This is a genomic window from Anabaena sp. 4-3, from assembly GCF_001597745.1.
Lineage (GTDB): Bacteria > Cyanobacteriota > Cyanobacteriia > Cyanobacteriales > Nostocaceae > Trichormus.
The window spans coordinates 179,041-236,711 of the sequence record NZ_LUHJ01000072.1 but is presented as its reverse complement, the minus strand read 5'-3'; the positions used below and the strand labels follow the sequence as shown (position 1 = coordinate 236,711).

The following is a 57,671-nucleotide window of genomic DNA, read 5'->3' as shown; positions in this document are numbered from 1 at the left end:
TGGAGATTAACACACCGCCAGCTTACACAGGTACAGAGTTAGCAAAAGAGTATTTAAAAAACCTCAAACTGGCATTAACCGCAGCACGAAAAACAGGTTTACGGCTTTATCCTCTCTCTAGCTACCCGTTACATATCATGCCAGTGATGCGCGATCAGCCTAATTACCACATTCAAGCGCGGACTGTCGGCTACGATAGATTTTTACACGCTGGCAAATGCACGGGGACACATCTACATTTAGAAGTACCGCCAGGGGTAATTGATCCGCGTGTGGCAGTCTCCTATAACTCTACACCAGCCGAGCGAGAGGAACTACTCAATATTTACAACTTAGCTACAGCTTGTGATTCGGTATTGATTTCATTAGGGCGGGCGTGTCCGTTTTATGAAGGACAAGCAATTGGGCTAGCGGCGCACACAATTCGTTATCGGGGCAGTGAAATTTTCGGCTGGGAAGGAGTATACACCCATTTGCAAGCTGTTGGCGGACTCAGACCTTATGCTGAAAGTGTGGAAAGTTTAGTTGAATTGCAATTTGAACGTTATTATGCTTGGTTGGAAGCAATTGATCAAGCTGGAATTGAGCGTCATTTATTTTTAGCAGCAGGAGGAAGCTTACTCAAATCAGCTTGGAATCCCATCCGTCTCAACAAACTCGGTACAGTGGAAGTCAGATGTATAGATAGTAATTTTCCCAGTGTGACTATTGCTATCATCGCATTATTGGAAAAACTGGCTCACCGAGTTAGAAGTAACCATCTGCAAGTCAAACCAACTAAAGAAGTTTGTACCTTTGAACTCACAGATGAGCAACTTTTAGTACCAGATTTTGAGTATTTAAATGGTGAGTTGTTGTATGCTGCGGCTACCGAGGGAGTGAAACATCCCCAAGTTAAGGCTTACGTTGATTCTGTGTTGCAATTTGCCATTGCCGACGGTGGAGAAGGGGCAAAATATTTAACCCAACTCAGAACAGAATTAGATCATTATCAAAGTATAGAAGCTAAGATTCTGCAAGAGTTCACCCCAACCACGGCAGAACTATCACGAGATGCAGGTTTACGTTTAGTGCGGGAGTGCTGCGAACAGTTAGAAACACAGGTTTCATGGCTAGACACTGAACATCCTTTAGCAACATTAGATGAACAATGCCAACTACTGAATTGACCTTAAAAAAACGGAATACTCAGATCCCCGACTTCTTTGAGAAGTCGGGGATCTATCCCATCATCATTTTATCTTTAATTATGATAGGCGATCGCACCTCTTGATTCTGGTATGCTTTAAACTATCAAAAAACTCTCAGCAGTTAAAGCCGCACGATTAGAGAACCGGGCAATTTGCACCTGTGCAGCACCGCCACTACCATCAGCATCAAAAAATAGTTCACCTTGAGCTTGATTGTAGATCAAGCGTTGATTTTCTGTAGTCGCACTCCTACCCAATACAAACAAGCTAGAGTCTAAGCTTCCTGCTGTCAAGCTAACCTCAGATGCAGATAGATGAATGTTATCCTCACCGACTTTAAAATCAACGATAGTATCAAAGCCACCAGTCAGAACACCAGTCAAATCAAAGATATCTGCACCACGACCACCGACTAAGGTATCATTACCAGCACCACCAATGAGTGTATCATCCCCTGCCCCCCCGGAAAGATAGTCATCACCTCCCAAACCCATCAAGGTATTGTTAGGATTATTACCCATAATTCGGTTAGCAGCATCATTACCAGTACCATCTATTGTTTGATTACCTACCAAACTCAGGTTCTCTACGTTATCCCCTAATGTCAATGTTACGATAGAAATGATTGTATCTATACCTCCATCTGCTGCTTCAATAATCACATCCTCTACACTATCTACTTCGTAGATATCATTACCCGCACCACCATCGAGAGTATCATTACCTGTACCACCATCAAGTCGGTCATTACCAGCATCACCATTGAGTCTGTCGTTACCACCTTTACCCATCAACCAATCATCACCGCCTAAACCATTTAAGGTATTAGCTGTATTGTTACCGATGATGTGGTTATTGAGGGTGTTACCAGTACCAGTGACTGCATTACCCAACAGAGTGAGATTTTCTAGGTTATCTCCTAGGGTGTAGTCGATAAAAGAGTTAACTTTATCTATGCCTCCATCAACTGCCTCAATCACTTGGTCGTTAATACTGTCTACCGTGTAAATATCATTACCTGCTCCCCCATCTAAGATATCATCACCAGTACCGCCATCGAGGTTGTCATTGCCCTCGCCACCGTAAACAGTATCATTACCTGCGTTGCCGTAGAGCAAGTCAAAGCCTTCGCCACCACTAATGCTGTCATTGCCTACGCCCCCAAATGCGTAGTCATTACCAGTGCCACCATCGAGTGTGTCATTACCTCCACCTCCCATGAGGTAGTCGTTGCCGTCTAAGCCGTTGATGATGTCGTTGTTGTTTGTGCCTCTGAGAAAATCTTGATCTGATGTCCCTTGAGTGATATCGTTATCGGTGATGCTGACATTGACACTATCAATGGTAATGCCGTTGTAATTGGTATCGCTACTCGTAACTGTGTGTTGAATAGTGCCTGTGTGATTGCCTTCAGCTAAGTTATCATCTACTGCTGTAACTGTGACGGTTTGGGCGATATTCCAGTTTTGAGGTGTGAACACAAGTTGATTGACATTGGTTGTCACTTGTGTACCAGGATTAATAGTGATGGTAACGTTTGTTGTGGGTTGACTTGTGAGGACAACTGTATAACTATCAGTCACACCACCTTCTGTAACACTGGTGTTATCACTACTTTGGGTGATACTTGCAGAGATGGTATTGACTTGTGCGCTTAAAGATAATATTTGTGTTGATGTGTTAAAATTATTGTCAGCGACTAAGACAATTGACTGACGACCGTCTTGTAATGTGGGGCCAAAAGCTAACCCTTCTACATTACCGACAGAACTATTTGGATCGAGAGTTAATAGCAGTCGCTTTTGGACTGGTTGAATAGCAGAAATATCTGATGGTAAAGTATTCTGACTACTAATATCTGTAGCCCCTTGTAGCTTCACTTCATAAAGTTTAATTGTGTACCTGGGATTAGCACCTGTACTTTCACTTGATGCAGAACGCTCTAACGCTAATAATGTACCCTGGTTATCAATTGCTAATAAATCGACTAAACCATTACCAGTTAGTGGTCTTTCAGCAGTTGGTGGTTCTGCTGCTAGGTCAGTAATGTATAAGTATTGTTTTTCTGGCTGTCCTGTGATTAGATTGTATTGGATAATCCGCGAACGACGAATACGGTCGGATATTAGTGGGCCATCTTGAAAGAGGGCTGTTTCTGTAGCTGTGTATAGAGTATTTTGATCAGGGGTGATAGTTAAACTTTCAAATGCCAAGTTATTATGCACGCCTGAAGTTTGGGTGTCACCTGTATTGATTGTCCCGCTATTATTGGTATCTACAATGACTGGTAAAAAGTTCGCCGGTATGGGCAGCGATCGCACTTCCTGCCCTGTAGATAAATTAAACTCTTTAATAAACGGGTTAATGACAATACCTGCATTGATATTAACCTCACCTTCAGAAGCGACAAAAACTGTACCATTTTGAGTTAAGGCAAAACCTTCTGGGTTGAGACTGTTAGCTGCAAAGAAATTACCATTAATATCCTTTAACGGCGTAGCATTGGTAAAGGTGATTTCGGGTGTGGCAAGATTATTTAAGTTAGCAGTAAAAGTATAAAAGCGTGCTAATCCATTACTATCAGAACGTGCATCTGAAAGCGAGTAGTAAACATTATTAACTGCATCGTAAACAACACCAGATAAACCGCCTAATCTTGTTTGAGTGCCGTTTATCGTTCCGGCTGCACCAGTAGGAACAAAGGTTGTAGCGAATGTGGTTTGTCCCCCCAATGTCACATTCACAACGGTTTTAGCTGCTGTAGAGTTATTTGCCACCATCTTTGAGTTCTCAGGTAAATGCGGAAGTAAAAATCAGCACTAATCTAACTGTTACTAACACGCTCGTCAATTAATCGAAATTTAAAACAAGCTTTCCGGTTCACTGTTGCCCTATATCTCTGAAACTAACGGCTACGACTAAAAAACACCGCCGCCAGTATAATTAAACCTAACAGCACCAAGGGAACCCAAAGATTCGGCAAATCAGATACACTCATCACATCGCTATTTTTGGGGATAATTCCTGTTATAGCAAGCAGACAACACGGGGAACTCATGAGCATATATCCAGAGAAAGTTATCTGGTTACAGGAGCGAACAACTTTAAGTATTCTCTCATCAGAAGTGTTGAATGCGATCGCTCCCCTGATTCAAGAACAAGTCATACCTCAAGCAAGCACTCTTATTCAAGAAGGAACTCGCCCAACAGCACTTTATATTCTCCTAGATGGTCAACTAGAAACTGAAATTACCAATAAAAACAACCCTGTCTTCCCTTGCGGTTTCCTTCCGGGTGCAGTCATTCACCTCAAAGAATTACTCTTAGATGAATTAACCCCATACACAATTAATGCTGTCACAGAATGCCATGTCTGGGTAATTCCGGTGGCGGAGTTTCGCACCTTAGTTAATCAATATCCCGAAATTACTCAAGCTGTGTCTCGACAACTGGCGCAGGAATTAGCACAGATGACATCTGCGTTAAGCTATGAACAAGAACGTTCCGTAGCTTTGCGACCATATTTAGTTACCAAAGCCCAAAGGGGAATTGTGGGGACAAGTCGCTATGCGTTGCGCTTGCGGGAACAAATACGCGAAGCGGCGACTGACCGGAAATCTGTCGAAATTTTCGGCGAACCAGGCTTAGACAAAGATAATATCGCCGCCCTAATTCATTTTAGTTCCCCCAAACGCCGTGAACCGATAATTAAAGTCAATTGTGGGATGTTGCAAACTAGCGGCGCAGATTTATTCGGTCGTGCTGGGGGGAAACCGGGACTGTTAGAATGGCTAGGCGAAGGAAGTTTAGTTTTAAACAATATTCAGGAGTTACCAGCAGAATTATTACCAGATGTGGCGCAGTTATTGCAAACAGGGACATATACCCCCGTGACTCGTCCGGGAGAAGCCACGGCTGCACCCCGCACCACTCAAGCCAGAATTATGTTAGTTTCTGAAAAAGCCCAGTCCCAGATTGAACGCTGTGTAGGTCATATAATTAAAGTGCCACCGCTACGGTTACGGAAGGCGGATATTCAAGCCCAGGTAGAATATTACACCAGTTTGTATGTGCGATCGCGTGGACTTCCGAAACCCCATATCACCCCGGAAGCCTTGCGCCGTCTCCAGTCCTATGATTTTCCTGGGAATCTCAAGGAATTGAAAAACCTTGTAGAAAGGGCAATTGTACAAGCAGGGAAAGGTAGGGAATTAACAGAAGAAATCTTCTGGGCGGCGGAAACGAAGAAAAAACAATTTCGTGTGAATTTGTTGAACCTTTATCCAGGGTTGCGGCGATTTTTGCGGAGTGATTGGTGGCCGGATAAAATTAACTATGGTTTTACGGTGGTGGTGTTTGCGTTGATTGTGGGTGTGTTATTTGTAGGGCCACAAACACGCGATCGCAATTTTGCGTTAAACTTATTTTGGGCTTGGTGGTGGCCTGTCATCTTACTAATCTTTCCCTTTTTAGGGCGCGTATGGTGTTCAGTCTGTCCCTTCATGATTTACGGCGAAATTACCCAAAAACTATCATTGTGGCTATTTCCCCGACAACTGAAACGCTGGCCGAGAGAAAAAGCTGAAAAATGGGGCGGTTGGTTTTTATTTGGTTTATTTACCTTAATTTTCCTCTGGGAAGAACTTTGGAATTTAGAAAACACCGCCTATCTTTCCGCCTGTTTACTATTATTAATTACCTCCGGGGCGATGATTTTCTCAGCCATTTTTGAAAGGCGGTTTTGGTGTCGTTATCTTTGCCCCATCGGTGGAATGAATGGCTTATTTGCTAAACTTTCCATCACAGAACTTAGGGCGCAACAAGGAATTTGTTCAGCAAGTTGTACCACCTATCAATGTTATAAAGGCGGAGTGGAAAAAGGCGAAGGAATGGAAACCGATGGCTGTCCCTTGTATTCCCATCCCGCACAATTAGAAGATAACCGAGATTGTGTATTATGTATGACTTGTCTAAAAGCCTGTCCCCATCGTTCCGTCGAGTTTAACTTGCGTCCCCCTGGAATTGAACTGTGGACAACTCATGTACCCCGTAACTACGAAGTGGCTTTGTTATTGTTACTATTAGGCGGAGTATATTTGCATCGTTTAGCAGAGTTGCAAACTTGGCTAGGTTTACAGTTAGATTTAACACAATTTTGGCTACATTTAGGAATATCACTGTTAGCTTTAATCGTTCCGACTGTGTTTGTATTTGTTGGCTATTATTGCATCAAATTCTTAAGCTTCCGCCGCAAACCTAGAGGATTTATCGAACTCGCCTATGGTTACTTACCATTAGTGTTAGGAGGTAACTTAGCTCATTACTTACGTTTAGGTTTAGGCGAAGGTGGGAAAATTATCCCTGTAACTTTTGCCACTTTTGGTTTAAATAGTGAGCAATTACCTATATTAGTAGCTCATCCAGCCGTGATTGCTTTTTTGCAAGGTACAACTCTAATTTTTGCAGTATTGTTGACGATAATTTTAACACAAAAAATTGCGCGTCAACCTTTTAGAGCTTTGCTTTGGCAACACCTAGCCGCAATTGGTTTAGGGTTGAGTATGTGGGCAATTATTGTCTAGGTGCTAGATAACAATTTTTGTAGGGTGGGCATTGCTTGCAATTTCCTTAAACCCTCAGTTTAACGTTGTTGGCAATGCCACCCTTAAGCATATTGAGAATGGCGCAAGATATGACATAATACCGTTTCTTGATGTAGCTTGCGTGGCTTAGTCATAGATGCACTGTAGAGACGTTGCATGCAACGTCTCTACATCATTAAGATGACGCAACTTCATAGAGAATTGATATAAAAGATATCATGTACGGTTAATTACTTATGATAAGATTTCGATGCTGATTTTTTCTCTTTTCCTGTTCCATATCCCCTGTTCATTTTTACAAATAAAAGCTAATAAGTATCTATGCTTCAAGCAGTTATTATTTTTCTAATTTTGGGGATAATTATTACTGTAATTTTCATTAGTCCTATTCTCACAAAGCAAAGGAGAAACAGAATTAAAAAACGTTCTTTTCCTGCTTTGTGGAATGCGATTCTTGAAAATAACTTGCCTATTTATCTACAACTCTCTCCTGCGGAACGTCAACGACTGCGGGGACATATTCAAATATTTTTAGCAGAAAAGCAATTTATTGGTTGTAGAGGATTACAGGTAACGGCAGAAATGAAATTAACTATTGCCTCTGTTGCCTGTTTGTTACTATTGAATGAGCGCGGGGAATACTTTCCTAAACTGCGTTCAATTTTGGTCTATCCTAGTACATATTTTGTCAATCAAACCGTTGCTGTGAGTGATTATATAATTACAGAAAGACGCGATGCTAGATTAGGAGAATCATGGACTAAAGACCAAGTAATTTTATCTTGGAAACAGGTGCAAGAAGATACTCAAAACTGGAGAGATGGACGTAATGTTGTACTGCATGAATTTGCTCATCAGTTAGATCAAGAAGATGGTAAAGCTGATGGTGTACCAATATTGCCTCATAACTCAGATTATCAGATTTGGTCTAGGGTAATGACAACAGAATTTTATCAACTTTGTTATCATGTTCAGCAAAATATGAGAACAGTAATTGATAGTTATGGTGCAACTAATGCCGCCGAATTTTTTGCTGTGGCGACTGAGACATTTTTTGAGAAGCCACAGCAATTATTACAGGAGCATTCCGCACTGTATGAGTTACTGAAAAGATACTATCAATTAGACCCTATACAGTGGGTGGAAGCGGGGAGCATCCCAAATGTGTAAGTTTATTTTTTGCTTGAGTTCAAGACTTGAAATGAACAAACCACGAAGGTACTAAGTACACGAAGGTAAGAGATTTTTAGAGAGTTTTTGGTGTTGCTGTGGTTATTTTTTCAAAATTGGGATGCTCCCTGGAAGCGTGAATTTAAAGGCGTGCTACGCTTGCTCAAAATTGCGTCCGTAGAGGTGTTGACTATACTCCTGCCAGTCTTCAGATGAGGTGTAAGGTGGGTTTAATGTTGCCTTTTGGACATACGCCATTAAGGGACGACGCAACTGTTCATATTTTTGAAAAGCTGCCGTTATTACTTGTTTATTGTGCCAATTATTCTCCTTTGCAATTTTAGCAATTAATGTCACCACAGCTAAGGCATCTTCTAAACCTTGATTAGCACCTTGAGCCATAAATGGCGGCATTCCATGCGCCGCATCTCCGACTAAAACAACTCTGTCAAAACTCCAAGTTGGTTGAATTGGTGTACTTTCAGCATCGGCAATCATGGCACGATGAATATAATAAGGACGGTGTTCTATATTTTCTGGGGGTGATAAACAAACTAATTGTTTGAGAACATCAGGAAATCCTGCATTTTCAAAGACTTGTAATGCAAGTTCTTTCAAAGAATTACCAGATTGATTTTCTAAAACTGCCAAAGGTAAAGCTGAGTGAATGAGATAGCCAAATTGTCCCGTGGCGCGACTGCGGAATAACATCATTCTTGTAGATTGCATCTCACCAGATTCATTTCTAGATGACTCATACTGACAGATGGTAGTAACTGGTGATTTCTGCAAGAATTTTGTTTCAATTTCTGCTTCCACTTCTGCGGGAATATTTGCTATCTCCCGACAAGATATAGCAGCATATCCAGAATATTCAGGTTTAGCAAAATCTGTGTATGGGCTATTTTGATAAAGCACCCGGCGAATTGTAGAATTAATGCCGTCTGCGGCTACAACTAGCCTAGCCCGGAATGATTTATTAGTAAATGATTCTTCGGAAGTTTTATCTAGATTTTCGGGTTTGCTGTTTTCCCAATGGGCATAGGGATTTGCTTCTACTGTAGTGTCAGAAACACAATCTATCCTTACACAATTATTATCTGGCTCATCGACAACATTGATACACCGATGATTAATTTTGACAATATCTGGAGGTAGTTGTTGTCTTAAAGCTGTCTGCAAATTGTACCAAGCAATAGAAACTCGCCCTTCGCCATATTCTTGAAACCAATCATCAAAACTCAGGGAAATTTCCCGAATTGTCTCCCCCTGAAAATTTTTGTAAACCCATTTAGGTGAAGGTTTGGGAGTGTTTTGTGCTGGAGTGGAGGGTTGAGAATTGAATAAACCAAAGGCGGCGTTTTTAACGGCTTCGTAAGCATGAGAATCTAAATATCTCAGAGATTTTAAGCCATTGGGCAGCAAATCCAAAACTTGCCCAACCTGACGAAAGGCACGAGTTTGATCTATTACCAAAATATTTGCAATTCCACGCTGGCGTAAACCAATGGCAGTTGCTAAACCAATAGGCCCAGCCCCAACTATCACAACATCGTAAATATCAGTTACCATATCTTTGCTGACAAAACTCACTATATTTATTATTTAACCCTAGCGATGAGAAATCAGGGATATAATACCGTTTCTTGATGTAGGGGTGGGTTCACAAATACCTTGGCTGATTAACGATGATCTCAATAAACCCGCCCCTACTTTATTCTGCGCTGTAGAGACTAGCCGTGCTTAGTCTCTACATTGTTTTTCTGTGCAACCTCATAGAGAAATTGCTCGCTGACACGAAGTTGTCAAACTTCCAATCAAGCGATGTTCTCACAAATTACCACATTAAAAAGGCGTTTGAGTCTGCAAATGAATACTTACTTGTGACTGTGGATGCTGAAAACGTAATTCTCTGGCGTGCAAGTGTAAGCGAGTCGCCCCAGCATTGCAACCATAAAGGCGATCGCCTAATATCACTACTCCTAATCCTACCAAAGCATGAACCCTTAACTGATGGGTGCGTCCGGTCAATGGCACAAACTCTACACGGGTATATTCTCCTTCCCTCCCCATCACCCGAAAGCGCGTCACACTGGGTTTACCACGTTGCCAATCAACTTGTTGATACGGTCGATTTTGTGGATCTCCCCATAATGGTAATTCAATCACATCTGTCTCTGTGGTGACAACACCTGCAAGTATGGCTTCATAAACCTTGTGGACTTGTCGCTGTTGAAATTGCTGGCTGAGTTGGCGATAGGTTTGGGCATCACGCGCCATTAAAAGGATACCAGAGGTTTCTTGATCTAAGCGATGCACCGCCGCCAGATTCTCGCCATCTGGTAACAAATGACGCAAGCGGCTAATAACACTGTCTTGGGTTTCTAGATAACGCCCAGGAACAGATAGCAGCCCAGAAGGTTTGTTGACAGCAATCAACCATTCGTCTTCATAAATAATCTTGACCTCTCCCCAAACCCCTCCCCTACTAGGGGTGGGGCTTAAAACTCCCTTTTCCCCGCCTTCGGTACGGTGCGCGAATGCACTTAAAACTCCCCCTTCCCCAGAAGGGAAGGGGGTAGGGGGGTGAGGTTTTAAACCCGCTAGCAAAAACCCCATCAACGGTTGACAACGTTCTACACAAGCACCATAAAATTCTCCTTGAACTTTATCTTGATGGGATGTCCCCCACCAAAATTCAGCCATTGCTAGGGGTTTAAGTCCGTGGGTGGCGGCGTAGTGGAGTAACTTTGGGGCGCAACAGTCGCCTGTGCCTGTGGGTAAACCATTGGGCATTAATTGCTGTAATGATGAAGATTGCCCGAAAAAATTCATGAGGGAATAAGCGGCGTGCATCTGTGCTTGTAATTGCCGAGAGATAGCTTTACGCTGTTGTTTGAGTTCTTGAATGCGTATATCTGCGGTGGCGATCGCTTCCTTGAGAGTTGCCAAACTCACATCTCGTTGGCGTTTGAGTCTCCGGCGTTCAATTCCCTGCTGACGGCTTTCCTCGTCTAGTTGTTCTAAAGCCAAAGTTAAAGCTTCACCTGTGAGTGTATCGTAAAAATACTGACGTTGTTGCTGTCGTTGCTGTTTGTCAGTCAGATGGCGATCGCTCATTTGTTGCAACTGTTGTGCATACTCCCGTGATAGTATTTCATACTCTTGTCTAGCTGGTAACTGTTTCAGGGTAATTAGTTCTTGCTTAATTGCTGCCAACTGTGCCAAAGTTTCGGCTTCTGCTAAAGCTACTTGTTCCCTCCCTGGAATTGGTGTCACCCAACCCTCAAGCACACTTTCACCATTGAGTAAACCAGAAAAAGCTTTCAGTACCCGGTTTTCGCCTGTAGGTAGTTCCACCAACAACACACCATACATTTTACCTTCACGGGAATAACGCTCATCCTCGGCTAATTGTCGCATTAAACCATAGGCGATCGCTTCTGCTAAAGGCGTGCGTGGTAGTCTGAATAAATCACCACTTTGCAGACAACGCCCCTCATACCAATAGTTAGGAGATTGGTTAATATCAATCCCATCACAGTTAAGAAAATCTGCAAGTGGATGTAAAACCTTTGTCATGGCGGAGTGGGTAGTAGGTTTTGTTGTCCTGCAATTCATATTATGGTTAACCGTGAGATGAATTACAGACACTCATACCGTTTCTTGACATACATCTTGCATCTGTTCCTTGATGATAATTTTTGTAGGGTGGGCATTGCTTGCAACTTGCTGAAAGCCTTAGTTTTATGTTTTTGGCAATGCCCACCTGACGCAAGATATGACTTGATGAAGATGCACTTTATTCTTCATTTTAGTTAGTAGGGTGCGTCAGTATGAATATTTTCTTGGTATAGCTAGGGTTACTCGTACTGACGCACCCTACATTTTGGATGTTTTTTAATCTGGAAGTCCCTAATGTGCTAATTTATTGGACTCTGGCACGTATTGCCGGATAGGGAAAAAGAGCTTGGAATTTAGCTTGACGTTCATCCGGTTCTGAAGAATAATTCCACAGACTACCGTAATAGAAAAAGGCTATACCCAAACCACGCTGTTGTGCTGCTCGTACTTGAGACTGAATTTGCTGTATAGATACAGGTTGATTTCGTAATCCTGTCATCACCCCGATACCAGTGGGGATAACTTGCTGCGCTTCTCGAATTTCTGCACGAGAAATATTATTGATAAAACTTTGCAAATCAGGGCGGTAAATTTGCACAATTAACTCATCCACAAGATTTTGACGTACCCAAGTCAACCAGTCTTGCAGTTGCAGCTTGTAGGCAAAGTCATAGTAATTAGGCGCAACAGAGAAAATAGCATTGGGTTTTCTGGCTTTGACAGCTTGATTTAGCTGTCTGATAAACGCCGTAATTTTATCGGCTCGCCAACGCACCCAGTCGGGATCATCAGGATTCGCGGGAGGATTGTTTTTGGTTTCTTGTCTGTAGAGAGCAACCGTGTATTTATCATAGCCAAATTCATGGGGCAAACTCATGTGATCGTCAAACTGAATGCCATCGACATTATACTTGCTGACTACTTCCAACACGAGATTAGAGATAAACTGCTGCACTTGGGGGTGAAAGGGATTGAGCCATACCACTTCACCAGCCGCACTAATTGAAGTTTGGCTACCATCCCGCTTTTGTGTTAACCACTGTGGATAGTTTAGAGCTAATTCTGAGGTTGGGGGAGCCATAAACCCAAACTCAAACCAAGGAATAGCCAACAAACCCCGACGATGCGCTTGGTTAATGATGTCGGCTAAAATATCTTGTCCCTCTGAGCCTCGAAATACAAAGGGTTGAATACCTGCTCGTTGTGCCACAGCACTGGGATACATGACATAGCCAGAATTCCATACTACAGGGTAGACAGTATTGAAGTTCAACCGTCGTAGTTGATTCATTGCATCCTGGACTTTACGCCGATCCTTGAGGATGTTGAAATCATTGTTAGTCATCCACACCCCACGAACTTCCTGACGGGGTAGTTGGGCAACTACTGGGGTAAAATTGTCTACCAACAATACCGTAACAAAGGATATCAAAACGAGGATAGGAAAAAGGCGTTTCAACAGGCGGCTGCGTCCCCAAATTTGGGGCAAGAAACTGAACTTGACAAGTTTCAATGATGCGTTAGCTACCCACAAGCTCCATAGCCTCATCTGGTGATGGAATTTACTAGCCATAAAGTCTACATACTTTGATGCTTACTAGAGGTTTGGTTGACTGGTAATTATTTTTCAAGACGGTAGATTGAATTTACGCAACAGATTAACTGAAGCATACTTAACACAATCAGTATAGTTGACGCAGGTATCAGAAATTTGTGCCGCATGGACTTTTATGGGCAATACCTTATTTTGTTAACTTTGAACGTGATGATGCCATAATTAACAACGCAAATAATACTTAAGTTAGATGTGTTAGGTATCACAGTTGTTTTAAGAAAGACAATTTCGTAGCGAATGAGGAAGCGATCGCCTAATACAATTATTTTTTGGCTACATGGGGACAGACAATTACCAAATCCTCACAACGACAAAACACAGAAACAAATATTTTTGTCTCTGTGTTGCGGCTATATATTATTTAATTGCAATTACTGAGCCGTTAATTAACCTTTAACTCCTTATCACTCACAACTTATTCATCACGGTAAAAACCTGTCTAAAGCGGCTTTCAGTTGTGTAATTTCAACGTCTATATCGCCTTCTTTTGCCGCTCTGGCGATACACTCAGTTAAATGCTCATCTAAAACGATTCTAGCTACCTTATCCAAAGCACCCCGCACAGCAGCAATTTGCAACAAAACATCAGGACAAGGGCTATTTTGTTGCACCATAGATTTAATCCCTCTAATATGTCCTTCTATCCGTGATAGGCGATTGACAATTTGCTTGAGAGATTCATCACTGTGGATGTGAAGATGACCAGGCTGAGTCTGCCCATGAGTATGATCTGTATGATTGTGATGGTCATGTTCTGTATCATGACTGTGGGGGTGTTCTGCTGGCTGAGATACGGGCAAAGATTGTTTAGCTAATCGTTTTGAGCCGTTCATGAGTTATCAAAGCACTGGTACTACTCAGATCCTAGCTCAATATTGGTTTCTAGAGGCTAAGAAGGGGCGGAGGAGCAGGGGAGCAGGGGAGCAGGGGGAGAAATTCTTTCTCAGTCAACAGTCAACAGTCAAGGGGTAAAATCCGAACCCGGCAATAGTCAATTACTTGCCAAAATAAACTTTAGATAGAATTTCACGATTAGGTAACAATTAGGCTTCTAGATTAGGTTGTGAATATGCGATTTACCAAAATATCCAGGTCTATACGCCAACTCAGCACCCATGTATTAGCCATCATTCTAGGAGTTGCGCTTACAGTTAGCAGTCTGCGCGTGTTACCTTCCCAAGCAGCACCTGCACCCAATTCTACTACAGTGGATGCGCCAGAAATGATTGCTCAACGGCAATCACCAGCCGTTGCGGCTGTAGGTAACAGTAGCTTTGTGACAGCCGCCGTTAATCGTGTCGGCCCAGCCGTGGTCAGGATTGATACAGAACGCACTATTACCCGTCGGATCGACCCATTTTTTGAAGATCCGGTTTTCCGCAGATTTTTTGGTGACGGCTTTTCAGGACAATTACCGCCCGAACAATTGCGCGGTCTAGGTTCTGGCTTTATTCTTGATCAGAGTGGTTTAATTTTAACTAATGCCCATGTTGTGGATAAAGCCGATCGCGTGACTGTCAGACTTAAAGATGGTCGCACCTTTGACGGTAAGGTTCAAGGCATTGATGAAGTCACAGATTTGGCTGTGGTGAAAATTAATGCTGGGAATAATTTACCAGTTGCACCTTTAGGTTCTTCGAGTAATGTACAGGTAGGAGACTGGGCGATCGCAGTTGGTAATCCTTTGGGTTTTGATAACACTGTCACCTTGGGTATTGTCAGCACCCTCAAACGTTCTAGCGCACAAGTCGGTATTACTGACAAGCGGTTAGACTTTATCCAAACTGACGCAGCTATTAACCCTGGTAACTCTGGCGGCCCCTTGCTGAATGACAAAGGCGAGGTTATTGGTATTAATACAGCGATTCGTGCGGATGCTATGGGTATTGGGTTTGCTATTCCTATAGATAAAGCTAAGGCGATCGCAGAACAATTGCAACGCAATGGTAGAGTTCCTCACCCCTATTTAGGTGTGCAGATGGTAACTTTAACCCCTCAGCTAGCTAAACAAAATAATACTGATCCTAACTCTGCCTTCACCATCCCAGAAGTTAACGGTGTTTTAGTGATGCGAGTTATACCTAATTCACCGGCTGCTAATGCTGGTATGCGTCGCGGCGATGTAATTGTACAAATTGATGGACAACCCATCACCACCGCCGAACAGTTACAGAACTTTGTCGAAAATAGTCGCCTAGGTCAAGTTTTACAGGTGAAAGTACAACGGGGTAATCAAATACAACAGCTATCTGTTCGCACGGCTGAATTACAAAATGCTTCATAGGGGGACTGGGGACTGGTGACTGGGGACTGGGTAGAAGTTCTTCTCCTTTGCTCCTCTGCTTCCTCTGCTTCCTCCACACTCATTCGGGGATACGCCCAAGCGTATCCTTGATTTTTTTTGTAGAGTAAAAATTGGCGATAATTCCAAAATTACGAATGCTGTACAGAAGATTCGGACGCACAGAATTACAGATGCCGGTGTTTTCCTGCGGCGGTATGAGATATCAATATAAATGGCAAGATGTTCCTCAATCAGATATTCCGGCGGATAACCAAGCGAATTTGTCAGCAACTATTCGCCGTGCTATCGAATTGGGAATTAATCATATTGAAACTGCTCGTGGGTATGGTAGCTCAGAAATGCAGTTAGGGCAAATTTTACCTAAGTTCCCCCGCGAAAAGTTGATTGTGCAGACGAAAGTCTGTCCTATGGCAGATGCAAAGGAATTTCGCAAGACTTTTGAAACTTCTCTGCGCTATCTTCAGTTAGATTATGTAGACTTACTAGGTTTACATGGTATCAATAATGCTGAGACGTTAGATTATAGTATTCGTCCTGGTGGCTGTTTAGAAGTAGCGCGACAATTGCAAGCAGAAGGAAAAGTTAGATTTATCGGCTTTTCTACTCATGGTGCTACAGATTTGATTGTGGAGACAATTAATACCAATCAATTTGATTATGTAAATCTGCATTGGTATTATATTAATCAATGGAATTGGCCTGCCATTGCCGCCGCTACCCGTCATGATATGGGGGTGTTTATTATTAGTCCTTCTGATAAAGGCGGAAGGCTATATCATCCCCCAGCTAAGTTAGTTAATCTTTGTGCGCCTTTGAGTCCGATGGTGTTCAATGATTTGTTTTGTCTGAGTCACCCACAGGTGCATACATTGAGTTTGGGCGCAGCTAAACCCCAAGATTTTGACGAACACCTGAAAACTTTAGAACTATTAGACCAAGCATCCGAGATTTTACCGCCAATTTTGGCCAGGTTGGAAGAGGAAGCGATCGCCATTTTGGGAAAAGATTGGGTAAAAACTTGGCACACCAATTTACCTAAATGGCAAGATACCCCAGGACAGATGAATATTCACACAATTTTATGGTTGTGGAATCTAGCCACCGCCTACGATTTGGTAGACTATGCCAAAATGCGTTACAACCTGCTGGGTAATGGTAGTCACTGGTTTCCAGGGAACAAAGCCGATAAACTAGATGAACTAGACTTAAGACAATGCCTTGCTCACAGTCCCCATGCTGACAAAATCCCGCAATTTTTAGCGAAAGCTCATCAAATGTTAGCAGGTGCAGAAGTCAAACGGTTATCGAAGACTTAGGAGTGGGGAATGGGGAGTAGGGAGTGGGGAGACAAGGGAGATGAGGAAGAATTAAATGTTTAAATCTTGCATCGCTAGACGAATTTGCTCTAACCGTCTGCGGTTAACACCCAAATCAGATTCGCCGATGCGAGATGCAGAACGGATATGAATGACTGACTCATTGGGTGGGAAATAAAACTCGACATCATCAGTAAATTTGAAGATGCGGCTTTTAGAAATCGCGTAAATGTAATTATCTGTCTGTTCTATCACCTCGGTTCGGGGAACAACGCTGAGAACTTTTAATAATGTTTCTTTTGCGGTATCCCGGTCTACATGATAGACAATGGGTTCAATAGCGTGTTTAGCATCAGCGTCTTGACTAACCACACAGTTGGGGGAAGGTGGACAAGCTTTCAGATGTCCTTGTTCCAGTCCAACTCTAGAGGAGTCAGCCCAAGTAGTGGCAGGAAATATTAAACTGATAGTCAGGATGAGGAATATTGTCAAAGTGAGACGCTGCAAAATGCGGTGTGCGATGGGCTGCACCCCACCGAAGGCGATCGCTCTTAACATGATAAATCTATTGCTTTGAGTTTCCAAAATCACAATAGCACTGAATTATGAGCCGAATCATCACCGTCAGTCTAACTTCTCGCCTCTAATTCCTCCCCTTGATTAATTTTCGGCACAACCAGCACCTTATCAACGCGATTACCGTCCATGTCCATGACTTCAATTCGCATACCTTGCCATTGAAAATGATCAGCTGCTGTGGGGATACGCCCTAAATGGGTGATGACAAAACCCCCTAAAGTTTGATAACTACCCCGTTCCTCAAACTCTAATTCTTCCATGCCAAACAGTTCAAAAAATTCCTCTACTGGTAACATTCCATCCAATAACCAAGAACCGTCTTCTCTCTGCACAGCTTGCGGTTGATATTCTCCTGGGGCGGCGGGAACATCGCCCACAATTTCGCTCATAATGTCATTGAGAGTTAATAAACCTTGAATTACGCCGTATTCATCCACAACTAAAGCCATGTGTGTTGCAGTTTGCTTAAATAACTCCAAAACTTTTAAGCCACGGGTGCTTTCTGGGATAAACACAGGCTGACGTAATCCTACTGTTAAATCTAAAGGCTCTCCGCGAAAACCCCTAGCGAGTAAGTCGGTGACTGGGATAATACCTAAGACATTATCCAATCCCCCCTGACAAATTGGATAACGAGAATAAGCATTTTCGCTTAATTTTTGGCGGTTTTCTTCTTGTGAGTCTTCTAAATCTAACCAGACTATATCAGGACGGGGGGTCATAAAGAAATTGACAGGGCGATCGCCTAAACGAAACACTCGCTCAACCATATCCTGCTCTGCTGCTTCAAAAGTTCCTGCCTCTGTCCCCTGTTCTATGAGAATTTTAATCTCTTCCTCGGTAACTAGCGGTTCTTCCGAAGGTCTAATCCCCAAAGTTCGCAACACCATTTCTGTAGAAGCACTCAACAAATGTACCACCGGAGAAGCTAAGGCTGCTAAAGCTCGCATCGGAATAGCCACAGTCGCCGCAATTCGTTCTGGGTTGTTTAATGCCAGACGCTTCGGCACAAGTTCCCCGACAATTAAGGATAAATACGTAATAATTAAAACTACTATCCCAAAAGCAACTGCTTCATTGTAAGGTGCTAAAAACGGTATGCGTGCCACATACACAGCTAACCTGCTAGCAATTGTCGCGCCTCCAAAAGCACCAGTCAGAATACCAATTAGGGAAATACCCACTTGAATAGTAGACAGGAAATTATTCGGAGATTCTGCCAGCTTCAGGGCTGCTCTGGCTCTAACATCGCCTTGATTAGCAAGCTGTTGTAACCTAACCTTCCGGGCTGAGACAATTGCCATCTCAGACATTGAGAATACACCGTTGGCAATAATTAATACCAGAATAATTAAAATTTCAAAGGTAATCGAGGACATATTATATACTGCCGCTATTCAAGAGCGAACTTAGCTTAATCTTTAGTATAAGGAGACAAATCAATTCAAAATTCAAAATTCAAAATTCAAAACTAAAGAATCCTTGGGAAATGTGGATAAGGGGGATGAGGGAGTAGGGGGAGTAGGGGGAGATGTAGCTTTAGCTTCTCTTTCAGAGACGCTAACGCGAACCCGCAGGGTGGGAGATGAGGGAGATGAGGGAGTAGGGGGAGAAAAACTAATGACTAATGACTAATGACCAATGACTAATGACCAATGACTAATGACTAATGACTCAGGATTTACAATAGTGAACGTAGCCGTCACTATATTTTCTGAATCAGGACAGTGTTCCTCCGCTAGTAGAACTTATGGCATTTTCTTCTATTGTGCGTGCCTTGGGGCGATCGCCACTCACCACTGAGTTACTTTCTAAGTTACATCGTCAGCAAGATTTACGCTTAAATGGTATTCCTCGCCTACCTAAAGGCTTAGTAGCTTCAGCTTTAGCACAAAATTCTCAACGGAATTTGTTGGTAGTTTGCGCCACTTTAGAAGAAGCCGGACGCGCCTACGCACAGTTGGAAGCAATGGGATGGGAAACTGTGCATTTTTACCCGACATCGGAAGCTTCCCCTTACGAACCTTTCGACCCCGAAACGGAAATGACTTGGGGACAGATGCAGGTATTAGCTGATTTGGGGACTGGGGACTGGGAAGAAAGAGAAAATCGTGCCAATACCCAATCCTCGATTCCTAATAATGGAACTCCAAGACTCTTGGCTATTGTTGCTACTGTGGGAGCGTTGCAACCACATTTACCACCGCCAGATGCTTTTACGCCGTTATGTCTCACCCTAAAGCGGGGGATGGAATTTGATCTGGATACTTTCAGCGAAAAAATCACTCTTTTGGGATACGAACGAGTACCGCTAGTAGAAACAGAAGGCCAATGGAGTCGGCGCGGTGATATTGTGGATGTCTTCCCTGTATCTTCTGAGTTGCCAGTGCGGTTAGAGTGGTTTGGTGATGAAATTGAGCAAATTCGGGAATTTGACCCCAATACTCAACGTTCAGCCCTTGACAAAGTTGCACAAATTACCCTCACGCCAACTAGCTTCACGCCGATTATTTTAGACGCACTTAAGGATAGTCCTGAGTTTCAAAAGTTCAAGGCTGAGTTAACTTCTGACTCAGAACTTGCAACTGATGACTCAACACACATCGAAGGTAGTCGCAGATTTTTAGGGTTAGCTTTTGATCAACCCGCTTCCATACTTGATTACTTACCAGAGGATACCTTAATCGCTATTGATGAGCCAGAACAATGTCATGCTCATAGCGATCGCTGGGTGGAAAATGCTGAGGAACAATGGTCATTAGGAACTGGTGAATATGAATTAGGTTCGCTGCAATTACCTAAAATTCATCGGTCTTTTGATGACTGTCTCGGTGATGTCACCAGATTTAAAACTTTATATTTATCAGAACTAGCTGAGGAAAATGGCGGGATTAATTTAGCTAGTCGTCCTGTACCAGTGACACCGCATCAATTTGCGAAACTGGCGGACACCCTGCGACAAGAACGCGATCGCAATTTCTCGATTTGGTTAATTTCTGCTCAACCTTCCCGTTCTGTTTCCCTCCTCCAAGAACATGATTGTCCGGCGCAATTTATCCCCAACCCCCGTGACTATCAAGCCATTGACAAGCAGCAAATTAATCATGTCCCCGTAGCTTTGAAATATTCGGGACTGGCGGAACTGGAAGGTTTTATTTTACCTACTTACCGCCTCGTAGTTGTCACCGACCGGGAATTTTTTGGACAGCATTCCCTCGCTACACCCAGCTATATCCGCAAGCGGCGCAAGGCTGCATCTAAGCAGGTTGACCCGAACAAACTACGTCCGGGGGATTATGTAGTTCACAAAAGTCATGGGATTGGCAAATTTGTTAAGTTGGAGAGTTTGACGATTAACGATGAAACCCGTGATTACATTGTGGTGCAGTATGCTGACGGGATTTTGCGAGTAGCGGCTGATCAAGTAGGCTCATTGTCTCGCTTCCGCAGTACAGGCGATAAAGCCCCAGAATTGCATAAAATGACGGGTAAGGCTTGGGAAAATACAAAGAATCGTGTCCGCAAAGCCATCAAGAAATTAGCGGTAGACTTGCTGAAATTATACGCTGCGCGATCGCAACAACAAGGTTATGCCTATCCCCAAGATATGCCTTGGCAGGAGGAAATGGAAGATTCTTTTCCCTATCAAGCCACAACTGACCAGCTAAAAGCTGTACAAGATGTGAAAAGAGATATGGAAAGCGATCGCCCAATGGATCGTTTAGTATGTGGTGATGTCGGCTTCGGGAAAACTGAAGTAGCTATCCGCGCCATTTTCAAAGCTGTCACCTCCGGTAAACAAGCTGCTTTACTTGCACCAACCACCATTCTCACTCAGCAACACTACCACACCCTCAAAGAACGTTTTGCCCCCTACCCGGTGAATATTGGCTTACTCAACCGCTTCCGCACTGCTGAAGAACGTCGTGATATTCAAAAACGTTTAGCCACGGGTGAGTTAGATGTGGTGGTGGGGACACATCAACTTTTAGGTAAAGGTGTCAACTTCAAAGATTTAGGATTGTTGGTAATTGACGAAGAACAACGTTTCGGGGTGAACCAGAAAGAGAAAATTAAAACCCTGAAAACCCAAATTGATGTTTTGACTCTTTCTGCTACTCCTATCCCCCGCACCTTGTATATGTCCTTATCGGGGATTCGGGAAATGAGTTTGATTACTACCCCACCCCCGACAAGACGACCGATACAAACTCACCTGTCACCGATGAATTCAGATACCATAAGGAGTGCAATTCGTCAAGAGTTAGACCGAGGTGGACAGGTATTTTATGTAGTGCCAAGGGTGGAAGGAATTGAAGAGACAACAGGGAAACTGCGAGAAATGATCCCTGGGGGGAGATTTGCGATCGCACACGGTCAAATGGATGAGAGCGAGTTAGAATCAACCATGCTCACCTTTAGCAATGGTGAAGCAGATATCCTAGTTTGTACGACAATTATTGAATCTGGTTTAGATATTCCCCGTGTGAATACCATCTTAATTGAAGACGCGCACCGTTTTGGGTTATCGCAACTATACCAATTACGGGGACGGGTAGGACGTGCTGGAATTCAAGCCCATGCTTGGTTATTTTATCCCAAACAACGGGTATTATCGGATGCAGCACGGCAAAGGTTACGGGCAATTCAGGAATTTACACAACTCGGTTCTGGGTATCAGCTAGCGATGCGTGATATGGAAATTCGTGGGGTGGGTAACTTGCTAGGTGCAGAACAATCCGGTCAAATGGAAGCGATTGGTTTTGATTTATACATGGAAATGTTAGAGGAGGCGATTAGAGAAATTCGCGGTCAAGAAATTCCCAAAGTTGACGATACACAGATTGACCTCAACCTGACGGCGTTTATACCTGCGGATTATATCCCGGATGTTGATCAGAAGATGAGTGCTTATCGTGCGGTAGCGGCGGCGAAATCGAAAGAAGAATTAACACAGATAGCAGGTGAATGGAGCGATCGCTATGGTAATTTACCTGTGCCAGCTAATCAACTATTGCGGGTAATGGAACTGAAACAACTAGCGAAGAAGTTAGGATTTAGCCGGATTAAACCAGAGAATAAACAGCACGTTCTTTTAGAAACACCGATGGAAGAACCCGCTTGGAATTTATTAGCGGCGAATTTACCAGAACATTTGAAGACAAGGTTTGTTTTTTCTCCTGGTAAGGTGACAGTGCGAGGGTTAGCGGTGTTAAAAGCAGATCAACAATTGCAAAGTTTGATTGATGCTTTAGGGAGAATGCAGGGAGCAATTACAGAGGCGGCTGTTGTTTAAGTAGCGTTGCTGATTGAGAGGTATGAATTTATTTCACGCAGAGACGCAGAGGAGGACACTTGCGTGGGCGGCTTTGCCGACTTGTTCGCGTTGGCGCAGCCTCACGTAGTGAAGCGTCTCGTTCGCGTAGCGTCCCGTAGGGAAGAGAGCAAAGTGTCCGTCGCGCAGAGAGTGAGAAGGAGCAAATTTTTAAATTTCATACTTCAATTCAGTAATGCGATTGAAATAGTAGATTAGGATGAATTATCAAGTAAAACTATATGTCACACTTAAATGAGTATTAATCTTGATTTGCCACCAGAGCTAGAAAAAGAGCTTTGTAATGAAGCTTCTCGGCTAAACATGACTCTTTCTGAATATATCCTTCGTGTTCTCACTGTCAGGCAAGTTATAGCAAATCCACCCAAGACTGGGGCTGAACTTGTCGCTTATTGGCAGAGTGAAGGTGTAATCAATTCAAGACCGGATATTACAGACAGTCAAGCCTACGCTCGTCAGTTGCGTCACGAGGCTGAAACCCGTGAGCGAACATAGGTGAAGTTGATGTATTTGCTAGATATAGAGGTATAATTTATGCTATAAATAAGCTATGATTCTCCGATTTTCCTAGATTGATAAATTCAATCTTATTTCTTGAGGAATATCCTAATTAGCGATATTTTTATTTGTTCAAGAAAATTAAAATATGAACGCAACAATCTACCATTTTACGCCGGATTTTCTCAATCTGCTAGTAGATACTATTCCAAAACTTTGTAAGAGCAAGAAAGATGTTTTAATATTTTTCTCCAGTGCAGGAGTTAGCCAAAAATCTTTTGCAGATATCAGCGAACAGCTTCAGAAAGATCCCAGCAGTATTAACAAATATGAAATTGCTCGCACAATATTAGTTCGACTGAACGAAGCTGGAGATGATGCACTGCGTGAAAGAAGGGAAATTGTCAAAAGAGTTACTGAATTTGAAGACTTTTCTAGATGCTGGGAAAATGATCAAGCAGTAGCTAGGGGGTTAGTAGCTAAGGTGAGAGAGACAGTCAACTTTAAAGACTATTTTACCAGAATGCAGCAAGTTATTGAGTCAAATCTCCAAGAGGATAGGAAAAAACGTCAAGCCGAAGAGCAAGCAAGAGTAGACGCACTAAAATCTAAGAGACAGAAACGAGAGAAAATTAAGTTTGAATTAATAAAGCTATATCAGGAAACTAATCCTCAAAAGCGAGGCAAAGAACTAGAAAGTATTTTAAATCGTTTTTTTGAAAGTGAGAATATTTTAGTGAGAGAATCATTCACTATAACAGGAGAAAATAACGAAGGCATCATTCAACAAATTGATGGGGCAATTGAAGTTAATAACCATTTGTATTTAGTCGAGATGAAATGGTGCAAAGAAGCATTAAGCCCTGGAGATGTAGCACAGCATATGATGCGAATATTTTTGAGGAGTGATGCTCGGGGCATTTTCATTTCTGAATCAGGTTATACGGATGCAGCAATTATTGATATAAAAAAAGCACTCAGCCAGAAGTTAATCGTACTTTTTACTTTAAAGGACTTTGTGGTTCTCTTGGAAGGTGATGATAGTTTTGAGTCTCTTTTGAGAACTAAAGTGGAAGCTGTACAACTTGAACAAAAACTAATGTACTAAAATTGAGATACCAACCTTTGTTGGAGTGTTTTCGTATGTCTTTGCAAGAGATGAAGGAACAAGCCTGTAAACTCCCTGTGAGGGATGCCTGCGGCGGGCTGCGCCTACGCCTTGAAACAACCGCTAAACTTGGATAAACATGAGTGCGATCGCTACTATATAAATTGAGAAGAGAGAAACAGGAGCAGTCAAGATAACTTATGTCAAAACAATTAGAAGAACGGGTAGCGATTCTAGAGGCTGAAGTTGCAAGTCTCAAAAGTAAACTAGAGGTTGTTTCTGCCACCAAAACCCCTTGGTGGCAGAAAATCGCGGGAACATTTGCTGACAACTCAGCATACAACGAAGCCATGCAGCTAGGACATGAGTATCGTGAATCTCTGCGCTCAAATTTTATAGAATCAGACGATATTTAAATGTATATTTTTGATACTGATCATCTCAGTGTTTTAGATCGCGGAGGCGTACAGGCGCAACCTCTGCTGATGCGATTGGCAAACATTAATCCTAATCAAGTAGCAGTCACCATCATCAGCTACGAAGAGCAAATGCGAGGTTGGATGAGTTACATAGCAAAGGCTCAAACTGTTGAAGGACAAGTTTTAGCCTACAAGGAGTTAAAAAAGCAACTAACCAATTACTGTGTTATTCCCATCTTAGAATTTGATCAACCAGCAGCCGAAGAATTTCAACGGCTTAAGAAAGCTTATCCCAGGCTTGGCACAATGGATTTGAAAATCGCTGCCATAGCTCTGGTGAGTCAGGCTATTCTATTAACTCGAAATAATGCTGATTTTGGACAAATACCAGGTTTAAACTTAGAAAACTGGACATAAAAGCATTTGCCATTGAAACCATCTTCAACTTTGATTAGATTTAGTGCGATCGCTACTATATAACTTGAGAATAGAGAAACTCGTTCAATCCTAGACGTGGGAACAAGCTTGTCAACCCCTGGGGAGCGATCGCCACATCATCGTTATCTCAAACCTCAAACTCAATCTTGTTCAATAATCGGACAAATTGTAGTGTGATCATCAACAGGTTTGATTTCCCAACCTGACAATAATCCTTCTAATTCTTGCTTGAGAATTAGTAATTGTCGAATTTGTTCATCAATATCTTGAACCTTCTCTTCCAATTTAGTTTTAATATGTTCACAAGGCAATTCTCCCCCATCATGAACTTGTAAAAATTCTTTAATTTCTGATAACGTCAAACCCAAACTTTGAGCGCGTTTAATAAAGTGTAACCGGGCTAAAACATCCGGCGTAAATAATCTAAACCCACCCTCGGTTCTACCTGATGATTTGAGCAACCCAAGTTCTTCATAATAGCGAATCGTTTTAATGGGAACGCCGCTTTCTTGAGCAATTGCACCGATGAGTTTTGATTGTTCTTGGGCTAACATACTACCTCTGCCCCGCAACATAACCATTTCTCTTATACCATTTCAACACACAGTGAGAATTTACGGCTTGGTTTTCTTCACAAGAAACCACCATAATTCCAACCCAATTAACCCAAGTCCACCAATGGTAACAGCACCTTTGATAGATAATGGTTGTTGAATGGGGCGGAACTCAGTTGTTGACACTTCATGGTTAATTGCTGCTACGGTTTTATCTGTAGCAAAACCAAACATCAATCCCCAACTTGCAACACTGGCAAGAATAATTTTTCTACTCAACATTGTAGGCTTGCTCCTATACAGTTACTTTTGGTTGAAATTTCCGCAAACGTAAAGCATTAGTCACTACGGAAACAGAACTAAATGCCATTGCTGCACCTGCAATAATCGGATTGAGTAACCAACCAAACAAGGGAAAGAGAACACCAGCTGCAACGGGGATACCAGCCACGTTGTAAATGAAGGCGAAAAAGAGGTTTTGGCGAATGTTACGCATCGTAGCGCGGCTGAGTTGAATGGCTGTAACAATGCCTTGCAAATCACCAGAAATTAGGGTAATGTCACTAGCAGCGATCGCCACATCTGTACCAGTGCCAATTGCAATTCCTACATCAGCTTGAGCCAAAGCTGGCGCGTCATTAATCCCATCACCCACCATTGCCACAATGCGAGATTTTCCAGATGAAACTCTGCCCTGTTTCTCCAATTGCAGCGACTTAACCACCTCTGCCTTCTGCTCAGGGCGGACTTCTGCCAAAACACGCTCAATACCAACCTCACGGGCGATACTTTCAGCAGTGCGGCGATTATCTCCAGTGAGCATGATGACTTCTAAGCCCAGTTTTTGCAAAGCTTTCACGGCTTGGGGAGAAGTGGGTTTAATAGCATCAGCAATTCCCATCAATGCTTGAATTTCTCCGTCAACTGCTAACCAAACGGCAGTTTTCCCTAAGTATTCCAAACGTTCTTTATCTTGCTGTAATGCTTGAGTGTTAATGCTTAATTCTTCCATCCAGCGTTGTGTACCGATTTGGACAAGGGCATCCTTGACAATTCCTTGTACTCCACTCCCGGCAACGGCTGCAAAATCCCTGACTTCTGCTAATTCAACTTCTTGAGATTGAGCATATTTGACCACCGCTTCGGCTAGGGGGTGTTCAGAATTGCGTTCTACAGATGCGGCTAGTTGCAAGAGCTTGATTTCGTTACTGTTAGCAGTACCGTTAACTGTGATAAAATCCGTAACAGTGGGCTGACCTTGGGTAATTGTGCCTGTTTTGTCTAAAACAATAGTTTGAATTTTGTGTGCTAGTTCTAAGCTTTCAGCACCTTTGATTAAAATACCGTTTTCTGCACCTTTACCAGTTCCTACCATCACAGAGGTTGGTGTAGCTAAACCCAGCGCACAAGGACAAGCGATGATTAACACTCCCACTGTGGTAATTAATGCTAGGGTGACATTGCCCATGAAGTCGAACCAGATGATAAAAGTCAGAATGGCGATCGCAATCACCGCAGGGACAAAAAAGCCAGTAACTTGGTCTGCTAATCTTTGAATTGGGGCTTTAGAACCTTGTGCTTGCTGAACTAACTGCACAATTTGAGCGAGTACAGTATCCTTTCCTACCCGTGTCGCCCGAAATTGGAAACTGCCAGTTTTATTCATCGTCGCGCCAATTACCTCATCCCCTGGCTGTTTTTTCACAGGTAAACTTTCCCCAGTTACCATTGCTTCATCAACTGTGGACGTTCCATTAATTACCTCACCATCTACGGGAATCTTCTCCCCAGGACGAACCAGCACCACATCACCAATCTGTACTTGTGCAATGGGTACATCTACTTCTTGTCCATTGCGAATCAAGCGCGCTGTTTTGGCTTGTAAACCAATGAGTTTACGAATAGCTTCGGAAGTTTGTCCTTTAGCGCGATGTTCAAACCACCTGCCTAACAAAATTAAGGTAATGACAACCGCCGCAGTTTCATAATACACATCTGGCATCAAGCCCTGGCTGACGAAAAAACCAGGAAACAGCGTGGCAAACAACGAATAAAAATAGGCTGCACTTGTACCTAAAGCTATCAATGTATCCATTGTCGCAGTATGCCGTTTAAAAGCTTTCCAGCCATTAACGAAGAAAGACTTACCACACCAGAACTGTACAGGAGTAGTGAGTAATAATTGCACCCAAGCGTTATGCAGCCAAACTGGCATCCAGGGTAAATGTAAACCCGTCATCATGGGGATAGAACCAATCACCAGCACCATGCTAATTATCCCGCCTACTATCACCTTCAGCCGCAAATCACGAGATTCTTGCTGGCGAAGTCTGATTTCTGCGTCATCTTCACCTGTCATCAGGTTTTCTGGCTGCAAAGGATAAGCAGAATAACCTGCTGCACTCACAGCATTTTGGATAGTTTGTAAATCAGTTCTTGTAGAATCGTACTCAATTGTTGCTTGTTCCGCGCCAAAGTTAACGTTACATTCCTCAACCCCAGGAACGGCAAGTATAGCATCTTCAATATTTTTTGCACAGCCGGCGCAACTCATACCGCGCAGTTTCAAGGTGACATTATCCATATAAGTCTTCTGACTACCAAGAAGTGCTAACAACTAACTTTATCTTGAATCCTCCAGTAAACTGGAGAGTCAAGTAGTTCTCAGAAAACTTTTTTGACTGTTGACTGTTGACTGTTGATGGTTGATGGTTGACTGGATAAAAATCTTCTCCCCTTCCCCCTCCGCTTCCTCCACTCCCTCATCTCCCTCAACTCCCCCCATTCCCTAACTTGTCAACGTTACACTTCTTCACATATCTGCGATGCTGCATGAGGTTTTGCCGTAACCTGATAATGATAGTACAGGCAATGATTTAAAGAAGAGATTCACAAAGGCAGGTTTTGATTCATGGCTTATTCCTGGTTTAAAGCATTTCATATTATTGGCATTGTGGTTTGGTTTGCGGGGTTGTTCTACTTGGTACGGTTATTCATCTATCATGTAGAAGCTAACCAAGAACCAGAACCAGCCCGCACGATACTGAAAAATCAGTATCAAATTATGGAAAAACGCCTCTACAACATCATCACTACGCCAGGAATGTTGGTAACGGTAGCGATGGCTATAGGTTTATTGAGTACCGAACCGGAAGTTTTAAAACAGAGTTGGTTACACTTTAAGTTGCTATTTGTCGCTCTGTTAGTCGGTTATCATCATTACTGTGGGCGGTTAATGAAGAAGTTAGCCGTCGATGAATGTCGCTGGAGTAGTCAGCAATTACGGGCTTTAAACGAAGCACCGACAGTCATGTTGGTGGTTATCGTCATGCTGGCTGTGTTTAAGAATAATCTACCGACGGATCTCACAGCTTGGGTGATTTTTGGGATGATTATTTTGATGGCGGTGACAATTCAACTCTACGCCAGAAAACGCAGGTTGGATAAGGAAAAACTCACCGCCCAAATTGGACAAATTCCCCAAGAACAAAGTTAGGAATAAAGCTGCGTTTCATCATTAAAGACTCTTGTAGGGTGTGTCAAAGCAGATCATTTGGTAACAATCACTAGATTTTCCACATCTGACGCACCCTACTAATGTGACGGCTGCATAAGTCCTGAAAATTAGACAAGATTGCCTGAGATATTCTACATTAAGAAATGTTACAAAAATATGTATGATATCTCAGGCGTAAATATGTCCGGTACATCTTTGGGTAAACCCCGTCCCCTGTGGCAAGTGATTTTTCTGTCTGTAGTAACTGGTATGCTCTACTACGGCTGGTATAAATGGATTATTCAAGAAGAACTACGTCGTTATAACGGGTTTGGTTGGTCTGGTACGCTATGTTTAGCACCGTTTGTGTTTGGGGTAGTAATTCCCCAAGCTTTGCGAATCTTTGATCCAGATGTACCAGGATGGTTTGGGTGGGTTTCTTTGTTAGGTGTTGTCTGGATTTATATAGTTCAGTTCAAGTTATATCAGACAGTTAATGAATTATATCGCCAAGCCGGGATGAAACCACCGCTTATAGTTTGGTGGCTATTTGTTCCTGGTTTAAATTTAATTGTCGGTTTGAGACAAATCCATTTTTTAAGTAAATTTTGGTCAGAGAAACAAGGTGTAATTGTCACCGATCCTTTAGCCGAAAATATTCCTTTACTTTCAGGCAATGCTTGATTTGAGGATAAGAAATATCCAGTCTCAATAAAGGTTCGTAGTAAGCGGCTCTAGCCCTTTCTTAAGGACTAAAGTCCTTACTACGAACAAAATACTTGTTTATATTTTGGGATGAGCAAAGGAGGTTAACTGATAATGACATATCAGGAATTATTTCGCGATCGCACGGCTGTAATTGCGACAATGCACCAGAAAGAAAGGGTAATTTCTCCGCTTTTATCACAGGAATTAGGTCTTAAAGTTATAGTCCCCCAGAAGTTTAATACAGATGTTTTCGGCACATTTACCAGAGAAGTAAAACGCCCTGGTACTCAAATCGCTGCTGCTAGATTAAAAGCAGAGAAAGCCTTAGAAATCACCGGAGAAAATTTAGCGATCGCCAGCGAAGGCAGTTTTGCACCGCATCCATTAGTTCCCTATATTCAATCTAATAGAGAAATAGTCATTTTATTAGATAAAGTCAACGATATCGAAATTATTGGGCAAGAATTTTCTATAGAAACTAACTTTAATCATCAAGTGGTTAGTAATTTAGATGAAGCTTATGAATTTGCTGATAAAATTGGATTTCCTGAACATGGGTTAGTCGTTTGGTGTGGGGAATCAGAACATCAAGATATAGAAATTATCAAAGGTATTACCACAGAACAAAAGTTAGTAGAGGCTGTAAAATTTGCCTTAGAAAAATCACCAGATGGTAAAGTAAAGCTAGAAACAGATATGCGGGCGCATTACAACCCAACCCGCATGAAAAATATCGAAAAAGCCACTCGTAACTTACTCAATAAAATCAGCAGTTGTTGTCCGAAATGTCAGACACCAGGATTTGATATCACGGAAAGAATACAAGGATTACCCTGTGAACTCTGCTATACACCAACCACACTCACGCATACAGTTATTTATCAGTGTAAAAAATGTAATTTTAGAGAAGAAAGACAATTTCCTGATGGTAGAGAGTTTGCTGATCCAGCCCATTGTATGTATTGTAACCCCTGAGTATTGAGAAATTACAGCAATTTTCATATAGATGAATCACAAAAGCAAGTATTAAGTAGCTGGTTGCAATGAAATATAAAATGTGGGATGGGCTGACAGCCCGTCAACAGGCTAGAAGCCTGTTCCACTATCTAACAATTAATTAAGCCTACTTACTTAAAACCTTGTAGAGACTTTGCATGTAACGTCTCTACAAGGTTGTCTAATTAGTTGAAAAGTGAAGGACGTTTCCAAAAATATATAATCAGTCCCCAAAAAGGTACAAAGCGCACTAACCATAGCACTTTTTCGTTATGCCATTGGCGACGTTTCATATCATCTTTAACTAGCCACGACTGAAAGAACCAAAATACTAACATATCTATCAGAAATGAATATGCTAGCCTATCACTAAACAATAATTCTAATAAAGCTTGCCAACGTGTTGTCAAATCACCATACTCAGGACGTGCAAATCCTGCCCAAACTAACGAAACGACAAAAACCACAGCTAAAATCGTCGGTAAAGTCCGGCTTTCGCCTATTTTTTCGATAAACGTTAAAGAATTTGTAGGTTTTTCAGAATTCGGTTGTCGTAATCCCAACCAAGGTAGAAAAAATAAGTTAGTAAGAAAAGCTGTACCAATTAAGAATGTAACTATAGAAAATCGTTGATTACGTCCATCAATCACAAAACCCCAAAATAATAGTCCCCAAGTCACCACAATGTTAAATAATCCCTCTAAAGCTGGATGGTTAACAGGTGCTTCACTAGGAGATATGATTGGCAGGATTAACCAAAAATTCCAGCTTAAATTTAATATTTCTGCTAATGTTTGGGATGTAATATTTAATAGTGATAAACCTGGAGGTAAATCACTTAATAATAAATAACCAATGTAAATTAACCATACACTCCAGACAAATATTCTCGATAGAGTTAATAATTTATCATTGGTGGAAATGTTGAAATTTGTGTTAATGTATTGTTTTAATTCGCTGAACATAATTTTTAGTAGCTCAACATTATTTAATATAAAACGATGATGCCATAAATCCCCGACTTCTTTGAGAAGTCAGGGATTGGGGTATAACATTTTTTTAATGTTAGGGAGGCTGAGATGATATTTGAAAAGTATTTTTATTAACAGCAAAGTCTCTCAAACCTAACCCCCCAACCCCCCTTCCCTACAAGGTAAGGGGGGTTGTAGAGACTAAGCATGGCTAGTCTCTACATTTCCAGGGGAGAGGTTTGGTGAGGGGTTTCTAGTATGCTTAATGATTTCCCAAACATCTTCAGAGAAGATTATCGATAATCTGGACTCTGAATATTTCGCAGACGGGCAGCATTCCGCATACCATACTCAGGGCGAGTAAAGCGACTTAACTGTGCTTCAAAAAACTCGCGGTTGGCTTGCAAATGTTTAGGATTCGGATCATCTAAAGGATATAAAAGGGCAGTTCGCAACGCCTGAATTACTGCCGATGTCACATTATACATTGACCGTTGGAAAGTAATCCCCAACTGAATCAACATATCTTCCTCACCTCGACAATATTGTTTATAGTAATCTAAAAGATATTGAGGTAAGAAATGCAACATATCTTGCATTAATAATGTGGGTGGAATTCCCGCAGTTCCTACAGGAAACACATCGGCGTAGAGAATGCCATAATGGAAGTCTTTTTGATCAGCAGGTACTTGGCCAGCTTGAGCATTATAAGATTTTGTGCCTCGGAATGGTGCAGTGCGATAAAAGACTGCTTCTACATAGGGTAATGCAGCTTCGTATAACCAAGTGAAGCCTTTAGATTTGGGGATAATTTCGTAGCATTCCCCACGAATATAGACATGATGGTAAATCGGACGACCTGCGATCGCAAATATCCCATTGATTAAAAAGTTCATCGCATCGGGGACACCTTTAAACCCACCTTCATCATAGATATCCGACATTTCAAAGAATACCGGAGCCATGACTTCCCAGAACAGACCCAGGTTAGCGTAGTATGACATTTGGCGGCACTGTTCCAAAAACATATCCGGGAACAGTTTGTAAAGTCCCAGCATCACCGGGTTGCCTTGAAAATAAGCTTTAATTGCCCTATCAGCGTTAGCTTTATATTCTTCTGAGTCGAGGTAAGCGTCAAATTGATTGACTGGCGCGTACATGTGACGATGCCAAAGCATTGCTTGCATACAAGCCTCAGCAAACTCCATGTTAATGCGATCGTGCAGTAAGTGATGCAATATCTTTGGCATTTTGAAGGTTTCACCCTTCTCCATAAATGCCAACAGTTCCGGGTGTGCTGTCGCTTCACCGCGCCAAATTCTTAAATCAGCATCATCACCAGCGTAATGATTATGTCTGTCTAAATACTCTTGTGAAATGAAGTATTTAAAAGCGGGAAACGGGTTTAAAAATACCTGTTCAGCAATATACAGCAAATCACGCCAGTAAAAATCCATCGGTACAGCATAGGCTTTATAAATACCGATAATTTGCATTAAATTTTCCGGCGTATCTGGCAACATCGAACCGCCAGCTTCTAGGCGATGAATAATGTCAGCAAATTCATGCTGTGACGGCGGAATTTTAGTAATCGGTTTGTCTGGAGTTTGTACCATATATTTTTGTCAATTAAATTTAATAATTTGGGGACAAATCAATTCAAAATTCAAAATTCAAAATTCAAAATTCAAAATTAAAGAATTCTTGGGTAGAAATGTCCCCTACACACCTACCACTTACTTCAAAGCTACTTGGGAAACTGTAGTTTTCTCTAATGGCGGAACTGCGGCTACCATTGCGGTAGTTGTAGGTTCACTCCAACGCACTAACCAAGTTGGTTGTACACCTAAAAAGATAATTAGAGATGCCAAAACTAAGGCGGGTATTTTTTCCGCCCATAAAACTCTAGGGTAGTAGGCTAAGTTATTATCCAACTTGCCAAAGCAGGTACGGTTGAGGAGAATAACGAAATACACGGCTGTTAAACCGCTTGAGGCTACACATAACAGTGTTGGCAAGGGGAAGACAGAGAAACTACCCTGAAAGACGATAAATTCAGCGATAAATCCAGTTAAACCGGGAATACCTGCACTCGCCATCCCACTGAGAACCAGTAAGGCACTAATTAAGGGTAAACCGCGAATGGGACTCATCAAACCGTTGAGTTTGTCTAATTCACGAGTTCCAACTTTGGCTTCCACAACGCCTACTAGGTGGAAAAGAATTGCTAAAATCAAGCCGTGGCTGAACATTTGGGAGACAGCACCCACCAAGGCTAAAGCTGTGCTGGAAGCACTAGCGAGTAATACATAGCCCATGTGACCGATAGAGCTATATGCTACCATGCGCTTGATATCTTTTTGGGCGATCGCAATTACTGCCCCATAAATCGCACTAATTGCCCCCCAAATTGCTAAGGTTGGTGCAACTACACTCCAAGCTTGGGGAAACATCCCCATACCAAACCGCAACAGTCCATAAGTTCCCAACTTTGCTAACACACCACCCAACAAAATCGCAATGGGTGCGGAAGCTTCAACGTAAGCATCCGGTAGCCATGTATGGAAGGGAACGAGGGGAATTTTAATCCCAAAGCCTAAGATAATTCCTGCTAGAAGCACGAATTGCAACCCGGCGGAAATAGTTTGAGTAGATACCGCATCAAAGGCAAAACTGCTAGCACCAGTTAAAAATACCATGCCTAAGAAGGTTGCTAAAATCAAAGCACCGGAAACCGCAGTATAAATCAGGAACTTGATACCAGCATAAGCCCGTTTTTCCCCTCCCCAAATGGAAATTAATAAATAAAAGGGGATTAATTCTAGCTCGTAAAACAAGAAGAATAATAACAAGTTCTCGGCTAAGAATGCTCCAGCAACGCCACCACTAACTAATAAAATTAGTGAGTAAAACAGTCTGGGGCGTTCCGTTTCTTTACTGCTGCTGTAAATTGCAATCCAGGTGAGGAGGCTATTGAGAACCAACATCAAAATTGATAAGCCGTCAACTCCTAGTTGATAATTTAAACCCAAGGTATCATTCCAAGGTATATACTCTTGAAATTGCATTCCTGGGTTGCTGATGTCGAATTTCAGCAGAATAAACAAATTCCACAGTAAGACTACGCCGGCTATAGTTAAAGATACTAATCGAATTCGACTAGCTGGGACGACTTTACCAGGTAAAAACCCGATAACTATAGCACTCAGAATTGGTATCCAAATTAAAGCACTGAGCATAACAATTCAAAATTCAAAATTCAAAATTCAAAATAAGAAAACCCAGGAAGTTTGTTGTGTATCAATCTAAGTTTTTCTTTGGGTTTTCAGGTGGGTAAATACCCACCTGTTCTAAATTCCCGTGCTAGTAAATCAGACTTAAAAACTGGACTCCCCAGAATGGCCAAGTTATCCATGCGCCTAAAACACCTACGCCTAGGAGAACAGTTAAGGCATAAAATTGAGTTTGTCCGTTGGTGCTGTATTTCAAACCTTCGCCACCTAACAGCGAAAACAAACCCACAAAGTTGACGATACCATCTACCACGAAGCGGTCAATCATATCAGCGAATTTGGAGAGTTGATCAACGCCGGAAATAATTGTCATGCGATAGAGTCTGGGGGTGTAAAAGTCGTAAGCCAATAAGTCTTGTAAGGGTTTCCAAGGTAGACGTACTGGTTTGGGAATATTGCCCAGATAAATGACTGCGCTAATGCTGCAACCAAAAATACTTGACCAAATTAGTAAGAGGGCAACATCTTTATTGAGTTCTGCCCAACTGGGTAGTAGTGATAAGCTTTGTAATACCAAAGGTAGATGGAGGATAAAGCCTAATAATATTACCATTGGCAACACCATCAGCCACAGAACTTCAGGCGATCGCTCGGTCATTTGTTTAGCTTTACCACCAAAAATTAAACCAAACTCTCTGGTTAAACTAAAGGCGGTTAAGGCATTCACAGCAATGATAATTCCCACTAAACCAGGATGATTTTCCCAGAGTCCATCGGCTAATTTGAGTAATGCCCAAAAGCTACCTAAAGGTGGTAGACCAATTAAGCCTAGAATCCCAACTATATAGGATATTCCTGAAATGGGACGACGTGACCACAGTCCACCTAATTGGGTTACGTCTTGAGTGACGCTGTTCCAGATAATTCCGCCCACACTCATCACTAAGATAGCTGATGCTAAAGCATGGGTGAGTACCAACAATAATGCAGCTTCGTCTTGTTGTGCGCCTACAGCAATGAACACTAAGCCCATGTAAGCACTGACAGAATAAGATAAGCAGCGTTTAACGTCAATTTGGGCGATCGCAATTAAAGAACCACCTAATGCGGTAACTGCACCAATGGCGACAATAAACGACGAAACTACAGGCGACAGACTTAATACAGGTTGTAGTTTAATTAGTATCCACGCACCACTAGCAACTACTACCGAGTTCCGCAAAATTGTGCTAGGAATCGGCCCTTCCATCGCCTCATCTAACCACAGATGCAAAGGAAACTGAGCGCATTTACCCATCGGCCCAGCTACTAATGCTAAACCTACTAATGTGATCACAGTCGGATCAACCTTAGCTGTAGCCGCCCATGCGGCTAATTCTGTATAATCCCAAGTTCCTGAAAGAGTCCATAATCCCAAGACTCCCATCAGTAAAAATAGGTCGCCTACCCGCTTGGTTAAGAAAGCATCTCTGGCACCAGTGACTACCAAAGGTTGACTAAACCATAAGCCAACTAGCAGATAAGTTCCTAACGTCAGGATTTCCAAAATTACATAGCTGAAAAACAGATTGTTACACAAGGCTAAAGCGCATAATCCCGCTTCAAATAATCCCAACAAAGAATAGAAGCGTCCCCAGCCCCAATCCATTTCCATGTAGCCTACGGCGAAAATTTGCGCGAGGAAATTTAAGCCAGTGACTACTAGCATCGCCCCCACACTCACTGAAGATATTTCTAAAGTAATAGTGAGGTTTAAACCTGCGGTGGATAACCACGGAATAAATACTTCTTGCGGTGGATGATTCCAGGTCGCTTGTAAGGCAATGGCACTATGAAGCAACGCCAAAAATGTCATTAATATATTGACATAACCTGCTGGCCTTGGCCCGGTTTTGCGAATAATGCCCGGCGACCAAGGAATAGCCAAAAGCCCACCTATTAAGGCATAGCACGGGACTAGCCAAACAGTCTCTAGTAGAAACTGAGCCATGAAATTAACCTCTGGATTTGTAGCAAAAATTAGCTACTCTGGGGGCAAACTTAACTTTGCTCCCAGTCAAGCTAAGTATTGTAGATAAAGTAAATTTATGTTTGCTTAATATTCTTATAATTTAGCTTACCTTCATATTTCCCAAAAAGGAATTATTAAACAAAATAAATCAACGATATTTACTGTAAGTAATTCTTATATATATGAATATCTTATTTTAACCATAGACTATAGTCTATGGTTGAATCTCACCGAGATGTTGCGTGAGTAACTAGGTGAAACATAATATCTTATCAAAATCTACTGTAATTTGAATCAGCCTACAAGTAGATTTTAGTATGTTTTTGAAATTAAAATAAATTTATACAAGCCAGCACAGTGGATAATTGCTGTAGGTGGCTGATAGGAGCAGGTTGCATATCCCGGTAATCTAGGATTTGGACGATAATTAGATAAGCAACAGCTAGCAAGATAGAAATTGCACCTGTAATAATTGCTACTACTTTTGAGCGATTCATGAGTATTTCCTGAGTTGGATGTGATAGCGTTCTATATCCACATTGCCATAGTCAACGGCAAAATAAATCCTCAAGCATCCTAAATCACTGCAATTCCGATAAAAGTTGAGATAGAAAAATTTAATGCACAATTGCTAAATTAAGTGTTAAGCAATTGTGCATTGTTGAGTCACATGAAATTATTCTGCTACCATTGAGGGAAACTGAATTGTGTCAGTGGCAGCTGTATTGATAGCATAACCTTCGGCATTAAAGAACTTGGTATCAACAAGTGACTTTAATGTTGCTAAATCGGTTTGCCACTCGTCAATGACTGCACTGATAGCAGCTAAACGTTCTGTAGGTTGTTCTTGAGCGATCGCTCGGCTAAAATTAGCAGAGAATAGCACGGCTGGCTTAGTTGTTTGATCTGGATATTGCAACTGAGCCTCATTCACCTCTAGAAAAAGCTGTGTTTCATCCAGAGTGTAGACAAACCGCATCGAAGCTTGCATAGGAGCCGAACCAAAATTTTGCCATGCGCCGGGTTGCAGTAGCTGGTTAAAAATGTAGTTACGTCCGCTTTGATTGTTTGACTCGCCTAGTACAAAGCCGCGTAAGTTAATCCCAATACCTTGGTAATTTACCTGTTTGACTGTCTCAATATATTTGTGTGCTATGGCGGGGGCTTGTACGTCTTGAGGTTCTTTGTTAGCAATAGCTTCAGCAAAAATAATTCTATTTACCTCAGCAATAACACTTACACCATTTTGGAAAACTACTTGAGCCGCATTGTTAGTCATCACAGGTGGTTTAGCCAATTCCCAGTCACTAGGAATGATGCCAGTATATTTAAGGAAATCTGCGGTTAAAATTGTCGGGTTTTGCTGTCTAACTGCGATCGCAATTAAAAGCTCTTGTTCTTGAAACATTTGGCTCATTATCTTCCCTTCACCCTTATCTAAAAATTGCCTCAGAAAATCTTGTAACTTGTTATCAATCTATTAATGACATTAACGGTGGTAATAAGCAATACATGGGCATTGGGCATACTATCAAAATTCTCTCTCATCCCCCTCATCCTCTCCACTCCCCACTCCCCCAACCTCCTACTGCTGACGCTGAGACAAATCCATTAAATTCGCCAGTTTGTAAACAATCCGCGCACCAACATTACCATCCCACTCAGCGTCACCAACTTCGCAGACATCAAAACCAATGATTTTTCTGCCACTATTCACCAATTCTCGGAATAGATAAAAACTTTGTTCTAATTCCAATCCCCCAGGAACAGGAGTCCCCGTTGTTGGACAAAGTTTCGGATCTAAACCGTCTACATCGAAGCTAATGTAAACATATTCGGGTAAATGGTTGATAATTTCTTCACATAAATTCATCCAAGTGCTTCCTGAATATAGCTTTTGTTTAATGGCTGGGTCATAATATGCCACAATCCGATTATTTGATTGGTTAATCATATCTACTTCATCCTGACAAATATCACGCAAACCTACCTGTACCAATTTGGAAATTTGCGGTATCTTCATGGCATTAAACATGATGGAAGCATGAGAAAATTCAAATTCCTCATAAGCGTCGCGTAAATCTGCGTGTGCATCAATATGCAGAATGCCAAAGTCAGGGTATTTAGCGGCTAAAGCTTGAAAGTAACCCAAAGGTGAACTATGATCACCACCAATCACTGCAACTCGCTTACCCTTGTTCATTGCTGCCTGACTTTGGGTAAATAGCCATTCATTCACCTGTTGAGAAGCTTGATTAATTTCTGTTAAAACAGGTGTTAAATCTGGTGTATCTGTTAAAGCTTTACCTTGTGCGAGTCGTTCAATAATTTGTGCTGCTAAGTTGCGATAGTAATGGTTTTTTTCTAAAATATCTTCAGGAATTTCTACCAGATAAATTCCCTGTTTCCAACCATCGGGGTTGTCAAAGTCGAATAAATCTAGTTGAATAGAAGCATCAAGAATACGCTGGGGGCCGTTAGCTGTACCTGCACCATAGGAAACTGTAACTTCCCAAGGCACAGCAAACACAATTAAGTTTGCCGACTCGTAATCAAAGGGTAAACCTAATAGATTCCCATTGACTTCACCTACGCCACTGGGATTATAGTCTGGAAGTTGATTACTCATGATTATTTCCTACAATGTGAATTGTGAGTCTGTACCTATATCCACATTGCCACAGCCAAGGGCAAAATCAATCTGTTTACGATAGTTAGTTCTCAGATAAAGGACTTCCAGATCAAAAAATATTCAAAATGTAGGGTGCGTCAGTACGAGCAACCCCAGGTATACCCAGAAAATATTCATCCTGACGCACCCTACTAACAGTCAATTTGGATAATTAATTTTTTGGTGTTCCTTAATTTTAAGCGATCGCCTGTAATATCATGTCCGGCTAATTACTTATGATAAGTTTTCGATGCTGATCTTTTCTCTTTTCTTGTTCCCTGTTCCCTGTTCCCTGTTCCCTACCCCAACAGATATGATAACTATTCAAACGGACATGATATAAGTTATTGTTTCTGTTCCCCATCAACCCCGACGCTAGTTAATTAAGCTGACGCAAAGCCTTATGATGTCATGCCAAGTTTTGCTTTTGGATAAGCCAGGCTAGCAGTAACAAACTTTTTGGCGAACAAGATACTACAAGCAATGCGTTCAGTCTGCCGAAAGCCTAAAATATCTTGCACTAACCTATAAAATATTCTCTTACTATTAGCTTTGAAATCTGGAAACATTACCAAAGCCTCGTCTAAAAACATTAAGTATTGGCTATAGTCAAAAAATAAAGCTTCTCTCGCTAGTTCAAAATAGGATTTGGCTAAAGCCTGACGATAACTTTGAGAAAGTCGGTTTTTCTGCAACAGTTGTTGCTCTACTTTTTTTAATACTAGATGGTGGTTTTTTAACCAACGATTTTTAGAACCAGTTGAAACTGTTACCGCGCCGTATCTTCTGTAGACAGAATAACAGCCAGGCTGATATACAACTTTAGCTCCAGCCATCACAACAGAAAGGAAAAAATCTCTATCCTGTGCGGCGGTTAACTTTTCATCCCATCCCCCACTTTTTTCTACTGCGCTTCTCTTATACATTAAAGCAGCCAAAGCCACCCACCAATTAGCTAGTAAAGCCGCTAAAATATCTGCTTGTGTTCCAGAAATTTCTCTCTTGTCTAAAAAACTCGAACCGTTAGGTAAATGTCGTTGGTGTCTCCAGTCACCATAAATAACATCTGCGTCTGTAGTTTCTAAAAAACTGACTTGTCTTTTTATCTTTTCAGGCCAAATATAATCATCTGCATCTAAGTATTGAATATATTCTCCTTGCGATAACTCAAAACCGCGATTGCGAGCATAATTACCTCCTTGATGGGGCAAACTCCGCCAAATAATTTTATCGCCATAGCTTTTGATAATCTCTAAAGAATTATCTGTAGAGCCATCATCAATCACAATAATTTCAAGATTGGAATAGGTTTGCTCTAGGCAACTATTAATTGCTTCTTTTAGCCACTTTTCAGCATTGAAGCAAGGTATAATTACAGAAACTTTTTTTGGCATATACAATAATCCTTAATAGACAAAATTACAGATAAAAGCTATAATTTTCATCGCTTAATTTAATAATATTTACTGGAAAATCAAATAAACAAAAATATTTTTTAATTTTTAAAAGTCTTAAATTATTTACAAATCATATATGATACTAGATGTCATCAATAAGTTAGATTCAATACAGTTTATCATTGCGAATAAACTCATATTAAAAAGCTGATATGATTTCAAGAAATTATTTTTACATTGTCGGCATTGCCCAATTTATGAAGACTGGTTATGTATAAGTTATTATTAAAATAATTTTATTTTTGCTGGATAAAATCTAGCAGAAACAAGAGGAAATATGTGTAGTGGATCTATTTGCATAGCCCAACATAAATTATAGAAAGCTTCACGGTTTAAACCAAGTTCGTAACATTTGCGAGCGTGTTCATAGACAAACTTAGCAAACATTTGCCGATGGGCATGGAAAAGTGCTTGATGTTTATGCACTAGACGTAAAAAGCTTTCTTGGCGAAGCATGGGATTGCGTGAAACTCTTAGCCCCTCGTGGTTATATAAATGGTAGGTAACGATGGGTAAACCAATAATTGAACAGGCAGGATTAAGTCTTAAAAAAAGTTCTGAGTGGACACGCGATCGCATATCATTATCCCAACCACCAATTTTTTGCAGTACCTCACGTTCAACTACTAGGGTTTGCTTGGTATTGTAAGATTTTCCGGGTTCTAGTTCTTCCAGAAAGAAATGTGCGCCACGTAGTCGTACTGGTGGCGGTAAACGCTGACTGAGGATTTCTCCTTGAGAGTTAACTGTCTCTATACCAGAGATTACCGCCACAGGTGCAGGTAAGGATGTTTGCGATAACCCCTCTAATGATACCTCTGCCATCTGGGGCAACAAGCGATCGTCATCATCAAGAAATGTTACCCATCGTCCGAAAGCGGCTTCTAATCCAACGTTCCGAGTTCCCGCACCACCATGAGGCTGCGATAGGCGAATTATCCGTAATTTAGGATGACTGGGTAAATCTATCGGTTGTGTAGAAGCATCATCAACTACAATTACTTCCAAATCCTCCATAGTTTGCTCTAGCGCACTTTTAACAGCATAATTTACTAGGTGAGGTCGGTTGTGAGTAGGAATAATGATGCTAAGTAGGGGCTGACTCATGTTCAATACCTGCCTTTATTGATGAATTACTTGCCATTTACGTGGTTGATAAAATAAACATTTACTGATAGTTTTATTAGTCTTGACAGTAAATCTAAAAGATTCAACTACATCAAAAGTTTGTACATTTCTTCTGATATAGATTTTGGCACTATATACACCAGGAACAAAGGAACAGTATGGCATATACATGCTAATTTCTGATGTTCCTGGGAGGATAGTTAAATCCTCGCGATCGCAGTTAGAGGTTATATACTGAACCAGTCCATTTTCTCCTGATAAAGCTGTGACTAATAAACCTAAATTAGCTTGCTCAATTTTTTGGTAAGATTTGCATTCCACACATAAATAAGCAGGTTCACCAGAAAGCGGTGCTTCTAGTAAATTACCCTGCTCATCCCGAAAAAATACAGAGGTAATATCTACGCCTAAACTTTCAGCTTTTGGCTTTTCCGTTAAAACCAGTCTTCCTAAAGCTATTTCAGTGCCACTTAAACACAAGTCTTCCTCATATTTGCGAATTACTGTTTCTGTTTCACCAGATGTAATCAACTCACCTTGTGATAAATAAATTGATGACTCACAAACATTAAGAATGCTATGGGAATTGTGAGAAACTAAAATAAAAGCTGTGCCTTTTTCGCGCAGTTGTGCTAATTTCCTGTGACACTTCATTTTAAATTTTATATCACCTACCGCTAGCACTTCATCAATTAATAAAATATCTGGTTCTACATGAACCGCACAAGCAAACCCCAGTCTAGCGGCCATCCCAGAACTATAAGTTTGTACAGGTGCATCAATAGCATTACCAATTTCAGAAAAATCTATGACTTCTTGAAATATATTTTTGATTTTCTGGGTAGATAAACCGAGAATTGCCATATTAGCATAAATATTTTCTCGCCCCGTCAAAATAGGATTAAATCCTGCTCCTAAAGCAATTAATGGAGCTACCCTACCTCTGACTTTGACACAGCCAGTATCCGGTTTAATTAAACCACTAATAATCCGCAGCAATGTACTTTTACCAGCACCATTTGAACCCACCAAACCAAGAGCTTCTCCCCGTCTTAGTTGAAAGCTGACATCTTTGATTGCCCAAAACTCTTGGCGGCGCAAAGTATCACCTTTGCGATTACCTCCTAATAACTCGGTAGCAATATCTTGCACACCATAAACTAAAGACTGCTTTAAATTTCGACAAAATTTTTTAGAAACATGATTAACTGAAATCACTACTTCAGCATCTTCCAGTGGGACAAAAATTTTTGGCTCGATTAATTCAGTCATAATTATGAACTTACTCTTTCAACCACAAAAGGCATAGCTAGACGGAATGCAATCCAAGTTAGGAGTAAACCTACTAAAGTAATTGCACTCACCAACCAAAAACCAAAAGGTTCTGAAACAACACCTGTTGTAGCTAAATCTCGCACTGTTACTAATAAAGGTGTTACCGGATTCCATCGTACTAATAACCCAAAGGTTCCCTCGGTGGGGACAGGATAAATTACAGGCGTAAGAAACAACCAAAAACCTGTAATCAACGTTAAACCTTTGGAAATATCTTGATATAATACTCCCAAAGGAGCTAATAAAATCCCAATAAATGTTCCTAGTAAAACTAAATGAATTAATGGTATTGGCGATAAAATTACTGTCCAACTCACAGGAATGCGAAACCAAATAAACAATCCTGCTATTAAAATCAGCTTGATGGTAAAATTAAAAAATACTTCCCCGATTTTTGCCAAAATTAATGCTTCCCGTGGAAAATTCACCCTGGCTAACATCGGTTTTGCGACTGTCACCGCTTGCACAGGAGCATTTAAAGCTTCGACAAAAGTCTGCCATAATGCAGTGCTGAACATCACATAAGCTGGGTAGGGTAAATCTGTGACACCAACATTAATAACTTTGGCTTGATTGGCAAGGGTAAAACTAACAGCCATCACAATTGGTGGTAAAAAAGCCCAAGCTATACCTAAAAATGACTGTCGATATTGCGCGCTGATATCTCGCACCATCAACCGCCAAGCTAGTTCACGCGCAGCTAACAAGTCTCGCCACATTTGTCGGAGTAAGTCTAGGGGATGTCTCAACTGACTTTCAGGTGTATAAATAACTTGAGGTAGCTGAGAATTAAATCTTTGATGTTGATGTCGCTTCAATATTTTTTGTCCTTTATCCCAGAAATTGCAAGTATTCATGGGCGCAGATTGCATAAAAAGTTGCCACAAATCACTTTCCTATTGCGGAAATCTGCTGATATTATGTCCGGCTAATTACTTATGATCAGTTTTCGATGCTGAATCTTTTCTTGTTCCCTGTTCCCTAGCCCAACAGATATGATAACTATTCAAACGGATATGATATGAGATGATGTTGCGATCGCAGATGTTGATTTCGTCTTTGATAGATGATCAGAATGTAGTTGTGCGTAGCGGTTAGTAATGTAACGGTTGACTACCTTATCTATAGATAATAAAATGTTCTCAGTTATTCCCCTACCAATGGGCAGTTTACGCACTAGGGGATTGATAATTAATTTATGTCGCCGCCATCCCAAACGTTTGTATTTATGGTGAAAATATTCATCTTCGGTGAGATTCCACTTTTCACGTAGGCGTTCAAGGCTGGCTAGTATCCAAGCGTCACTCCAACGCAGCATATAGTAATGTATATCTGTTGGTTCTAGTGGTTTGCTTGTCACATAGGTCATCAGAGATTGAGGTTCTAGGTAAACTGTACCACCAGCCTCTGCTACCAAGATGCACAAATCAACGTGTTCTTTGGTGTTAAGCAGTGCTTCGTCTAACAAACCAATTTGTTGAAATATCTCGGTTCTTACCATCATGCAGTGAAACTCTGCTAACCCTGTTTTTTGGCGTTGTAACTGGGGTTGCACATCTGCAACTTTGCGACCTTGTTTATATATCTTTTCAATGATTTGCCGTCTGGTAGTTTCGCCTTTAGTCTCCTCCTTGATTCCAGATTCTCCGCCACCACAGTGTATTTCTGTGTGTAAAGGTGTACCTTGACAAATGAGGGGACTAACTATAGTTGCACTTGTTTCTTCTGCACATTCAACCAAAGGCTTCAGCCAACCCGGAGTAACTACAACGTCATTATCAATAAACACAACATATTTACTGCTGACTTGAGACAACCCAAGGTTACGCGCGTGGTTGGGGGAGAGATAATAGTCTGTGCGAATCAGTTGAAATTGTTTATGTTGTGCTTGTGTGGCTAAATAATCCCGAATGTGATTTGGGGAACCACCATCTATATAAATTAATTGGAAAGGATAATCTGTGTATTCGTAAATGCTTTCTAAGGCTTCACAAGTACAACTAAACCGTTCTCTGGGGGAAACAATAATGGTAACATCCGGGGTAGCGATCGCTGATGAATTGATCATGTTAATCAATATCCTGTCATAAATTTATTTCATTGCTTCCTACTGCATACTTATTGCTGGCAGTAAAGCTGAATCTTGGAATAATAAATCATTGTTGATGACTTGGTAATAAATTTGCACTAGCTCATCATTTAGCTTGTTGAGGTCGTAGTTTTTTTCTACATAATTCCGACCAGCATAACCCATAGCAAACCAGTTTTCTGGATGTTCAATCAGGTAAGTTAATTTTTCAGCAATAGCATCAGCATCTCGTTCTGGAACTAAAAACCCAGAAATACCATCTTGAACTAATTCAGGAATACCTCCATGAGCCGTAGCAATCACTGGTAAACCCATAAGCATTGCTTCTTTTAAAGTATTAACTGGTGCATCTTGATTACCATCTTTAGCTGTCACACTAGGAGCCATGAAAATATCCGCTTGCTCCAGAATTTCAATAATTTCTGGCTGGGTTTTCCATCCAAGCAATTTTACTTTTTCATTGAGATTCAATGAAGTGATAAGTTGCTGTAATTTTTCTTTTAACTCACCATCTCCAATGATATTATATTCAATATTTTGATAAACTTTATTTAATTGAGCAATAGCTAAAATACCGTATTCTATCCCTTTTTTTTCCACTAAACGACCAGTTGTTGCGATGCGAATTTTACCATCTACATGAGGATGTCTTTGTTTAAAAGGAAAGCGGTTACAATCTATTCCTGAACCATGTACTACAATTTTGTGAGGATGACAGCCTAGTTTAATGGCTCTTGTTTTAAAATATTCACAGTTAGCTAGGAAAAAGTCACCTTTAGCAAATAGTGAATCATAAACATTCTTTCCTTTTTCTTCAAGAAATCGACTGATATCGTAGCCACGAAATGAAGTAATTAATTTCCCTTTCATAGCACCTATATCCTGTAAAATCATTCCTTCCAGTCCTAATTCCCCAAACTGACAATGAATAATATCGTAGGATGGGGCTTTAATTAGCCACATAACTAAGTAAATTAAGCGCAAAGAAACTGCTTTTCTACCATACTGAAAAAAATTTATTGTTCTCAATATCACTACAGGATACTTGTGAATATTAGTAATTATTAAACCTAGAGCTTTTAAAAAACGCCATAAGTAATTTTGAGGAACTAAGGGATGACGATGAGTACGTTCAAGCAGTTGATATTTTTCCACATTTGGATGTAATTTAGCATGATTAGCTATACTGGAAGTTCCCAAAGAATAAATATCTACTTCATGTCCTCTGTCAATCAAACCTATAATTTGGTTGACAATAAATGTTTCTGATATAACAGGAAAATTTCCCACTATAAACGCAATTCTCATAGCTGTTTACCTAAAAATTAGGATTATTTAACTAAACATCCAGACGTTTTTAAATTTTGATTTTATCTGTTACATGTGTTTTTTTCGTCTTTTAAACAACATGATTAATCATATATTGGAATTTTCTATCAATCAATATAAAAAATCAATAATATTCCTGTAGATATATTTTTCAAAATTTCTGCCAAAGTTGCGCCAAGAAAACATGATTAAACTGTATTTATGCGGAAATAAACTCTTAATCTCTAATTAGTAAATAACTCTTAATCATCTATGTGTTGAATAAAAAATCAGAATTAATGTAATTTTAAAAACAAGATTATATTTGCTAATTAACCTTGGTTAATTCTAGATGATGTACAAAATAAAATAGAGTTAAAATTAATGCACTGATGAATATACCCTGAAAAAGTTAAAATTAGTCATAGTAACTCTGCTGGGGTGAATGTGTATGTCCCTAACTGAAGAAATTCTTTCCCAATTACCAGGGGATGTTTTAGGTGGGTTGCGTCGTGCTGACAGCATCCTCAAGTCTATCAGAGAAAATACAGCACCTATACCCACAGTCGTGAAACAAAGTCAACAGGCTTTGGGTGTTGTAGATTGGGATGTAATTATCTGTGGTGGTACTCTGGGAATTTTAATTGGTTGCGCTTTAGCGGTGCGGGGATTGCGAGTAGCGTTGTTAGAACGGGGTATTTTGCGGGGGAGGGAACAGGAGTGGAATATTTCCCGGCAAGAGTTAGAAGTATTTGTGGAATTAAATCTGCTGACTGAGGCAGAATTGACGCGAGCGATCGCTACAGAATACAATCCCGCTAGAGTCAAATTTCCAGACGGTGCAGCAGTTTGGGTAAACGATGTCTTGAATATTGGTGTAGATCCAGTTTATCTCTTAGCTACACTCAAAACTAAATTTCTAGCGGCTGGTGGTGAACTCTTAGAAAACATACCCTTTCAACAAGCCGTAGTCCACCCAGACGGGGTGATAGTTAATAATCAATACAAAGGTAAATTATTACTCGACGCAATGGGCAACCTTTCACCCATTACTCAACAAGCAAGGCAAGGAAAAAAACCAGATGCTTTATGCTTAGTTGTGGGTAGTTGCGCTCAAGGATTTCCAGAAAACAATTCTGGGGATATACTTTTATCTTTTACATCTTTGCAGCATCAATGTCAATATTTTTGGGAAGCTTTCCCGGCGAGGGATGGCAGAACTACATACTTATTTACCTACATGGATGCTCATCCCCAACGCTTGAGCTTAGAAGATTTGTTTACAGAATATCTGCGTCTATTGCCAGAATATCAAGGTGTAGAATTACAACAGCTAAAATTTCAACGCGCCTTGTTTGGTTTCTTTCCTAGCTATCGCCAAAGTCCCCTGCAAACCCCTTGGCATCGCATTTTACCAGTTGGTGATAGTAGTGGGAATCAGTCCCCTCTGAGTTTTGGCGGTTTTGGTGCAATGGTACGCCATCTGAAGCGGTTAACTATTGGTATTTCAGAAGCACTACAAACCGAGCAACTATCTGCAAAAGCATTGGCATTATTGCAACCGTACCAACCGAGTTTGAGTGTAACTTGGTTATTTCAAAAGGCGATGAGTGTGGGTGTGAATCAAACAATTCCACCACAGCAAATTAATCAATTATTGTCGGCAGTTTTTCAAGAAATGCAGCAGCTAGGGACACCAGTATTAAAACCGTTTTTACAAGATATCGTCCAGTTTTCCGCCCTGACACAAACTCTCGTCAAAACAGGTTTAAATCATCCGGTTTTAGTGGCGAAGATTATACCACAGGTGGGTTTAATTAATTTATTAGATTGGCTGGTACATTATAGCAATTTAGGATTTTACTCTGCTTTGTCTAGTATGACTCCCATCTTAGAACCTGGGATCAAGAATTTATCCAGTACACAACAATATTATTGGCATCGCTGGGTTGATGCTTGGCGGTTTGGTTCTGGTGCTGACTATGATCATATCTGTTGAAGCAGAGAATAGGTGTATCCCACCCCTGCCAGCAATCATAGGGGAAAAGATGGCAGGATGGGATAATGTGGTGGGAAATTGGAACTACTTTACACCCTCACCCAGATTTTACCCTCTTCTACACGGGTAGCAAAAACGGGTAGTGTTTTTTCTGGGGAAATCATCCCCATTAATTTCCCAATACCGGGAGGAAAGGGAGTCCATTCGGTAGGTTCACCAGAGGATAAGTCAAACGCGCTACGGTGGAAGGGACAAACTATAGCACCATCATCAGTAATTTTACCTTTTTGCATGGGTAATTTCATGTGTGGGCAGGAATTTTCAACCGCAAAAACTTGGTTATTGTGGTTAATGAGTAGGATTTTGCGTTGTTCGACTTTGACAACTTTACGCTCATTAGGTGGGAGTTCATCTTGAGAAAGAACTTGAATCCAGTTCATTAATACCTCTGTTGTTAATTACAAGGATGAAGTCTATTATCTAAATGATTTCATAAACTGATGGTTTTATCGGTTTCTGCCACCAAGGGAAATTAGCTAAGAGAGTTGTTAGTTTACAGGAATTCTAGGGAATGATATACGTAATATTTCCACAAGCCGATGCAGTTAACTCCGTGATAGCTCAAGGGAATAGTATACAAATAAAGCGATCGCTTCTCTTCACTCACGGCTGTTTGATTAGCTGTGAGTGATTTGGTGTTGAGTAAACAATTTGAGAGACGAGCTTAAACAATGATTAGAAGAGGATGACGTTAACCTCACAACAGATTAAACTGTGGGTAATGTCTTGGGCTTTTTGCCTCCAGCAACACAAAAGATAAATTTCTAAAATCTTATTCCGCTATATCAACAATTCACTATGTCAGCGCAACAGCGTAGTTTTGGGGAGAAGTCTGATTTGATTATCGGTGTTCACAACCACGAAAATCAAGATTTGCCAGTACATTCTTCTTCAGTGGAAGCTTTAGTTCACAGGCAAGGTACGATTTCTACCTTTCTGGCTCCCCTGACTCAAGAGAGTTTTAAACAAGTTGTGACAGGAGTTGAGCAGAAACTACAGATTGTGCATCAAACCCTAGCCATGCTGGATTCTCAGGGGTTTGAGAAAATCTTGCAAGAAATGTTGCACTCAATTACCTTAAAAACTGGGGAATTGTTGGGCGCAGATCGGACAACGATATTCTTATTAGATGAAGAAAAGCAGGAACTATGGTCAATAGTAGCAGAAGGAGAGGGCGATCGCTCTCTGGAAATTCGCATTCCCGCCGATAAGGGAATCGCTGGGGAAGTCGCTACTTTCAAGCAAGTCATCAATATTCCGTTTGATTTTTATAGTGATCCCCGTTCTAAATTTGCTCAAGAAAAAGAAAAAACTACCGGCTATCGTACCTACACGATGCTGGCTTTACCGCTACTCAATCAACAAGGGCAATTAGTAGCAGTAGTACAATTACTGAATAAATTAAAATCTGTATACAATCCTGATGCGCCTTTAGCAGAACGTATTGATACTATCGGCTTTACTCATGCTGATGAAGAATTATTTCAGGAATTTGCGCCTTCGATTCGTCTGATTTTAGAATCTTCCCGCTCTTTTTACATAGCAACTCAAAAACAAAGAGCCGCAGCTGCGATGATGAAGGCGATTAAGTCTTTAAGTCAAAGCAGTTTAGACTTGGAAGATACCCTGAAACGGGTGATGGATGAAGCTAAGGAACTGATGAACGCTGACCGTAGTACCCTGTGGTTAATAGACAGCGATCGCCAGGAACTTTGGACTAAAATTACTCAAGATGATGGTTCGACTAAGGAGTTACGAGTTCCCATTGGTAAGGGGTTTGCGGGAAAAGTCGCCGCATCTGGTCAAAAACTGAATATTCCCTTTGATTTGTACAACCATCCTGACTCGGAAACCGCTAGACAACTTGACCAGCAAAATGGCTACCGTACCTGTAGTTTATTGTGTATGCCAGTCTTTAACGCTGATCAAGAGTTAATCGGTGTCACCCAATTGGTAAATAAAAAGAAATCCGGGGATATTTGTCCTTATAATCCAGTTGACTGGCCGGAAGCTCCTGAATGCTTTCAAGCGAGTTTTGACCGCAATGATGAAGAATTCATGGAAGCTTTTAATATTCAAGCGGGAGTAGCATTACAAAATGCTAAGTTGTTTGCCACAGTCAAGCAACAAGAGCAATTGCAAAGGGATATTTTACGCAGTCTTTCTAATGGTGTGATTTCCACAGACCAGACGGGGACAATTATTGCAGCCAATGAAAGTGCTAAACGTTTGTTGGGGATGGCAGATGAAGACCGTTTGGAAGGTAAACTCATTAATGAAGCGATCGCCATCAAAGAAGGTAACTTTAGTCAGTGGTGTGCAGAAGCTTTACAGGGACAAGACCCCAAACACCGTCAGCAATATTACCCAGACCGTACCCTTTTAGGTGCTGACCCAGAAAAGGAACAGCATAGTATTAATTTATCAATCAATTCCATTGCTGATGCTAGTGACGTGCAGCGAGTGCGTGGTGCGCTGGTGGTGATGGAAGATATCAGCGACGAAAAACGGCTCAAAAGTACCATGTACCGCTACATGACTCAAGAGTTAGCGGAAGAATTGCTGAAATTGGATGATGCTAAACTGGGAGGCGATCGCAAGGAAGTATCGATATTATTTTCCGATATTCGTGGCTACACCACTTTGACAGAAAATCTGGAAGCGGAAGAAGTGGTCAGTATGCTCAACGACTATTTTGAGTCAATGGTAGATGCGGTTTTCAAACACAAAGGAACTCTGGATAAATACATCGGTGATGCAATTATGGCGGTGTTTGGTTCGCCTCTCCCCCTAGCAGACCACGCTTGGATGGCGGTACAAACAGCCGTAGAAATGCGCCATCGCTTAAGAGAATTTAACAACCGTCGTCAAGCTGCTCATAAACAAAAAATCAATATTGGTATCGGCATTAATTCTGATACCGTGATTAGTGGGAATATCGGCTCTAGTAAACGCATGGAATTTACTGCTATTGGTGATGGTGTAAATCTCGGCTCTCGACTCGAAAGCATCAGTAAGCAGTACGGTTGCGACATTATTATTAGTGATAACACTTACAAACTTTGTCAAAACAATGTTTGGGCGCGAGAACTAGACTACATTCGCGTCAAAGGTAGGAGTGAGCCAGTATCTATCTACGAATTAGTGGGTTTACGTTCCGACTCTATTAATAGTGACAAAATGGAAGTAATTGAGCATTATCACAAAGGTCGTCAGTATTATCTGCAAAAACAGTTTAGTAGAGCTAGGGCAGAATTTGCCCAAGTTCTCGCCGTGGATAAGGATGATAAAGCTGCTATTCTTCACCTGCTGCGTTGTCAGCATTGGTTACAGTCACCCCCAACCCCTTCTGAATGGGATGAGGGTGTTTGGACTTTTCAGGAAAAATAAGTATTGGGGTGAGACTAATTCGGCAATTACCAGCCATACAGAAACGGAAAATAATTACTTCTATTTTGATAAAAATGCAATCTGCCAAAACCCAAAAATTGATTGTGGGTTTTCTCTCCCAAAGGAACAGCTGTCACGCCAAATAAGTACACACCCGCAACGGCTGGGTTGCGCCAGGGTTTTAAACCTATGGTGATGGTTTTTCCTGGCGATATTGGTGGTTCAAAGTTGATGGCAACAGTTCTGGTGTTCCTGTCGCTAGTGACATCTTTTAGTTTGATTTTCTCTCCTTTGTTTGCCCGTGTCCCAACAAAGGCAAAGCTATTTTTCAGGTCAAAATGAATATGGTCTACTCCCTCACGCTGGTTAATTGTAATCTTTTGTAATGGTTCGCCAGCGTTTTCTGGGACGCTGATTGTAAAATAATATTTTGCACCCCAAGCATAGACTTCATTATAAGTGGTGGTAGCTGCGACTAAACGTGGCGGTTGAGCAAAATAAACTGTGCCATCTTGTAATTGAATGGCTTGACTTGGCTGAGGGATGTATCCAGCGATGATTGCTGTGGTGGCGATCGCTCTACCCAAAACAACAGCAAGGCGCATAGCTTGATTTATATAAATCTACTAGACAACAATTACACTTTTGACTATTAGTTAAAGATTTTCCAACAAATTTAATATTTGTTATTAATACATAGCAAAAATCACGATGCTTACATAAAGCTACCTATACTTTGTTAAAGATAATTGATAACTGTTGTCAAGTTTACTATTAAAGATACAAACTAAAGATATAACACAGGCAATTATTCTTATGGATACTATTTCTAAACTGGAATACAAGCGGCCAAGTTGGCAAGCTGCGGTCTTATTTGCGCTGGCTTTTTGGCTCAGTGCTAGTCTATTGTTAGATTGGGTAGTTATGCCTAGTCTTTACCTATCTGGCATGATGAAACAAGCGGATTTCGCTACCGCAGGTTATGTAATTTTTTGGGTGTTTAATCGCCTAGAGTTGTTATTTGCGGCTATAGTATTGACTGGTGTACTGGTGTGGAACAAAACTCATGAGCAGTGGAACATTAGCTGTGTTGTTTTGGGTGTGACACTGTTAGCGATCGCTTTTTTTGACACCTATTTATTAACACCGCAAATGTGTGCGGCGGGAATTCATCTCAATTTATTTGACACAGTATCGACAATTCCCCCACAAATGAATCTACTGCACGGTGGTTATTTCTTCCTAGAGGTAATTAAGTTATTAGCTGGTGGTACTTTGTTTATGCGTTGCTGGAAGCAAGAAGTTGAAGCCAGTCATTATTAAGTGGGACAGGTAAAAACCCCAAAAAGCTTGGCTAGGTTTCCTCGAAAGTGATTTTTTAAGTTAGCGGGGTGGATATTCATCCCGCTTTATCATTTATATTCGTTTTATCTGCGGTTACTTCTACTGAGCTAACGAAATCTAAAGCAGAAAGAATCTTCATTAGCATTTCTGCTTTTTCCTTATCAGCGACTCTAACTATTAATTGTTCCATATTGGCAAGGTTGTAAAACAACATTACCCAAATTGTATAACTATTTTTATTTTCCTGATGGCAAGCTACTCAAATTACTTTGATTCTCATTTCTGGGTTGCTTGTACTGAATTTTTGCGAAAATCAAATAAAAATCCTATAGAGCAACACTGTTTAGATAAGGGACATCCAGATCAAAAAATATCCAAAATGTAGGGTGCGTCAGTACGAGAACCCCTAGTAGGGGCGGGTTTATAAATATCTTGGATTGCTCAACTAAGGTATTTGTGTACCTGCCCCTACTACACCAAGAAAATATTCATACTGACGCACCCTACCAATAGTCGATTTAGATAATTTATTTTTTGGTGTTCCCTAAGCACAAATAAATAACCCCGGTTTCTTGGAGAAACCAGGGTTTTGTTTTGTTTATCTTGTAGATTTAAGCTGTTGGTTCGGACTCGGAGGATTCTTCATTGTTAAAAAACAACAGACGTACAGCCAGGATAGCAAAACCAACAGCTGCGATCGCCTTTAATATCCGGGTAGGTAATACCTCTGCAACTGCACCCCCAGCTAATGCACCGAGAAAACTAGCTAACAGTAATGCAGCAGCACTACCAAAGAAGACTGCACGCACTGACTGACCACGACCAGAAAGTGCGATCGCCGCTAACTGGCTTTTGTCACCTAATTCTGAAATGAAAACTGTAATAAAACTCAGTCCTAAAAGATGCCAATCCATAATAAAAATTCAAAATTCCAAATTGTGAAAACTTACCTAACCCTGGAATACATCCCAGAACAACATGACGGCAATGAATAGCAACATTACCCCTGCTGATTTGTCTAGGGTTTTGGGACTGAGTTGTTTAGAAATCCAACTACCTAAAAGTACACCTAATAAGCTGGTAGTAATTAGAGCAGCCGCCGAACCTAAAAATACTATCCACGGTGAATGAGATTCTGCACTCATTAACAACGTGGATAACTGGGTCTTATCACCTATTTCTGCGAGAAAAATAGTTATAAAAGTAGTACCGAAAACCACAAGTGGTGAGTCCTGCTTTTGATGACTTTCAGCACTAGCTACAGGCTCAACAGGCTCAAGAATCGCAGTTGCAAGAGATTCATTGCTGGCTGTTAGTTCTGGCTGGGTGTCAGAAGTAGATATCCGAGAAACGGTAACAGGTGCAGAGTCAAGTTTCACAGGCAGTAGTTTTTTTACTAGATTATTTTCATATTCTTCTCATTTTCTCAGATGGTTGTCATAAATTGCAACTATTTTCCGTGAAACATGGGGATAATCAAATTAGTTGCCATCAAGGCGTGTTAGTGACTTTCAGATTAAAATCAACTTCACATAACTTTAAATTCCCACAGCTTTGTCAAAACGCAGCATTTCTAAACTTCTATCGCCATACACTGCTTCTATCTGCTGACGACAGCAGTCAATAGCAAAATCATTCAGTTCTTCTGGTTCAATTCCATACATATCCTCAAATGTCTGAGTTTCCACCCGACAAAACCGGGGACGTTGGGCATAAATGCGGCATTCTCTTGTAATATGGTCGAAATTAATGCACCAGCCATCTTCCCCTACCATACTCAGGTACATTTCTAATTCTTCAGGGGTGAGATAATCTGCTAATTCTGGTCTGTCTGTCGGATCAAGATGACAGCACGCTCCACATTGCTTGACACATTGCCAGTTTGCCATTTTATGTTTTTTCCTATACTTTTGTTAAGTAAATTAAATGTCACTGGCGATCGCCAGATATGATTAAATGCGGATATTGCAACTGAGTAATTAAATTTTTAAGACCATTGGGAGGAATCAAAAACAATGTTTGACGCTATTGCTAACATCAATTGGGAAGTTGTTTTCCAGCTAACCTCTGTTGCATTAATCGTCATTGCTGGCCCGGCTGTAATTTTTGTCCTGGCATTCCGCAACGGCAACCTATAATTAAAATTGCTGAGTTCTGGGTCATGAGTGATTAGGCAATTTCAAACTCAAGACTCAGGACTTACAGATGATAAAGCTGTGAGCGCAGCTTGAATAATACAGTCATACTGGGGTAAAGATAGGTCAATCTCCTTTGCGTCTTGACGGTTAGTACCAAGTAAACCGATTTTACTCCCTGGTTGCATCACTAAGACTTTACCTTCAGAGTTTTTAATTCTCAGTTCGGGATGAGAACCATGTTGATAGATACCGCAAGTATAATGATGTTGATTATACTCGAAACTGGTTCTTAATTTCGTGCTTGGTTGATAAAATAGCTGTAAATACGGGGTATTTCTTGATGGGGATGATTGTATAGAATTATCCTTGGGTAATCTCACCCCGACTAACTCCATTTCTAGGGTAGTGTTACCGTTAAAGTGATTTTCTCGGAGTTTGTAGGCAATATCTAATGGCGAGGGTAAGGGGTAATAGTCACGCCAACGCCAAGCGATCGCTTTAATTTTATACTCTTGCCCCTGAATATTTTGGCTGAGGGTAAGTTTAATATGACCTTTACCAACAATTCGCTGCTCGACAACTTTCACGTTAGGTGTCCAAAATACTGGATCGGGGTTATCAATACCGCAGGGATGGAGACTATCTAACTGTTGGTACAGTTCTCGATGCAGTTGATGAAAATTAGCCTCAGCATCAATTTGCAGTAACGGCTTGAGGTGTTGCGGTTCGAGACATTGATTAGCGAACTCAGATAAACGCGATCGCAACGCCTGTAAATTGGCTGCTGGTAAGGAAAATCCCCCCGCCGCTTTGTGTCCGCCAAATTTACCCAGCAAGTCGTGACAATATTCTAACGCCTCAAATACGTGAAATTCAGGAATTCCTCTGGCTGATCCACGGATTTGGGTGTCGTTTTCGTAAGTACCGATGAATACAGGTACACCGTAACGTTCTACTAAGCGGGAGGCAACAATCCCGATTACACCATGATGCCAATTCGGTTGGATAATGACTAATACTCGGTCTTCTGATAAAGAATTAATAAATTGCGTCTCTACAAGGGTAACGGCTTCTTGTTCGATTTGTTCGCACATTTGCTGGCGATGAATGTTAGCCTGTTCACACTCGATAGCTCGCGCCAATGCGACTCCCATATCATCGGTAGTCAGTAATTCTATCACCGTCTGCGGGTCGCCAATTCTACCGATAGCATTAATCCGGGGGCCAAGCCGAAAGCCTATGTCTTCGGGTTTGAGGGTTTTGGCATTGGGGATTGGGGACTGGGGATTGGGGACTGGGGACTGGGGATTGGGTGAACTTTCTGCGCCCCTGGCTTGTACTCCTGCGACTTGAATTAAGGCTTGAATTCCTGGGACTTGGGATTTTGGTAATAGTTTTAACCCGCGTTTTACCCAGCGACGATTGACACCTGTTAAGGGGGCTAAATCTGCTATCGTTCCTAGGGTGAATAGTGCTAACATTGGCTGAATTAAGCCTTGAGTATTGCCTAGTTGCTGCGCTAGACACACTGCCAAGATATACGCTACACCTACACCTGCAACCCCTCTGTAGGGCGAAGTTTC

The 57,671-nt window shown here is 41.3% G+C and carries 49 protein-coding genes (1 of these 49 running past the window's edge); 19 read left to right on the top strand and 30 right to left on the bottom strand.

The annotated features are described in order from the left end of the window. Both A3775_RS21390 and A3775_RS25320 read left to right on the top strand, forming a co-directional pair. Positions 1-1,169, top strand: the 3' portion of a protein-coding gene (locus A3775_RS21390; protein WP_156481700.1) for a glutamate-cysteine ligase family protein. 169 nt of this gene lie to the left of the window's left edge; only the last 1,169 of its 1,338 coding nucleotides appear in the window; its start codon lies off the left edge, out of view; it ends in the stop codon at positions 1,167-1,169. Next, positions 1,151-1,273, top strand: coding sequence for a hypothetical protein (locus tag A3775_RS25320; protein WP_255363877.1), 123 nt, complete (start codon positions 1,151-1,153; stop codon positions 1,271-1,273). The genes A3775_RS21390 and A3775_RS25320 overlap by 19 nt, the downstream gene beginning before the upstream one ends. A gap of 12 nt (positions 1,274-1,285) precedes the next feature. Here A3775_RS25320 and A3775_RS25145 read toward each other — a convergent pair whose 3' ends face one another. Beyond that, positions 1,286-3,970, bottom strand: a complete 2,685-nt coding sequence (locus tag A3775_RS25145; protein ID WP_066426689.1) for an esterase-like activity of phytase family protein — start codon at positions 3,968-3,970, stop codon at positions 1,286-1,288. Between the two features lie 276 nt (positions 3,971-4,246). Here A3775_RS25145 and A3775_RS21380 point away from each other — a divergent pair, with 276 nt between their 5' ends. Both A3775_RS21380 and A3775_RS21375 read left to right on the top strand, forming a co-directional pair. Next, positions 4,247-6,772, top strand: coding sequence for a sigma 54-interacting transcriptional regulator (locus tag A3775_RS21380; RefSeq protein WP_066426687.1), 2,526 nt, complete (start codon positions 4,247-4,249; stop codon positions 6,770-6,772). Positions 6,773-7,114: 342 nt separating this feature from the next. Next, positions 7,115-7,963 (top strand): zinc-dependent peptidase, encoded by an 849-nt coding sequence (locus A3775_RS21375; RefSeq protein ID WP_066426685.1) that lies wholly within the window; start codon positions 7,115-7,117, stop codon positions 7,961-7,963. A 153-nt stretch (positions 7,964-8,116) separates the two neighbouring features. Here the strand turns inward: A3775_RS21375 and A3775_RS21370 are convergent, their stop codons facing one another. From A3775_RS21370 to A3775_RS21355, 4 genes are all read right to left on the bottom strand, one after another. After that, on the bottom strand, positions 8,117-9,535 hold the full coding sequence (locus tag A3775_RS21370; RefSeq protein WP_066426683.1) for an NAD(P)/FAD-dependent oxidoreductase: 1,419 nt from the start codon (positions 9,533-9,535) through the stop codon (positions 8,117-8,119). A 273-nt stretch (positions 9,536-9,808) separates the two neighbouring features. Beyond that, positions 9,809-11,545 (bottom strand): RluA family pseudouridine synthase, encoded by a 1,737-nt coding sequence (locus A3775_RS21365; RefSeq protein WP_066426680.1) that lies wholly within the window; start codon positions 11,543-11,545, stop codon positions 9,809-9,811. Positions 11,546-11,891: 346 nt separating this feature from the next. Beyond that, positions 11,892-13,160, bottom strand: coding sequence for a glycoside hydrolase family 10 protein (locus tag A3775_RS21360; RefSeq protein ID WP_066382688.1), 1,269 nt, complete (start codon positions 13,158-13,160; stop codon positions 11,892-11,894). Between the two features lie 464 nt (positions 13,161-13,624). Continuing rightward, positions 13,625-14,035: a metal-sensitive transcriptional regulator gene (locus A3775_RS21355; protein WP_066382690.1), complete on the bottom strand. Its 411-nt coding sequence runs from the start codon at positions 14,033-14,035 to the stop codon at positions 13,625-13,627. Between the two features lie 236 nt (positions 14,036-14,271). Here A3775_RS21355 and A3775_RS21350 point away from each other — a divergent pair, with 236 nt between their 5' ends. Further along, positions 14,272-15,486 (top strand): HhoA/HhoB/HtrA family serine endopeptidase, encoded by a 1,215-nt coding sequence (locus tag A3775_RS21350; RefSeq protein WP_066382691.1) that lies wholly within the window; start codon positions 14,272-14,274, stop codon positions 15,484-15,486. 155 nt (positions 15,487-15,641) lie between these two features. After that, entirely contained in the window at positions 15,642-16,823 is a 1,182-nt protein-coding gene (locus tag A3775_RS21345; protein ID WP_066382692.1) for an aldo/keto reductase, read from the top strand. Positions 16,824-16,874: 51 nt separating this feature from the next. Here A3775_RS21345 and A3775_RS21340 read toward each other — a convergent pair whose 3' ends face one another. Both A3775_RS21340 and A3775_RS21335 read right to left on the bottom strand, forming a co-directional pair. Then, positions 16,875-17,381: a DUF1499 domain-containing protein gene (locus tag A3775_RS21340; RefSeq protein WP_066426677.1), complete on the bottom strand. Its 507-nt coding sequence runs from the start codon at positions 17,379-17,381 to the stop codon at positions 16,875-16,877. A gap of 71 nt (positions 17,382-17,452) precedes the next feature. Next, on the bottom strand, positions 17,453-18,781 hold the full coding sequence (locus A3775_RS21335; RefSeq protein WP_066382694.1) for a hemolysin family protein: 1,329 nt from the start codon (positions 18,779-18,781) through the stop codon (positions 17,453-17,455). 283 nt (positions 18,782-19,064) lie between these two features. On the opposite strand from A3775_RS21335, the gene A3775_RS24795 reads away from it, so the two are divergent. The 6 genes from A3775_RS24795 (at position 19,065) to A3775_RS21310 (ending at position 25,179) form a co-directional block, all read left to right on the top strand. Further along, the gene (locus tag A3775_RS24795; protein WP_197480210.1) at positions 19,065-19,205 is read left to right on the top strand and encodes a hypothetical protein; all 141 of its coding nucleotides are present in this window, start codon (positions 19,065-19,067) and stop codon (positions 19,203-19,205) included. Further along, positions 19,153-22,698 carry a transcription-repair coupling factor gene (gene mfd, locus A3775_RS21330; RefSeq protein WP_066426671.1) on the top strand — a complete coding sequence of 1,182 codons (3,546 nt, stop codon included), beginning with the start codon at positions 19,153-19,155 and terminating at the stop codon, positions 22,696-22,698. The genes A3775_RS24795 and mfd overlap by 53 nt, the downstream gene beginning before the upstream one ends. Before the next feature lie 273 nt (positions 22,699-22,971). Then, positions 22,972-23,232, top strand: a complete 261-nt coding sequence (locus A3775_RS21325; protein WP_066382698.1) for a hypothetical protein — start codon at positions 22,972-22,974, stop codon at positions 23,230-23,232. Positions 23,233-23,383: 151 nt separating this feature from the next. Beyond that, positions 23,384-24,343: a restriction endonuclease gene (locus tag A3775_RS21320; RefSeq protein ID WP_066382700.1), complete on the top strand. Its 960-nt coding sequence runs from the start codon at positions 23,384-23,386 to the stop codon at positions 24,341-24,343. Positions 24,344-24,543: 200 nt separating this feature from the next. Further along, complete coding sequence (locus tag A3775_RS21315) at positions 24,544-24,759, top strand: hypothetical protein (RefSeq protein ID WP_066382702.1); 216 nt, start codon at positions 24,544-24,546, stop codon at positions 24,757-24,759. Then, positions 24,760-25,179 (top strand): type II toxin-antitoxin system VapC family toxin, encoded by a 420-nt coding sequence (locus A3775_RS21310; RefSeq protein ID WP_066382703.1) that lies wholly within the window; start codon positions 24,760-24,762, stop codon positions 25,177-25,179. A 161-nt stretch (positions 25,180-25,340) separates the two neighbouring features. On the opposite strand, the gene A3775_RS21305 is transcribed toward A3775_RS21310, so the two are convergent. Genes A3775_RS21305 through A3775_RS21295 form a run of 3 tightly spaced genes read right to left on the bottom strand, consistent with a single transcriptional unit; the run spans position 25,341 to position 28,338 of the window. Further along, entirely contained in the window at positions 25,341-25,754 is a 414-nt protein-coding gene (locus A3775_RS21305; RefSeq protein ID WP_066382707.1) for a heavy metal-responsive transcriptional regulator, read from the bottom strand. A gap of 60 nt (positions 25,755-25,814) precedes the next feature. Beyond that, complete coding sequence (locus tag A3775_RS21300) at positions 25,815-26,036, bottom strand: hypothetical protein (protein WP_066382708.1); 222 nt, start codon at positions 26,034-26,036, stop codon at positions 25,815-25,817. Positions 26,037-26,049: 13 nt separating this feature from the next. Then, on the bottom strand, positions 26,050-28,338 hold the full coding sequence (locus A3775_RS21295; RefSeq protein WP_066426669.1) for a heavy metal translocating P-type ATPase: 2,289 nt from the start codon (positions 28,336-28,338) through the stop codon (positions 26,050-26,052). Between the two features lie 327 nt (positions 28,339-28,665). On the opposite strand from A3775_RS21295, the gene hemJ reads away from it, so the two are divergent. From hemJ to A3775_RS21280, 3 genes are all read left to right on the top strand, one after another. Beyond that, positions 28,666-29,250 (top strand): protoporphyrinogen oxidase HemJ, encoded by a 585-nt coding sequence (gene hemJ / locus A3775_RS21290; RefSeq protein ID WP_066426668.1) that lies wholly within the window; start codon positions 28,666-28,668, stop codon positions 29,248-29,250. A 177-nt stretch (positions 29,251-29,427) separates the two neighbouring features. Then, on the top strand, positions 29,428-29,934 hold the full coding sequence (locus A3775_RS21285) for a hypothetical protein (RefSeq protein WP_231867049.1): 507 nt from the start codon (positions 29,428-29,430) through the stop codon (positions 29,932-29,934). 135 nt (positions 29,935-30,069) lie between these two features. Beyond that, positions 30,070-30,933: a DUF6671 family protein gene (locus tag A3775_RS21280; protein WP_066426665.1), complete on the top strand. Its 864-nt coding sequence runs from the start codon at positions 30,070-30,072 to the stop codon at positions 30,931-30,933. Positions 30,934-31,139: 206 nt separating this feature from the next. Here the strand turns inward: A3775_RS21280 and A3775_RS21275 are convergent, their stop codons facing one another. The 13 genes from A3775_RS21275 to A3775_RS21215 all read right to left on the bottom strand — a co-directional run bounded on the left by A3775_RS21275 (position 31,140) and on the right by A3775_RS21215 (position 47,157). Continuing rightward, positions 31,140-31,919: a hypothetical protein gene (locus A3775_RS21275; protein ID WP_197480209.1), complete on the bottom strand. Its 780-nt coding sequence runs from the start codon at positions 31,917-31,919 to the stop codon at positions 31,140-31,142. 299 nt (positions 31,920-32,218) lie between these two features. After that, positions 32,219-33,541: a CO2 hydration protein gene (locus A3775_RS21270; RefSeq protein ID WP_066426662.1), complete on the bottom strand. Its 1,323-nt coding sequence runs from the start codon at positions 33,539-33,541 to the stop codon at positions 32,219-32,221. 120 nt (positions 33,542-33,661) lie between these two features. Further along, positions 33,662-35,164, bottom strand: a complete 1,503-nt coding sequence (locus tag A3775_RS21265) for an NADH-quinone oxidoreductase subunit M (protein WP_066382724.1) — start codon at positions 35,162-35,164, stop codon at positions 33,662-33,664. Between the two features lie 124 nt (positions 35,165-35,288). Then, the gene (locus tag A3775_RS21260) at positions 35,289-37,148 is read right to left on the bottom strand and encodes an NAD(P)H-quinone oxidoreductase subunit F (protein ID WP_066426660.1); all 1,860 of its coding nucleotides are present in this window, start codon (positions 37,146-37,148) and stop codon (positions 35,289-35,291) included. Positions 37,149-37,498: 350 nt separating this feature from the next. Then, entirely contained in the window at positions 37,499-37,666 is a 168-nt protein-coding gene (locus A3775_RS21255) for a hypothetical protein (protein WP_066382727.1), read from the bottom strand. Positions 37,667-37,845: 179 nt separating this feature from the next. Continuing rightward, positions 37,846-38,586 carry a hypothetical protein gene (locus A3775_RS21250; RefSeq protein WP_066382728.1) on the bottom strand — a complete coding sequence of 247 codons (741 nt, stop codon included), beginning with the start codon at positions 38,584-38,586 and terminating at the stop codon, positions 37,846-37,848. A gap of 168 nt (positions 38,587-38,754) precedes the next feature. After that, positions 38,755-39,798 (bottom strand): agmatinase SpeB, encoded by a 1,044-nt coding sequence (speB, locus tag A3775_RS21245; protein ID WP_066382733.1) that lies wholly within the window; start codon positions 39,796-39,798, stop codon positions 38,755-38,757. A gap of 443 nt (positions 39,799-40,241) precedes the next feature. After that, positions 40,242-41,234 carry a glycosyltransferase gene (locus tag A3775_RS21240; protein WP_066382735.1) on the bottom strand — a complete coding sequence of 331 codons (993 nt, stop codon included), beginning with the start codon at positions 41,232-41,234 and terminating at the stop codon, positions 40,242-40,244. Positions 41,235-41,522: 288 nt separating this feature from the next. Then, positions 41,523-42,404, bottom strand: coding sequence for a glycosyltransferase (locus A3775_RS21235; RefSeq protein WP_066382737.1), 882 nt, complete (start codon positions 42,402-42,404; stop codon positions 41,523-41,525). Between the two features lie 15 nt (positions 42,405-42,419). Next, positions 42,420-43,697 (bottom strand): ABC transporter ATP-binding protein, encoded by a 1,278-nt coding sequence (locus A3775_RS21230; protein WP_066426659.1) that lies wholly within the window; start codon positions 43,695-43,697, stop codon positions 42,420-42,422. 2 nt (positions 43,698-43,699) lie between these two features. Then, positions 43,700-44,617, bottom strand: a complete 918-nt coding sequence (locus A3775_RS21225; protein ID WP_082803816.1) for an ABC transporter permease — start codon at positions 44,615-44,617, stop codon at positions 43,700-43,702. Positions 44,618-44,766: 149 nt separating this feature from the next. After that, a complete protein-coding gene (locus A3775_RS21220; protein WP_066426656.1) occupies positions 44,767-45,828 on the bottom strand; it encodes a glycosyltransferase family 2 protein in 1,062 nt (353 codons plus the stop codon). 39 nt (positions 45,829-45,867) lie between these two features. Beyond that, entirely contained in the window at positions 45,868-47,157 is a 1,290-nt protein-coding gene (locus A3775_RS21215; protein ID WP_066426655.1) for a glycosyltransferase, read from the bottom strand. A 451-nt stretch (positions 47,158-47,608) separates the two neighbouring features. Here A3775_RS21215 and A3775_RS21210 point away from each other — a divergent pair, with 451 nt between their 5' ends. Continuing rightward, on the top strand, positions 47,609-49,156 hold the full coding sequence (locus tag A3775_RS21210; RefSeq protein ID WP_066426652.1) for an FAD/NAD(P)-binding oxidoreductase: 1,548 nt from the start codon (positions 47,609-47,611) through the stop codon (positions 49,154-49,156). An 89-nt stretch (positions 49,157-49,245) separates the two neighbouring features. Here A3775_RS21210 and A3775_RS21205 read toward each other — a convergent pair whose 3' ends face one another. Next, a complete protein-coding gene (locus tag A3775_RS21205) occupies positions 49,246-49,596 on the bottom strand; it encodes a Rieske (2Fe-2S) protein (protein WP_066382753.1) in 351 nt (116 codons plus the stop codon). Between the two features lie 418 nt (positions 49,597-50,014). Between A3775_RS21205 and A3775_RS21200 the strand changes: the two genes are divergently transcribed. Next, positions 50,015-52,606 (top strand): GAF domain-containing protein, encoded by a 2,592-nt coding sequence (locus tag A3775_RS21200; RefSeq protein ID WP_066382755.1) that lies wholly within the window; start codon positions 50,015-50,017, stop codon positions 52,604-52,606. A 26-nt stretch (positions 52,607-52,632) separates the two neighbouring features. Here A3775_RS21200 and A3775_RS21195 read toward each other — a convergent pair whose 3' ends face one another. Beyond that, positions 52,633-53,211 (bottom strand): DUF2808 domain-containing protein, encoded by a 579-nt coding sequence (locus tag A3775_RS21195; RefSeq protein ID WP_066426651.1) that lies wholly within the window; start codon positions 53,209-53,211, stop codon positions 52,633-52,635. A 211-nt stretch (positions 53,212-53,422) separates the two neighbouring features. Between A3775_RS21195 and A3775_RS21190 the strand changes: the two genes are divergently transcribed. Further along, a complete protein-coding gene (locus tag A3775_RS21190) occupies positions 53,423-53,929 on the top strand; it encodes a hypothetical protein (RefSeq protein ID WP_066382759.1) in 507 nt (168 codons plus the stop codon). A gap of 76 nt (positions 53,930-54,005) precedes the next feature. On the opposite strand, the gene A3775_RS25315 is transcribed toward A3775_RS21190, so the two are convergent. The 4 genes from A3775_RS25315 to A3775_RS21175 all read right to left on the bottom strand — a co-directional run bounded on the left by A3775_RS25315 (position 54,006) and on the right by A3775_RS21175 (position 55,839). Then, on the bottom strand, positions 54,006-54,140 hold the full coding sequence (locus A3775_RS25315; protein ID WP_255363876.1) for a hypothetical protein: 135 nt from the start codon (positions 54,138-54,140) through the stop codon (positions 54,006-54,008). 421 nt (positions 54,141-54,561) lie between these two features. Beyond that, positions 54,562-54,864: a TMEM165/GDT1 family protein gene (locus tag A3775_RS21185; RefSeq protein ID WP_066382760.1), complete on the bottom strand. Its 303-nt coding sequence runs from the start codon at positions 54,862-54,864 to the stop codon at positions 54,562-54,564. Positions 54,865-54,900: 36 nt separating this feature from the next. Continuing rightward, entirely contained in the window at positions 54,901-55,329 is a 429-nt protein-coding gene (locus A3775_RS21180) for a TMEM165/GDT1 family protein (protein WP_066426649.1), read from the bottom strand. A gap of 159 nt (positions 55,330-55,488) precedes the next feature. Continuing rightward, entirely contained in the window at positions 55,489-55,839 is a 351-nt protein-coding gene (locus A3775_RS21175; RefSeq protein WP_066426647.1) for a YkgJ family cysteine cluster protein, read from the bottom strand. Between the two features lie 126 nt (positions 55,840-55,965). Here A3775_RS21175 and psb30 point away from each other — a divergent pair, with 126 nt between their 5' ends. Beyond that, positions 55,966-56,088, top strand: a complete 123-nt coding sequence (psb30, locus tag A3775_RS21170) for a photosystem II reaction center protein Ycf12/Psb30 (protein ID WP_066382765.1) — start codon at positions 55,966-55,968, stop codon at positions 56,086-56,088. 47 nt (positions 56,089-56,135) lie between these two features. On the opposite strand, the gene A3775_RS21165 is transcribed toward psb30, so the two are convergent. Then, the coding region (locus tag A3775_RS21165; RefSeq protein WP_231867047.1) for a DHH family phosphoesterase at positions 56,136-57,671 on the bottom strand (1,536 nt) is incomplete at its 5' end.

Bases quoted from the DNA above. Each gene is read 5' to 3' on its own strand.
- A3775_RS25320 (WP_255363877.1), top strand. From the start codon at position 1,151: ATGCCAACTACTGAATTGACCTTAAAAAAACGGAATACTCAGATCCCC.
- A3775_RS25145 (WP_066426689.1), bottom strand. From the start codon at position 3,970: ATGGTGGCAAATAACTCTACAGCAGCTAAAACCGTTGTGAATGTGACA.
- A3775_RS21380 (WP_066426687.1), top strand. From the start codon at position 4,247: ATGAGCATATATCCAGAGAAAGTTATCTGGTTACAGGAGCGAACAACT.
- A3775_RS21375 (WP_066426685.1), top strand. From the start codon at position 7,115: ATGCTTCAAGCAGTTATTATTTTTCTAATTTTGGGGATAATTATTACT.
- A3775_RS21370 (WP_066426683.1), bottom strand. From the start codon at position 9,535: ATGGTAACTGATATTTACGATGTTGTGATAGTTGGGGCTGGGCCTATT.
- A3775_RS21365 (WP_066426680.1), bottom strand. From the start codon at position 11,545: ATGACAAAGGTTTTACATCCACTTGCAGATTTTCTTAACTGTGATGGG.
- A3775_RS21360 (WP_066382688.1), bottom strand. From the start codon at position 13,160: ATGGCTAGTAAATTCCATCACCAGATGAGGCTATGGAGCTTGTGGGTA.
- A3775_RS21355 (WP_066382690.1), bottom strand. From the start codon at position 14,035: ATGAACGGCTCAAAACGATTAGCTAAACAATCTTTGCCCGTATCTCAG.
- A3775_RS21350 (WP_066382691.1), top strand. From the start codon at position 14,272: ATGCGATTTACCAAAATATCCAGGTCTATACGCCAACTCAGCACCCAT.
- A3775_RS21345 (WP_066382692.1), top strand. From the start codon at position 15,642: ATGCTGTACAGAAGATTCGGACGCACAGAATTACAGATGCCGGTGTTT.
- A3775_RS21340 (WP_066426677.1), bottom strand. From the start codon at position 17,381: ATGTTAAGAGCGATCGCCTTCGGTGGGGTGCAGCCCATCGCACACCGC.
- A3775_RS21335 (WP_066382694.1), bottom strand. From the start codon at position 18,781: ATGTCCTCGATTACCTTTGAAATTTTAATTATTCTGGTATTAATTATT.
- A3775_RS24795 (WP_197480210.1), top strand. From the start codon at position 19,065: ATGACTAATGACTCAGGATTTACAATAGTGAACGTAGCCGTCACTATA.
- mfd (WP_066426671.1), top strand. From the start codon at position 19,153: ATGGCATTTTCTTCTATTGTGCGTGCCTTGGGGCGATCGCCACTCACC.
- A3775_RS21325 (WP_066382698.1), top strand. From the start codon at position 22,972: ATGAGTATTAATCTTGATTTGCCACCAGAGCTAGAAAAAGAGCTTTGT.
- A3775_RS21320 (WP_066382700.1), top strand. From the start codon at position 23,384: ATGAACGCAACAATCTACCATTTTACGCCGGATTTTCTCAATCTGCTA.
- A3775_RS21315 (WP_066382702.1), top strand. From the start codon at position 24,544: ATGTCAAAACAATTAGAAGAACGGGTAGCGATTCTAGAGGCTGAAGTT.
- A3775_RS21310 (WP_066382703.1), top strand. From the start codon at position 24,760: ATGTATATTTTTGATACTGATCATCTCAGTGTTTTAGATCGCGGAGGC.
- A3775_RS21305 (WP_066382707.1), bottom strand. From the start codon at position 25,754: ATGTTAGCCCAAGAACAATCAAAACTCATCGGTGCAATTGCTCAAGAA.
- A3775_RS21300 (WP_066382708.1), bottom strand. From the start codon at position 26,036: ATGTTGAGTAGAAAAATTATTCTTGCCAGTGTTGCAAGTTGGGGATTG.
- A3775_RS21295 (WP_066426669.1), bottom strand. From the start codon at position 28,338: ATGGATAATGTCACCTTGAAACTGCGCGGTATGAGTTGCGCCGGCTGT.
- hemJ (WP_066426668.1), top strand. From the start codon at position 28,666: ATGGCTTATTCCTGGTTTAAAGCATTTCATATTATTGGCATTGTGGTT.
- A3775_RS21285 (WP_231867049.1), top strand. From the start codon at position 29,428: ATGTATGATATCTCAGGCGTAAATATGTCCGGTACATCTTTGGGTAAA.
- A3775_RS21280 (WP_066426665.1), top strand. From the start codon at position 30,070: ATGACATATCAGGAATTATTTCGCGATCGCACGGCTGTAATTGCGACA.
- A3775_RS21275 (WP_197480209.1), bottom strand. From the start codon at position 31,919: ATGTTCAGCGAATTAAAACAATACATTAACACAAATTTCAACATTTCC.
- A3775_RS21270 (WP_066426662.1), bottom strand. From the start codon at position 33,541: ATGGTACAAACTCCAGACAAACCGATTACTAAAATTCCGCCGTCACAG.
- A3775_RS21265 (WP_066382724.1), bottom strand. From the start codon at position 35,164: ATGCTCAGTGCTTTAATTTGGATACCAATTCTGAGTGCTATAGTTATC.
- A3775_RS21260 (WP_066426660.1), bottom strand. From the start codon at position 37,148: ATGGCTCAGTTTCTACTAGAGACTGTTTGGCTAGTCCCGTGCTATGCC.
- A3775_RS21255 (WP_066382727.1), bottom strand. From the start codon at position 37,666: ATGAATCGCTCAAAAGTAGTAGCAATTATTACAGGTGCAATTTCTATC.
- A3775_RS21250 (WP_066382728.1), bottom strand. From the start codon at position 38,586: ATGAGCCAAATGTTTCAAGAACAAGAGCTTTTAATTGCGATCGCAGTT.
- speB (WP_066382733.1), bottom strand. From the start codon at position 39,798: ATGAGTAATCAACTTCCAGACTATAATCCCAGTGGCGTAGGTGAAGTC.
- A3775_RS21240 (WP_066382735.1), bottom strand. From the start codon at position 41,234: ATGCCAAAAAAAGTTTCTGTAATTATACCTTGCTTCAATGCTGAAAAG.
- A3775_RS21235 (WP_066382737.1), bottom strand. From the start codon at position 42,404: ATGAGTCAGCCCCTACTTAGCATCATTATTCCTACTCACAACCGACCT.
- A3775_RS21230 (WP_066426659.1), bottom strand. From the start codon at position 43,697: ATGACTGAATTAATCGAGCCAAAAATTTTTGTCCCACTGGAAGATGCT.
- A3775_RS21225 (WP_082803816.1), bottom strand. From the start codon at position 44,617: ATGAATACTTGCAATTTCTGGGATAAAGGACAAAAAATATTGAAGCGA.
- A3775_RS21220 (WP_066426656.1), bottom strand. From the start codon at position 45,828: ATGATCAATTCATCAGCGATCGCTACCCCGGATGTTACCATTATTGTT.
- A3775_RS21215 (WP_066426655.1), bottom strand. From the start codon at position 47,157: ATGAGAATTGCGTTTATAGTGGGAAATTTTCCTGTTATATCAGAAACA.
- A3775_RS21210 (WP_066426652.1), top strand. From the start codon at position 47,609: ATGTCCCTAACTGAAGAAATTCTTTCCCAATTACCAGGGGATGTTTTA.
- A3775_RS21205 (WP_066382753.1), bottom strand. From the start codon at position 49,596: ATGAACTGGATTCAAGTTCTTTCTCAAGATGAACTCCCACCTAATGAG.
- A3775_RS21200 (WP_066382755.1), top strand. From the start codon at position 50,015: ATGTCAGCGCAACAGCGTAGTTTTGGGGAGAAGTCTGATTTGATTATC.
- A3775_RS21195 (WP_066426651.1), bottom strand. From the start codon at position 53,211: ATGCGCCTTGCTGTTGTTTTGGGTAGAGCGATCGCCACCACAGCAATC.
- A3775_RS21190 (WP_066382759.1), top strand. From the start codon at position 53,423: ATGGATACTATTTCTAAACTGGAATACAAGCGGCCAAGTTGGCAAGCT.
- A3775_RS25315 (WP_255363876.1), bottom strand. From the start codon at position 54,140: ATGGAACAATTAATAGTTAGAGTCGCTGATAAGGAAAAAGCAGAAATG.
- A3775_RS21185 (WP_066382760.1), bottom strand. From the start codon at position 54,864: ATGGATTGGCATCTTTTAGGACTGAGTTTTATTACAGTTTTCATTTCA.
- A3775_RS21175 (WP_066426647.1), bottom strand. From the start codon at position 55,839: ATGGCAAACTGGCAATGTGTCAAGCAATGTGGAGCGTGCTGTCATCTT.
- psb30 (WP_066382765.1), top strand. From the start codon at position 55,966: ATGTTTGACGCTATTGCTAACATCAATTGGGAAGTTGTTTTCCAGCTA.